This is a genomic window from Olsenella profusa (assembly GCF_016900315.1).
Taxonomy (GTDB): Bacteria; Actinomycetota; Coriobacteriia; order Coriobacteriales; family Atopobiaceae; genus Thermophilibacter; species Thermophilibacter profusus_A.
On the sequence record NZ_JACSNQ010000001.1, the window covers coordinates 1 to 57,671 of the forward strand.

The 57,671-nt window shown below is 69.1% G+C and carries 45 protein-coding genes and 5 tRNA genes (1 of these 50 running past the window's edge); 40 read left to right on the forward strand and 10 right to left on the reverse strand.

The genetic code is table 11. The annotated features are described in order from the left end of the window. The first annotated feature begins 210 nt into the window (after positions 1 to 210). Together H9X80_RS00005 and queA are read left to right on the forward strand one after the other, a co-directional pair. Positions 211 to 1,149 carry a magnesium transporter CorA family protein gene (locus H9X80_RS00005; RefSeq protein WP_239471395.1) on the forward strand — a complete coding sequence of 313 codons (939 nt, stop codon included), beginning with the start codon at positions 211 to 213 and terminating at the stop codon, positions 1,147 to 1,149. A 99-nt stretch (positions 1,150 to 1,248) separates the two neighbouring features. After that, positions 1,249 to 2,433 (forward strand): tRNA preQ1(34) S-adenosylmethionine ribosyltransferase-isomerase QueA, encoded by a 1,185-nt coding sequence (gene queA / locus H9X80_RS00010; RefSeq protein ID WP_204792306.1) that lies wholly within the window; start codon positions 1,249 to 1,251, stop codon positions 2,431 to 2,433. Positions 2,434 to 2,484: 51 nt separating this feature from the next. Here the strand turns inward: queA and H9X80_RS00015 are convergent, their stop codons facing one another. Beyond that, positions 2,485 to 3,774 carry a hypothetical protein gene (locus H9X80_RS00015; protein ID WP_204792307.1) on the reverse strand — a complete coding sequence of 430 codons (1,290 nt, stop codon included), beginning with the start codon at positions 3,772 to 3,774 and terminating at the stop codon, positions 2,485 to 2,487. 221 nt (positions 3,775 to 3,995) lie between these two features. Between H9X80_RS00015 and H9X80_RS00020 the strand changes: the two genes are divergently transcribed. The 5 genes from H9X80_RS00020 (at position 3,996) to H9X80_RS00040 (ending at position 12,405) form a co-directional block, all read left to right on the forward strand. Continuing rightward, positions 3,996 to 4,268 (forward strand): HPr family phosphocarrier protein, encoded by a 273-nt coding sequence (locus tag H9X80_RS00020; protein WP_075280393.1) that lies wholly within the window; start codon positions 3,996 to 3,998, stop codon positions 4,266 to 4,268. Between the two features lie 214 nt (positions 4,269 to 4,482). Beyond that, a complete protein-coding gene (gene tgt / locus H9X80_RS00025; protein ID WP_204792308.1) occupies positions 4,483 to 5,622 on the forward strand; it encodes a tRNA guanosine(34) transglycosylase Tgt in 1,140 nt (379 codons plus the stop codon). A gap of 270 nt (positions 5,623 to 5,892) precedes the next feature. After that, positions 5,893 to 9,276, forward strand: a complete 3,384-nt coding sequence (gene recJ, locus H9X80_RS00030) for a single-stranded-DNA-specific exonuclease RecJ (protein WP_204792309.1) — start codon at positions 5,893 to 5,895, stop codon at positions 9,274 to 9,276. 14 nt (positions 9,277 to 9,290) lie between these two features. Continuing rightward, complete coding sequence (locus H9X80_RS00035) at positions 9,291 to 11,714, forward strand: RelA/SpoT family protein (RefSeq protein WP_204792310.1); 2,424 nt, start codon at positions 9,291 to 9,293, stop codon at positions 11,712 to 11,714. Between the two features lie 55 nt (positions 11,715 to 11,769). Then, positions 11,770 to 12,405 (forward strand): MBL fold metallo-hydrolase, encoded by a 636-nt coding sequence (locus tag H9X80_RS00040; RefSeq protein ID WP_204792311.1) that lies wholly within the window; start codon positions 11,770 to 11,772, stop codon positions 12,403 to 12,405. Positions 12,406 to 12,479: 74 nt separating this feature from the next. Here the strand turns inward: H9X80_RS00040 and H9X80_RS00045 are convergent. Then, positions 12,480 to 12,564, reverse strand: a tRNA-Leu gene (locus H9X80_RS00045). A 727-nt stretch (positions 12,565 to 13,291) separates the two neighbouring features. Between H9X80_RS00045 and H9X80_RS00050 the strand changes: the two genes are divergently transcribed. The 6 genes from H9X80_RS00050 to H9X80_RS00075 all read left to right on the forward strand — a co-directional run bounded on the left by H9X80_RS00050 (position 13,292) and on the right by H9X80_RS00075 (position 18,802). After that, on the forward strand, positions 13,292 to 13,810 hold the full coding sequence (locus H9X80_RS00050) for a ferritin (RefSeq protein WP_204792312.1): 519 nt from the start codon (positions 13,292 to 13,294) through the stop codon (positions 13,808 to 13,810). A 322-nt stretch (positions 13,811 to 14,132) separates the two neighbouring features. Then, on the forward strand, positions 14,133 to 14,705 hold the full coding sequence (infC, locus tag H9X80_RS00055; protein ID WP_428832963.1) for a translation initiation factor IF-3: 573 nt from the start codon (positions 14,133 to 14,135) through the stop codon (positions 14,703 to 14,705). Position 14,706: 1 nt separating this feature from the next. After that, positions 14,707 to 14,904: a 50S ribosomal protein L35 gene (rpmI, locus tag H9X80_RS00060; protein ID WP_204792314.1), complete on the forward strand. Its 198-nt coding sequence runs from the start codon at positions 14,707 to 14,709 to the stop codon at positions 14,902 to 14,904. Positions 14,905 to 14,949: 45 nt separating this feature from the next. Further along, a complete protein-coding gene (gene rplT, locus H9X80_RS00065; RefSeq protein WP_204792315.1) occupies positions 14,950 to 15,315 on the forward strand; it encodes a 50S ribosomal protein L20 in 366 nt (121 codons plus the stop codon). A 150-nt stretch (positions 15,316 to 15,465) separates the two neighbouring features. Continuing rightward, a complete protein-coding gene (locus H9X80_RS00070; protein WP_204792316.1) occupies positions 15,466 to 16,845 on the forward strand; it encodes a LuxR C-terminal-related transcriptional regulator in 1,380 nt (459 codons plus the stop codon). A 778-nt stretch (positions 16,846 to 17,623) separates the two neighbouring features. Next, on the forward strand, positions 17,624 to 18,802 hold the full coding sequence (locus H9X80_RS00075; protein WP_204792317.1) for an acyltransferase family protein: 1,179 nt from the start codon (positions 17,624 to 17,626) through the stop codon (positions 18,800 to 18,802). A gap of 111 nt (positions 18,803 to 18,913) precedes the next feature. On the opposite strand, the gene ilvC is transcribed toward H9X80_RS00075, so the two are convergent. The 4 genes from ilvC to ilvD are packed head-to-tail and all read right to left on the reverse strand — an operon-like array spanning position 18,914 to position 24,040. Beyond that, entirely contained in the window at positions 18,914 to 20,023 is a 1,110-nt protein-coding gene (gene ilvC, locus H9X80_RS00080) for a ketol-acid reductoisomerase (protein ID WP_342590829.1), read from the reverse strand. Next, positions 20,020 to 20,499 carry an acetolactate synthase small subunit gene (gene ilvN / locus H9X80_RS00085; protein ID WP_204792319.1) on the reverse strand — a complete coding sequence of 160 codons (480 nt, stop codon included), beginning with the start codon at positions 20,497 to 20,499 and terminating at the stop codon, positions 20,020 to 20,022. The genes ilvC and ilvN overlap by 4 nt, the downstream gene beginning before the upstream one ends. Continuing rightward, positions 20,496 to 22,379, reverse strand: coding sequence for a biosynthetic-type acetolactate synthase large subunit (gene ilvB, locus H9X80_RS00090; protein WP_204792320.1), 1,884 nt, complete (start codon positions 22,377 to 22,379; stop codon positions 20,496 to 20,498). Before ilvB ends, ilvN begins: the two co-directional genes overlap by 4 nt. Further along, positions 22,376 to 24,040, reverse strand: coding sequence for a dihydroxy-acid dehydratase (gene ilvD / locus H9X80_RS00095; RefSeq protein ID WP_342590830.1), 1,665 nt, complete (start codon positions 24,038 to 24,040; stop codon positions 22,376 to 22,378). Before ilvD ends, ilvB begins: the two co-directional genes overlap by 4 nt. A 441-nt stretch (positions 24,041 to 24,481) precedes the next feature. On the opposite strand from ilvD, the gene H9X80_RS00100 reads away from it, so the two are divergent. Then, the gene (locus H9X80_RS00100; protein ID WP_204792321.1) at positions 24,482 to 25,225 is read left to right on the forward strand and encodes a transposase; all 744 of its coding nucleotides are present in this window, start codon (positions 24,482 to 24,484) and stop codon (positions 25,223 to 25,225) included. A gap of 188 nt (positions 25,226 to 25,413) precedes the next feature. Here H9X80_RS00100 and ilvA read toward each other — a convergent pair whose 3' ends face one another. Beyond that, positions 25,414 to 26,634, reverse strand: coding sequence for a threonine ammonia-lyase (ilvA, locus tag H9X80_RS00105; RefSeq protein ID WP_204792322.1), 1,221 nt, complete (start codon positions 26,632 to 26,634; stop codon positions 25,414 to 25,416). 173 nt (positions 26,635 to 26,807) lie between these two features. Here ilvA and H9X80_RS00110 point away from each other — a divergent pair, with 173 nt between their 5' ends. The 16 genes from H9X80_RS00110 to H9X80_RS00185 all read left to right on the forward strand — a co-directional run bounded on the left by H9X80_RS00110 (position 26,808) and on the right by H9X80_RS00185 (position 45,452). Continuing rightward, the gene (locus H9X80_RS00110; protein ID WP_204792323.1) at positions 26,808 to 27,611 is read left to right on the forward strand and encodes an ABC transporter ATP-binding protein; all 804 of its coding nucleotides are present in this window, start codon (positions 26,808 to 26,810) and stop codon (positions 27,609 to 27,611) included. A gap of 191 nt (positions 27,612 to 27,802) precedes the next feature. After that, positions 27,803 to 27,878 (forward strand) — tRNA-Ala (locus tag H9X80_RS00115). 722 nt (positions 27,879 to 28,600) lie between these two features. Next, positions 28,601 to 29,833, forward strand: coding sequence for an MraY family glycosyltransferase (locus tag H9X80_RS00120; RefSeq protein ID WP_204792324.1), 1,233 nt, complete (start codon positions 28,601 to 28,603; stop codon positions 29,831 to 29,833). Next, positions 29,830 to 30,921: a radical SAM protein gene (locus tag H9X80_RS00125; RefSeq protein WP_342590831.1), complete on the forward strand. Its 1,092-nt coding sequence runs from the start codon at positions 29,830 to 29,832 to the stop codon at positions 30,919 to 30,921. The genes H9X80_RS00120 and H9X80_RS00125 overlap by 4 nt, the downstream gene beginning before the upstream one ends. Before the next feature lie 35 nt (positions 30,922 to 30,956). Further along, on the forward strand, positions 30,957 to 31,265 hold the full coding sequence (locus H9X80_RS00130) for a hypothetical protein (protein WP_204792325.1): 309 nt from the start codon (positions 30,957 to 30,959) through the stop codon (positions 31,263 to 31,265). An 8-nt stretch (positions 31,266 to 31,273) separates the two neighbouring features. Then, the gene (locus tag H9X80_RS00135; RefSeq protein WP_204792326.1) at positions 31,274 to 32,761 is read left to right on the forward strand and encodes a nicotinate phosphoribosyltransferase; all 1,488 of its coding nucleotides are present in this window, start codon (positions 31,274 to 31,276) and stop codon (positions 32,759 to 32,761) included. A 95-nt stretch (positions 32,762 to 32,856) separates the two neighbouring features. Next, positions 32,857 to 34,701, forward strand: a complete 1,845-nt coding sequence (gene argS, locus H9X80_RS00140; RefSeq protein WP_204792327.1) for an arginine--tRNA ligase — start codon at positions 32,857 to 32,859, stop codon at positions 34,699 to 34,701. Positions 34,702 to 34,973: 272 nt separating this feature from the next. Further along, complete coding sequence (locus tag H9X80_RS00145; RefSeq protein ID WP_239471396.1) at positions 34,974 to 35,633, forward strand: MarR family transcriptional regulator; 660 nt, start codon at positions 34,974 to 34,976, stop codon at positions 35,631 to 35,633. A 211-nt stretch (positions 35,634 to 35,844) separates the two neighbouring features. Then, entirely contained in the window at positions 35,845 to 37,824 is a 1,980-nt protein-coding gene (gene rho, locus H9X80_RS00150) for a transcription termination factor Rho (RefSeq protein WP_204792329.1), read from the forward strand. A 789-nt stretch (positions 37,825 to 38,613) separates the two neighbouring features. Beyond that, entirely contained in the window at positions 38,614 to 39,891 is a 1,278-nt protein-coding gene (locus tag H9X80_RS00155; RefSeq protein ID WP_204792330.1) for a hypothetical protein, read from the forward strand. Then, entirely contained in the window at positions 39,891 to 40,361 is a 471-nt protein-coding gene (locus tag H9X80_RS00160; RefSeq protein ID WP_204792331.1) for a VanZ family protein, read from the forward strand. Before H9X80_RS00155 ends, H9X80_RS00160 begins: the two co-directional genes overlap by 1 nt. 129 nt (positions 40,362 to 40,490) lie before the next feature. Further along, on the forward strand, positions 40,491 to 41,687 hold the full coding sequence (locus tag H9X80_RS00165; protein WP_204792332.1) for an ABC transporter substrate-binding protein: 1,197 nt from the start codon (positions 40,491 to 40,493) through the stop codon (positions 41,685 to 41,687). A gap of 124 nt (positions 41,688 to 41,811) precedes the next feature. Continuing rightward, positions 41,812 to 42,687, forward strand: a complete 876-nt coding sequence (locus H9X80_RS00170) for a branched-chain amino acid ABC transporter permease (protein ID WP_428832960.1) — start codon at positions 41,812 to 41,814, stop codon at positions 42,685 to 42,687. A gap of 13 nt (positions 42,688 to 42,700) precedes the next feature. After that, positions 42,701 to 43,906: a branched-chain amino acid ABC transporter permease gene (locus tag H9X80_RS00175; RefSeq protein ID WP_204792333.1), complete on the forward strand. Its 1,206-nt coding sequence runs from the start codon at positions 42,701 to 42,703 to the stop codon at positions 43,904 to 43,906. Continuing rightward, positions 43,893 to 44,744, forward strand: coding sequence for an ABC transporter ATP-binding protein (locus H9X80_RS00180; RefSeq protein ID WP_204792334.1), 852 nt, complete (start codon positions 43,893 to 43,895; stop codon positions 44,742 to 44,744). Before H9X80_RS00175 ends, H9X80_RS00180 begins: the two co-directional genes overlap by 14 nt. After that, the gene (locus H9X80_RS00185; protein ID WP_204792335.1) at positions 44,745 to 45,452 is read left to right on the forward strand and encodes an ABC transporter ATP-binding protein; all 708 of its coding nucleotides are present in this window, start codon (positions 44,745 to 44,747) and stop codon (positions 45,450 to 45,452) included. 212 nt (positions 45,453 to 45,664) lie between these two features. Here H9X80_RS00185 and thrB read toward each other — a convergent pair whose 3' ends face one another. Together thrB and thrC are read right to left on the reverse strand one after the other, a co-directional pair. After that, entirely contained in the window at positions 45,665 to 46,573 is a 909-nt protein-coding gene (gene thrB / locus H9X80_RS00190; protein WP_342590833.1) for a homoserine kinase, read from the reverse strand. Beyond that, positions 46,570 to 48,054 carry a threonine synthase gene (gene thrC / locus H9X80_RS00195; protein ID WP_204792336.1) on the reverse strand — a complete coding sequence of 495 codons (1,485 nt, stop codon included), beginning with the start codon at positions 48,052 to 48,054 and terminating at the stop codon, positions 46,570 to 46,572. Before thrC ends, thrB begins: the two co-directional genes overlap by 4 nt. Positions 48,055 to 48,180: 126 nt before the next feature. Between thrC and H9X80_RS00200 the strand changes: the two genes are divergently transcribed. The 3 genes from H9X80_RS00200 to H9X80_RS00210 are packed head-to-tail and all read left to right on the forward strand — an operon-like array spanning position 48,181 to position 51,733. Beyond that, positions 48,181 to 49,347, forward strand: coding sequence for a homoserine dehydrogenase (locus H9X80_RS00200; RefSeq protein ID WP_204792337.1), 1,167 nt, complete (start codon positions 48,181 to 48,183; stop codon positions 49,345 to 49,347). A gap of 7 nt (positions 49,348 to 49,354) precedes the next feature. Beyond that, the gene (locus H9X80_RS00205; protein WP_204792338.1) at positions 49,355 to 50,677 is read left to right on the forward strand and encodes an aspartate kinase; all 1,323 of its coding nucleotides are present in this window, start codon (positions 49,355 to 49,357) and stop codon (positions 50,675 to 50,677) included. A gap of 45 nt (positions 50,678 to 50,722) precedes the next feature. Further along, positions 50,723 to 51,733: an aspartate-semialdehyde dehydrogenase gene (locus tag H9X80_RS00210; protein WP_204792339.1), complete on the forward strand. Its 1,011-nt coding sequence runs from the start codon at positions 50,723 to 50,725 to the stop codon at positions 51,731 to 51,733. Positions 51,734 to 51,915: 182 nt separating this feature from the next. Here the strand turns inward: H9X80_RS00210 and H9X80_RS00215 are convergent, their stop codons facing one another. Then, positions 51,916 to 52,989, reverse strand: a complete 1,074-nt coding sequence (locus H9X80_RS00215) for a M42 family metallopeptidase (RefSeq protein WP_204792340.1) — start codon at positions 52,987 to 52,989, stop codon at positions 51,916 to 51,918. A 263-nt stretch (positions 52,990 to 53,252) separates the two neighbouring features. On the opposite strand from H9X80_RS00215, the gene H9X80_RS00220 reads away from it, so the two are divergent. The 7 genes from H9X80_RS00220 to H9X80_RS00250 form a co-directional block, all read left to right on the forward strand. After that, positions 53,253 to 54,704, forward strand: a complete 1,452-nt coding sequence (locus tag H9X80_RS00220) for an alpha/beta fold hydrolase (RefSeq protein WP_204792341.1) — start codon at positions 53,253 to 53,255, stop codon at positions 54,702 to 54,704. A gap of 385 nt (positions 54,705 to 55,089) precedes the next feature. Beyond that, positions 55,090 to 55,848: a Fic family protein gene (locus tag H9X80_RS00225; protein ID WP_204792342.1), complete on the forward strand. Its 759-nt coding sequence runs from the start codon at positions 55,090 to 55,092 to the stop codon at positions 55,846 to 55,848. A 185-nt stretch (positions 55,849 to 56,033) separates the two neighbouring features. Then, positions 56,034 to 56,109, forward strand: a tRNA-His gene (locus H9X80_RS00230). Positions 56,110 to 56,123: 14 nt separating this feature from the next. Continuing rightward, a tRNA-Lys gene (locus H9X80_RS00235) sits at positions 56,124 to 56,199 on the forward strand. A gap of 5 nt (positions 56,200 to 56,204) precedes the next feature. Next, positions 56,205 to 56,280 (forward strand) — tRNA-Lys (locus tag H9X80_RS00240). Positions 56,281 to 56,504: 224 nt separating this feature from the next. Next, the gene (locus H9X80_RS00245) at positions 56,505 to 57,317 is read left to right on the forward strand and encodes a DNA/RNA non-specific endonuclease (RefSeq protein WP_204792343.1); all 813 of its coding nucleotides are present in this window, start codon (positions 56,505 to 56,507) and stop codon (positions 57,315 to 57,317) included. 49 nt (positions 57,318 to 57,366) lie between these two features. After that, on the forward strand, positions 57,367 to 57,671 hold the 5' portion of the coding sequence (locus tag H9X80_RS00250) for an NUDIX hydrolase (protein ID WP_204792344.1). 334 nt of this gene lie beyond the right edge of the window; the window shows 305 of its 639 coding nt (coding positions 1-305); it begins with the start codon at positions 57,367 to 57,369; its stop codon lies off the right edge, out of view.

Sequence of the window (57,671 nt, forward strand, 5' to 3'; positions counted from 1 at the left end):
CCCGCAAACACCCCCCACCCGCAGGTTCTTCTCGCCTGACCCCCGTCTGCTCCCTGCGACGCCCCCCGTGTAAGGATTTGACAAGTCCGCGAACTTCCCGCCCCGGGACGCGCCCCCCATGCGATAACGTAATGACGCATATGGGACCGCGAGACGCGCAAGGGACGGTGGAACATGATCGAGTGCCTGCTGACCGGGACAAACGGAACCATGGAGAGAGTTGACGCCCCGTGTCCGGGCTGTTGGGTAAACGTCGTGGCCCCCACCGAGGAGGAGCGCTCGCGCCTTGAGACCGAGGTCGGCGTGCTGCCGGAGTTCATGCGCTCGGCGCTCGACGAGGAGGAGACCTCGCGCATCGACTACGACGAGGACGCGCGCCAGACCTTCGTCATCGTGGACTACCCGATGGTGGACGAGGACGGCGCCACCGTGCGCGGCTCGCTGCCCTTGCAGTACGACACGATGCCGCTCACCATGGTGTTCCTCCCCGAGAAGAGCATGTTCGTGACCATCTCGATCTTCGAGAACCCCGTGGTCGGCGACTTCGCCGGCGGGCGCGTCCGCAACGTCGACACGCGCTACCGCACGCGCTTCCTGCTCCAGCTCCTTCTGCACATCAGCCAGCTCTACCTCGTCTACCTGCGGCGCATTGACCGCCTCTCGTCGAGCGTGGAGGCAAAGCTGCACGCCTCGGTGCGAAACGAGGAGCTCATCAAGATGCTCAACTTGGAGAAGTCGCTCGTGTACTTCTCCACCTCGCTCAAGGGCGACGAGGTCACCCTCAACAAGATCGCCCAGGGCCGCATCATCCCGCTCTACGAGGAGGACCAGGACCTGCTCGAGGACGTGCTCGTCGAGATCCACCAGGCCATCGAGATGGCCAACATCTACTCAAACACGCTCTCCGGCACCATGGACGCCTTCGCGAGCATCATCTCCAACAACCTCAACATCGTGATGAAGGTGCTCTCGGTCATCACGATCGTCATGGCCATCCCCAACATCGTCTTCGGCTTCTACGGCATGAACGTGGCGCTGCCCCTCGAGGGCGCCCCGCTCTTTGACAACTGGGTGTTCCCGCTGCTTCTGGCCGCGGTTGCGTGCCTGGTGGCCGCCTGGATCTTCAAGCGCAAGGGCATGTGGCACTAAATCTGGCGAGAAGAACCTCGAGATAGTCGGCCTGCCGGGCCGCCCGCCGGCGGCCTGCCGCGCGCGTGCTATCGTAGTGCGCCGGACAGAGGAGGACCCATGCGTACCGACGACTTTGACTACCCGCTTCCCGACGAGCTCATCGCCCAGGCTCCGGCCGAGCCGCGCGACTCCTGCCGGCTGCTCGTGCTGCACCGCGAGGACGGCCGCGTGGAGCACCGCCGCTTCACCGACGTCCTCGACTACCTCGAGCCCGGCGACCTGCTCGTGGCCAACCAGACCCGCGTCATGCCGGCGCGCCTCGTGGGGCGCAAGCGCGGGACCGGCGGTGTGTGCGAGACGCTGTTGCTCAAGCGGCGCGAGGACGTGGACCCGCTCGGCGGCGTGTGGGAGTGCCTCGTCAACCCGGGCAAGCGCCTGCGCCAGCCGGGCATCGTGATCGAGTACCGCGCCGGCGGCGCGCACGCGCCGGAGTCGGCGCCGGTGGTGCTGACCGGTGAGATCCTGGACTTCGTCGAGGACAGCAAGGGCGGCCGCCTCGTGCGCTTCTCGCCGCAGGGCGCGGGTGCCGACGGGCGTCCCCGCACGCTCGACGAGGCCATCCACGCGGCGGGCCACGTGCCCCTGCCGCCATACATCACCTCCTACGAGGGCGACTCGGAGAAGTACCAGACCGTCTACGCCATGCACGAGGAGCACTCCGCGGCGGCGCCCACGGCCGGGCTCCACTTCACGCCCGAGCTCATCGAGCGGATTCGCGAGAAGGGCGTGGGCTGGGCGACCGTGGAGCTGGAGGTGGGCATCGACACCTTCCGCCTGGTCACCGAGGACGACCCCACCCAGCACGTCATGCACACCGAGCGCTACCACGTGCCGCAGGCGGTCGTCGATGCCGTCCACGCCACCAAGGCGGCCGGGCACCGCGTGATCGCGGTGGGCACCACCTCAGTCCGCTCGCTGGAGAGCGCGTGGGAGGCCGGCGCCGCGCCGAGCGAGCCGCCCGTGACCGCGCGTCGCTTCGAGGGCGCGCCCGACTCGGCGGCCGTCGCGGGCTCGGGCGACATCGTGGCGCGCGAGAACGCCACGACCAACCTCTACCTCATGCCGGGCTCTACGTTCCACGTGGTGGACGCGCTGATCACCAACTTCCACGTGCCGCGCTCCACGCTCATGATGCTCGTCTCGGCCTTCGCCACGCGCGAGCAGATCATGGCCGCCTACCAGGCGGCAATCGACGAGCGCTACCGCTTCCTCAGCTTCGGCGACGCGATGCTCATTGAGTAGGCCTGCCGCCGCCCGGCGACCGCCGGCCCCGGCGCGCGGGCCCCGCCGCCCCTATCGCGTGGCGAGAACCACCACGAGCACGACAAGCGCCACCACGACGAGTGCCGCGGCGAGAAGCGCCAGGCGCGCCCCGCGCGTGCTCGTGCGCAGGCTGCGCTCGCCCTCGGCGAGGTGGTCGACCTCGGCCTGCTGGGCTTCGGCCTCGGAGCGCTGGCGTTCGATGTCGGCGCGCAGCTCGGCGGTCCGCTCGGGCGTGGCGTGGACGTCCTCGGCCTCGTCGAGCAGCGCCTGTGCGTCGTCGTGGCGCTCGGCGGCATCGTCGTAGGCCGCCTTGGCCTCGTCCGCCCCGCCCTTCAGCCCGTCGATTTGGTCCTCGAGGTCCTTCTCGGCGGCCTGCGCCTTGGCCAGCAGGTCGTCATACTCCTTCTTGCGCTTCTCGTACTCGTCCCTGGCCTCCTCGGCCTCGCGCTGGGCCCCCTCGAGGGACTGCTTCTGGGTCCAGAGGTGGGTCTGGGCGGCGTCTACGGTGGCCTGCGCCTCGCGCGTGGTCGCGCCCACGTCGGAGCGGGCGGCCTCGACCCGGGCGAGCTCGGTGGTCACCTCGTCCTGGAGCTGGCGGATCGCCTTGGCGTCCGAGCGCGCCTCCTGGGCCCGCCGCAGCTCGTCCTGGACCTTGCGCAGGCGAGCCTGCGAGGAGTCGACGGCGCGGTTTGCCGACCCGATGGCCTGCTCGCGTCGCTCGGTGGCGTCCTTGACCTGCCCCTCGGCGGTGCGCACCGCGCGCTTCGCCTCGGAGACGCCCCGGTTGGCCTCCTCGGAGCGGCCGCGCGTGGTCTCGGCGATGCGCTTGTAGGGACGCAGCTCCTGCTCGTGGTCGGCGCGCATCTGGGCGAGACGGGCTTCGAGCTCCCTCGCCTGCGCCTCGAGGCGCTCGACCTCGGCCTGCTGTCGCTCGAGCTCGGCGTTGGCCTCCTCGACCACGCGGCCCTGCTCGGCCACGATCTCCTCGTAGCCGGCCTCGACCTCCTCGCGTCGGGCGAGCGTCGCCTCGTCGGCCGCGAGCCGCTCGTGCATCTCGCGCAGGCGGGCGCGGGCGGAGGAGTGGCGGCGGGAGGCGTCGTGGACGTCGCGCACGGCAGAGAGGCCGCTTCTGAGCGTGGACACGGCGGAGCTGGCGGCCCCGCGGGCTGCGGCGAGCGCGGCCTCGGCGCGCTCGGGCTTCTCAGCCTGCTCGCCCTGGTCGGCCCGCTCGGGCTTCTCAGCCTGTTCAGACTGCACGGCCTGCTCGGGCTTCTCGTCCTGCCCGTCCCCGTCGACCTGGTGTGTCTGCTCGTCCGCCATCGCGCGCTCCCTTCCGTCTGCGCGCCGCAGCGGGCCGCGCGCACCTCCCCATTGTGCCGCAAGCTACCGCGCACGGCCCGGAACAAGTCCGCTTATCCCATATCTCTGCACCCTCGCAAGAACATTGTGTTCACAGAACTTCCCTTTTTGCTAGGATAGGTACGTCTTGGGGGGAACCCGTGTGTCCCCACTGTTGGGAATTCGGAAAGGAAGTTCGTAACATGGTTTCTAAGCAGACGAGCATCATCAACGCCACCGGCCTTCACGCCCGTCCCGCGTCCGTCTTCGTGACCGAGGCCAAGAAGTATCAGTGCAACGTCACCATCAAGAACGTTGACAAGGACTCCGCTCCCGTCAACGCCAAGTCCATCATGATGATCCTGGCCGCCGGCCTCGGCACCGGCACCAAGGTCGAGGTTGCCTGCGACGGCGCTGACGAGCAGGAGGCCCTTGACGCCCTCATCGCCCTCATCGACTCCGGCTTCGGCGAGTAGTCAAGAGCGGCACCAGAATCTCGGTTCTTACCGAATTGGCCCGGCGCCCGCGCGACGCCGGGCTTTTTGTGTACGATGGGCCATGCGCCAGCCACGTACGTGAGAGGCTGGCGAGAAGACCCGCCGCGAGTTCTGCAGGCGCGCTCTGTGCGCCGAAGCTGTCCGAGCGCCGGGTTCTTCTCGCCAGCCTCCGCCCGTCAGGGAGAGGTCTTTCTTGGACACCAGCCTTTTCACCTATGACATCCTTGCCGAGGACCCCGGCACCCACGCGCGCACTGGCGTCCTCCACACGCCCCACGGCGACGTCCCCACGCCGATCTTCATGCCGGTGGGCACCAAGGCCACGGTCAAGGGGCTCATGCCCTCCACGCTGGAGCAGCTCGGCACCAAGATCCTGCTGGCCAACACCTACCACCTCTCCATGCGCCCCGGGGCCGACCTCGTGGCCGAGATGGGCGGCCTCCACGACTTCATGGCCTGGCACGGCCCCATTCTCACGGACTCGGGCGGCTTCCAGGTCTTCTCGCACGAGGAGTTCTGCCGGCTCTCGGCGGACGGCGTGCGGTTCCGCGCGGTCGACTACGACGGCAAGTGGGTCTCCTGGACGCCCGAGGAGAACATGGCCATAGCCCAGAAGCTCGGCGCCGACATCGTGATGCAGCTCGACCAGTGCGTGGGCTACCCGGCGCCGCGCTCCAAGGTGGAGCGCTCCGTGGAGCTCTCGAGCCGCTGGGCCGAGCGCTGCTACGCCGCGCACACCCGCCCGGACCAGGCGCTCTTTGGCATCGTCCAGGGCGGGATGCACCTGGACCTGCGCCTGAGGAGCCTGAGCCACCTGACCCAGATCGGCGACTTCCCGGGCTTCGGCATCGGTGGCTATTCGGTGGGGGAGGACCACGACACCATGTTCGAGACGCTCGCTCCGCTGGTGAGCGAGCACATGCCACGCAGCAAGCCCCGCTACCTCATGGGCGTGGGCAACCCCACCACGCTCGTGCGCGCCGTGGCCTGCGGCGTAGACATGTTCGACTGCGTCCTGCCCACGCGCACGGCCCGCACCGGCTCGGCCTTCTCGAGCGAGGGGCGCCTCAACTTCCGCCACGCCCGCTTCGCGCACGACCACGGCCCGCTGGACCCGGCGTGCTCCTGCCCCACCTGCACCGGAGGCTTCTCGCGCGCCTACCTCCACCACCTGGTCCGCCAGCACGAGATGCTCGGCTCGATCCTCATCTCGCAGCACAACATCTTCTACCTGCTCGACCTCATGCGCCGCGTGCGCGAGTCCGTGGCGGCGGGCACCTACGCCGCCTTCGTCGAGGACTGGATGGCCTCCCCGGCGGCGCAGGACTGGTAGGCGCGGGCGACGGAGGGGCCGCGGCGGGCTGGTATCGCCTGGCCCCAGGGTGCGTGCCCGGACGTCCCGGCGCGGGCCGCGTCCGGCCGGCGTGCTACAATCACGTCGATCAACAGCCGGCGCGCCGCGCCACCCCGCAGGAGACCTGAGCGACATGACAGACGAGAAGAACCTGGCCCCGGCCGTCCGCGCCGGGCGTCCCGCCCTATCCGTGCACCCCGCCTCCGGCAGCCGCCCCGCGCTGCTCGCCCTCCTCGCGAGGGAGCTCTGATGGCCGGCCTCAGGGAGAGCCGGCGCTGGTCGGTCCTGCCGGCCAGCCCCGCCGCCGAGCGCGCGCTCGCGGACGCGCTCGGGGTGCCGCCGCTCGTGGCGCGCGTGCTCGTCGCCCGCGGCCACGCCGACCCTGACGACGCCCGCGCGTTTCTCGCCCCCTCGCTCGAGCGCGACTGGGCGGACCCGCTCTGCATCCCCGGCATGGCGGAGGCCGTGGCGCGCGTTGAGGCCGCGCTGGACGCGCACGAGACCATCGCCGTCTTCGGGGACTTCGACGTCGACGGCATGACCTCGACCTGCCTGCTCACGCTTGCACTGCGCCGCCTCGGCGCCACCGTGCACCCCTTCATCCCGCGCCGCTTCGGCGAGGGCTACGGCCTCTCGCGCGAGGCGCTCGACCGCGTGCGCGCCGCGTGCGCGCCCGACCTCGTGGTCACCGTCGACAACGGTATCGCCGCCGCCCACGAGGTCTCCTGGCTCGTGGGCCAGGGCGTCGACGTGGTGGTGACCGACCACCACGAGCCGGCCGACCTCGTGCCCGCCGGCGTCCCCGTGACTGACCCCAAGCTCTCGGCGGACTGCCCCTCGCGCGAGCTCGCCGGGGCCGGCGTGGCCCTGAAGCTCGTCTGCGAGCTGGGGCGCCGTCGCGGGGCCCCGGACCTCTGGCGCGACTACGTCGACGTCGCGGCCCTCGGGACCCTTTCCGACATGATGCTGCTCGAGGGCGAGAACCGCGCCCTCGTGGCGGAGGGCGTAGCCCGCATGCGCGTCCGCACGCGCCCGGGCCTCGTGGCGCTCGCCGCCACGGCGGGGGTCGACCTCGCCGCCGTGACCCCCGACGGCCTGCCCTTCTCGCTCATCCCGCGCCTCAACGCCGCCGGCCGAATGGGCTCCACCGACGTGGCCCTCAAGCTGCTGCTCACCGACGACCCGGCGGAGGCCGCCGAGCTCGCCGGGCAGCTCGAGGCCGTCAACGCCGAGCGCCGCGAGACCGAGGCCGCGCTCGCCGAGGCCGCCCTCGAGCAGGCCGAGCGCACCTACGACGGCGGCCGCGCGGTGGTGGTGGCCGGCGAGGGCTGGCACGAGGGCGTCAAGGGCATCGTGGCCTCGCGCCTCGTCAACCGCTACCACGTGCCGGCCATCGTGTTCAGTGTGAAGGACGGCGTCGCGCGCGGGTCGGGCCGCTCGGTGGGCTCGGTGGACCTCTTCCACGCCGTCGAGCAGTGCTCGGACGTGCTCCTGCGCTTTGGCGGGCACGCGGGCGCGGTGGGCGTGACCTGTGAGGCCGACCGCGTGGACGAGTTCCGCGCGCGCCTGGCCGCGGCCCTGGCTGAGCTGCCCGCCGAGCAGTTCGAGGACACCGGGGAGGTGGCTGCCGTGGTCAGGCTCGGCGAGCTCACCGTTGACTCCATCGAGGCCCTGGAGCGCCTCCAGCCCTTCGGCCAGGGCAACAAGCGACCGCTGCTGGCCGTCACCGGCGTGACCATGCGCAACCGCGCGCTCGTGGGCGCCGATGCCTCCCACATGCGCTTCGTTGCCACCGACGGCGCCAGCTCGGTGCCTGCCATCATGTTCCGCGCGCCCGAGCCCGAGCGCGCCGTGGCCTGGGACGGCGCCGTGGACGTGGTCTTCGAGGCCATCAACGAGACCTGGCAGGGCCGCACCAAGCCCAAGCTGATGGTCAAGGACGTCATCCTGCGCGACGCCGCGCCAGCGGGCCCCGACTGCCTGGCGGACGAGCTCATGGCGGCTGCGGACAAGGCCGACGCCGCGTCCGCGGACGGGGAGGGCGCCTTGCGTCCCGGCGCGCCCGCAGGAGAGAAGAACCCGGCGGCCGCGGTGCCCACACCCACCGCCGCCGCGCCCGCCGACGCCGCCCGCTCCCGCCGTGCCGGGCTCGCGGCGCTTCCCGCCGACGAGCTCACCGACGCCCTGCGCCGCCAGATGATCGGCGAGCATGCCCTGCTCCCCGCCCAGGCCGCGGCTCTCGAGCGGCTGGCCGCCGGGCGCTCCTGCCTGGCTGTCATGGCCACCGGCCGCGGCAAGTCCCTCGTCTTCCACCTGCACGCCGCCCGCGAGGCCATCGCGCGCGGCCGCGCGAGCGTCTTCGTCTACCCGCTCCGCGCCCTCGTGGCCGACCAGGCCTTCCACCTGCGCGAGGCCCTCGCGCCCCTCGGCGTCGTCGTGGAGGTCCTGACCGGCGAGACCCCCGGCCCCGAGCGCGCCCGCATCTTCTCGGCGCTCGCATCGGGCGCGGCGGACGTGGTGCTGACCACGCCCGAGTTTCTCGCCATCCACCGGGCGCGCTTCGCCGAGTCCGGCCGCGTCGGCTTCCTCGTGATCGACGAGGCCCACCACGCGGGGGAGGCCGGGCCCGGCTCGCGCTCGGCCTACCTCGAACTGCCGGCCGTGCTCGCCGACCTCGGGCATCCCGTCGCGCTCGCCGTGACCGCCACCGCAGACCCCGAGTCGGCCCGCAACATCTGCCGCCTTCTGGGAGTTGCGGCCGAGGACGTGATCTGCGACGACTCCCGGCGCGACAACCTCCTGCTTGACGACGAGCGCAACCTGCGCGACCGCGAAGCCGCCCTCGTCTCCATCGTCGCGCGCGGCGAGAAGTGCGTGGTCTACGTGAGCTCGCGCGACCAGGCCGTCACCCTCGTGCGGATGCTGCGCCACCGCGTGCCCGAGCTCGCCGCGCGCACGGCCTTCTACCACGCCGGCCTCACCCGCGCGGTGCGTGGCCGGGTGGAGCGTGCCTTCCGCTCCGACGAGCTCACCTGCATCGTCTCCACGAGCGCCTTCGGCGAGGGCGTGAACCTCCCTGGCATCCGCCACGTGGTGCTCTACGGCCTTCCGCTCGACCAGGTGGAGTTCAACCAGATGAGCGGTCGGGCCGGCCGCGACGGCGCGCCCGCCACCATCCACCTGCTCTTCGGCTCGCGCGACGTGCGCCCCTCCGAGCACATCCTCTCGGCCGCCGCGCCGCCGCGCACCGACCTCGTGGCGCTCTACCGCACGCTCGTCTCGCTCTTTCGAGCCTCCGGGCCCATCGGCCTCGACGACGAGGCGATCGCCGAGGCCGCGCGCGCCGCGAACCCGCGCTGCGCCCTCGACGCCCGGGAGGTGGCCTCCGGGCTCACGGTCTTCTCTGAGCTTGGCTTTCTGGCCGTCACGGGCTTCGGGGAGGCCCGGCGCGTGGAGATGGCCGCGGCCCCGGAGCACATGGAGCTCACGCAGTCGGCCTGCTACCTCGAGGGGCTGAGCCTCCAGGAGGCCTTCGCGCGGTTCTGCGGGTGGGCGCTCGACGCGCCGGCCGAGGAGCTTCTCGCCCGCGTCAACCGACCCATTGCGCCGGACTTCGGTATCATCGTGCGCTGAGAGGGGTTGAGAGCATGAGCAACGAGAAGGACCAGAAGGCCCAGAGGGACCTCGTCACGGAGCCGGCCGCGCCTAAGGGGGGAGCCCCCGCGCCGGGCCCCGCGCCCGCGCCGGCGCCCAAGCCCAAGAAGGGCGTCCCCGAGGCCGCCAACTACCGCCTGCTGCAGGCCGCCTGCGAGGCCTACCTCGACGAGGAGGGTCGCGCCAAGGTCGACCGCGCCTACCGCTTTGCCGCTGACTACCACCGCGACCAGCGCCGCCGCTCCGGCGAGCCCTACATCAACCACCCCGTGGAGGTGGCCCTCATCCTGGCGCACGACCTGCGCATGGACGAGGACACCATCTGCGCCGCGCTGCTGCACGACACGGTGGAGGACACCCCCGCCACCAAGGACCAGATCGCTGAGCTCTTCGGCCAGACGGTGGCCGACCTCGTTGACGGCGTGACCAAGCTCACCTCCATCCAGGTCTCCTCGATGGACGCCAAGCAGGCCTGGAACCTGCGCAAGATGTTTCTGGCCATGAGCCGCGACATCCGCGTGGTCATCATCAAGCTCGCCGACCGCCTGCACAACATGCGCACGCTCGCCGCGCTGCCGCCGGACCGCCGCCTGTTCAAGGCCCGCGAGACGATGGACGTCTACGCCCCGCTCGCCGACCGCCTGGGCATCTCCTCGGTCAAGTGGGAGCTCGAGGACCTCGCGTTCTTCTGGCTCGAGCCGGAGGAGTACCAGCGCATCGCCCGCATGGTCCAGGACTCCCGCGCCCAGCGCGAGGACGACACCGAGCGCGCCATCAAGACGCTCGACGACGAGCTCAAGCGCGCCGGGCTCACCGGCTACCAGATCACCGGCCGCCCCAAGCACCTCTGGAGCATCTACCAGAAGATGACGCGCAAGGGCCGCGAGTTCTCCGACATCTACGACCTCATCGCCCTGCGCGTGATCACGCAGACGGTGGGGGACTGCTACTCCGCGCTCGGCGCGGTGCACTCGCTGTGGAACCCCATCCCCGGCCGCTTCAAGGACTACATCGCCACGCCCAAGGCCAACCTCTACCAGAGCCTGCACACCACGGTGGTCGGCCCGGACGGCAAGCCCATCGAGATCCAGATCCGCACCGTGGAGATGCACGAGGCCTCCGAGTACGGCATCGCCGCCCACTGGCTCTACAAGAAGGAGGGCAACTCCCGCGGGCGCATGAGCGCCGAGGACCGCGCTATCGACTCCACGATCAACTGGATCCGCAAGACCCTCGACTGGGCTACCGAGGACGACATCGACGACCCGCACGAGTTCCTCGACAACCTGCGCGTGGACCTCTTCGAGCATGAGATCTTCGTGTTCACGCCCAAGGGAGAGGTCATGAGCCTGCGCCGCGACGCCACGCCGCTCGACTTCGCCTACGCGGTGCACACCGAGGTGGGCAACCACTGCGTGGGCGCCAAGGTCAACGGCAGCGTGGTGCCGCTCTCCACCAAGCTCCAGATGGGCGACCGCGTGGAGATCCTCACCAACAAGAACGCCAAGCCCAGCCGCGACTGGATGAACCTCGTGGTCATGCCGTCCACGCGCGCAAAGATCCGCAAGTACTTCTCCACCCAGACCAAAAACGACGACGCCGAGCAGGGCAGGACCGAGCTCGCCCACGAGCTGCGCAAGCGCGGCTACGGCATCTCCACGCGCCGCACCACCAAGGCCATCGAGCGCGTGTGCGAGGGTTTCGAGCTTCGCGGCGCCGACGACCTCTTCGCCGCGGTCCACACGGGCAAGATTTCGGTCAAGCAGGCGGCCAATCGCATCGAGGAGATCCTCGAGGAGGGCTCGCCCGAGCAGCTCGCCGCCGCGGCTGCGCAGGCCGAGAAGCAGGCCGAGCACGACCGTGCCATGGCCACCGGCGCCCCGGTCATGACTTCCTACGCGCTCACGCAGGCCGCCAAGGGCCGACGGCGGCGCACCAACTGCGGCGTGGTGGTCAAGGGGGACCCCGACCTCGCCGTGCACCTGGCGCACTGCTGCAACCCCGTGGCAGGCGACGAGATCGTGGGCTTCATCACCCGCGGCCGCGGCGTCTCCGTGCACCGGGCCAGCTGCCCCAACGTGGCCGACCTCAAGAGGAACCCCGAGCGGATGATCGAGGTCGCCTGGGACACCTCGGGCGCCACCGAGTTCCGCGTGGAGATCGTCGTGGAGGCCACCGACCGCATGGGCCTTCTCAAGGACGTCACGGTGGCCATCGGCGACGCGGGGGCCAACATCCTCTCCGCCGCCACCCAGACGAGCTCGCAGGGCGTGGCGCGCCTGCGCTTCCTCGTGGCCATCTCCGACGCGAGCCTGCTCGACACGCTGCTCGCCGCCGTGAGCCGCGTGCCCTCGGTCTACGACGCCCGCCGCATCATGCCCGGCGAGGGCGCCAACCAGATGAAGCGCCGCGTCTAGGCCCCCAGAAGTCCAGAAAAGCCCCGTCCCCTTCCGGGACGCAAGGAGGTGCGTGATGGCCGAGAACAACGATGAGTTGCGCCGCTTTGTGGTGACGCCGCTGCAGACCAACTGCTACGCCTACGTGAGCGCGGGGGAGTGCCTCGTGGTGGACCCCGGTGGCTCGGGCGCCGAGATCGCCTCTCGCCTGGGTGACGTGCGCGTGGCCTGCGTGGCGGCCACGCACGGCCACGGCGACCACGTGGGCGGCGTGGCGGCGCTCGTGCGCGCGACGGGGGCGCCGTTTGCCATCAGTCTCGCCGACGCCGCGCTTGCGGCGCGCGCCGGGCAGATGAGCGAGGTGGGCCGCAGCTACGACGAGGACGCCCCCGCTCCCGACCGCGCGCTCGCGGAGGGCGACGTGCTCACCGTGGGCACGGCCACGTTCACCGTGATGGAGACGCCGGGGCACACCCCGGGCGGCGTCACGCTCATGGGCGGCGGCTCGGCCAGGGGAATCGCCTTCGTGGGCGACACGCTCTTCCCTGGCAGCCACGGTCGCACGGACCTCTCCGGCGGCGACGAGGCTACGATCATGGCCTCGCTCGCCCGCATGGCCTCAGAGATCGACCCGGACACGACGCTTCTCTGCGGTCACGGCCCCTCGACCACGATGGCCCGCGAGCTTGCCACCAACCCGTTCCTGCGGTAGGCGGCTGCGGCTGCAGGTTCTTCTCGCCTGCGGCTTGTCGTCGGGAGCGCGATCAGCTGTTACGTTCAAGGTGATGGTGCCCGAGGCGGGGCTCGAACCCGCACGAGTTTCCTCAACGGTTTTTGAGACCGTCGCGTCTGCCAATTCCGCCACTCGGGCCTGCCCGGACGTCGCGCGCCCGGCGAGAAGAACTATACCAGACCTGCTCCCGTCCCCGGCGACTCGTCAAGCGTCTCAAGATGGGTGAGGGCGTCGCTCACGCTGAGCGCGGCCGCTGGCGCGCGGCACCGCAGCCGCTCAGACTCGTTGAGCAGGCGTGCCACTAGGCTCCAGAGGGCATACCGCCTGCGTGGGCGTGAGGCCCGCTGCGGCGAGGCCCTCGTCGCGGCGGCGCTTGAGCTCGGGGTCGATCCGTGCGTTCACCTGGGCCGTCGCAGGAGCTGTCGTTGCCGTACGGCACCTCCGCTCTTCTCGGCGCCTTCATCGAATCCAGCAACGTAAAGCACGCAAGGCAGAGATGTCCTGGCCTGGTGTGTCTAGCCGGCCGAAGCGGTGCCCGTGTCGCGTCGTCTCGTGACCGCCCCGTCCCAGTTCCGGATTTGGGGCGGCAATTTGCCTCAGTTCCGGATTTGAGGCGGGGCCTGGATGCGCTCGGCGAGAAGAACGTCGATCAGCACGTTTTCTACCTGGGGAAACAATGTCGTTGGAGACGTGCGGGCCTCCAGCTCCTTCTCGTTGCCCAAGAATCGGGGGCTGTTTCACCACAGTCCGCGAATTGAGGCCAGCACTCGTGTGCGCCGCGGCCCCGTCCAGCGCCGTCTCGCGGTTAGCCGACGCAAACTTGGGTAGAATCCAACCAGTGCAACCCCCGAGGGAAGGAACGAACATGGCACTCACTGAGCAGGTCACCTCCGTCCTGAACGACCAGATCAACAAGGAGCTCTACTCCAGCTACCTCTACCTCACCTTCGCCGACTACTACGAGGACCGCGGCCTCAAGGGCTTTGCCAACTGGTACGAGATCCAGGCCAAGGAGGAGCTCGACCACGCGCTGACCATCCGCCGCTACCTCCTGGACAATGACTTCACGCCTACGATGGAGGCCATCGCCAAGCCGGACAAGACCTTCTCGAGCGATCTCGAGCCGCTTGAGGCGGGCCTCGAGCACGAGGAGTACGTCACGAGCCTCATCCACCACTGCTACGAGGTTGCCCACGAGGTCCACGACGTGCGCACGATGAAGTTCCTCGACTGGTTCGTCTCCGAGCAGGGTGAGGAGGAGACCAACGCGCGCGACATGATCACCAACATGAAGCTCTTCGGCTGCGACCCCAAGGGCCTCTACGACCTCGACCGCGAGTACCAGGCGCGCACCTACGTCCAGCAGACCGCCCTCCCGATGTAGCGGGCCAGAGGGGGCAGAGCGTCTCTGGTGCAGCGCCCCCGGCTCCTCGGCCCTTCTCGTGGAGAAACTCTGGAGCCTGACCGCGCCGGGCGTCGGCAGGAAAAACTCCTTGCCCGCGTCCGGCGCGGATGCTATTCTCACCAAGTGTGCTTTTGCGAAGCGGGACGGAGACGTCCCCACCTGAACGGCGCCCACGGGTTGCTGTCTGGTCAGACAACGTATGCTATCTCGCCTGCGGGCGAGCGATGTCTCCCGGACGCTGCCTTGACGTGCCGGGAGTTTTTTGTGCGACTGACGTCGTGATGAGAGGAAGGTGTTCGACATAGCCAGAAAAGACGGTCCCCGCATCAACGAGGAGATCACTTCGCGCACGTGCCGCCTGATCGGCATCGACGGTTCCCAGATGGGCCTCTTCGGCGTGCGTGACGCCCTGCGCATCGCGCGTGACCAGGGGCTCGACCTCGTGGAGATTGCGCCCAACGCGGAGCCTCCCGTCTGCAAGATGCTCGACTACAAGAAGTACAAGTACGAGCAGGACCGCAAGGCCAAGGCCGCGCGCAAGAACCAGGCCAGGGTCGAGATCAAGGAGATGAAGTTCCGTCCCAAGATCGACGTGGGCGACTACGAGACCAAGAAGGGTCACGTCATCCGCTTCCTCAAGAAGGGCGCCCGCGTCAAGATCACGATCATGTTCCGCGGCCGTGAGATGGCCCACCCGGAGCAGGGACGGCTCGTTCTGGATCGTCTGGCCGAGGACCTCAAGGACGTCGCCACGGTCGAGCAGAAGCCCCTCATGGAGGGTCGCAACATGCACATGACCATCGTCCCGATCAAGGGCGCCTTCGACAAGAAGGCTGAGGAGGACGAGAACGTCACCACGGAGAAGGAGAACTAGCATGCCCAAGATGAAGACGCACAAGGGTACGGCGAAGCGCTTCCGCCGCACCGGCTCTGGCAAGATCATGCGCGCCAAGGCGTTCAAGAGCCACATTCTGACCAAGAAGTCCCCCAAGCGCATCCGTGGCTTCCGTCAGGAGACCGTCATCGCCCCCTCCGACGTCAAGACCGTCTCGCAGCGCATGGGCTCCAAGTAGTCCCACGGCGTTCCAAGTACCCACCCAACGAGGAGTTGATCAGATATGGCACGAGTCAAGCGCGCCGTCGCCGGCCGTAAGAAGCGTCAGACGCTCGTCGAGCGCACCAAGGGCTACTACGGAGTCCGTTCCCGCACCTTCCGTGGCATGAAGGAGCAGGCCCAGCACTCCGGCCAGTATGCCTACCGTGACCGTCGCGCCAAGAAGCGCGAGTTCCGTGGCCTGTGGATCCAGCGCATCAACGCTGCCGCCCGCATGAACGGCCTGTCCTACAGCCGCCTCATGCACGGCCTCAAGCTCGCCGGCGTCGAGCTCGACCGCAAGGTCCTCGCCGAGATCGCCTACAGCGACGAGCAGACCTTCGCCGAGATTGCCGAGGTCGCCAAGAAGGCCCTCGCCGACGCCGAGTAGCGTCTCCCCACACGGCTTTTCCTGCGCCCCGGGCCGCGCGCCCGGGGCTTTTTCGTCTGTCGAGAGAGCTGCATAGCGTCCACGACGTGACAGGGCGCCGTCCCCGGCCCTACGATGCTGGCATCGAGACCATGAGAGAGGGGAGCCCCTATGGCAGCGTCAGACGTTCAGGCGAGAAGAACCTGGCGGGTGGTGGCCCGCGCCGTGACGTGGGTGCTCTGGGGCGCGGCGCTTGCCATGGTCCCAGCGGTTTCGAGCTGGGTGAGCGAGACCGCACGGGTGCCCGTGGGCTGGGCCGCTCTGGCGCCGGGCCTTTGGTTCTACGTCTCTCAGCAGGCCTCTGCGGCGACGTTCTCGCTCGTCGCAATGGCGCTTGCCCATGCGGTGCGCGGCCGGCTGGAGACTCGTGTGCGAGCGCTCGGGATCGCCGCGGTAGCGACGTCTGTTGCCTATCTTGCACTGTGCGTGTCCGGAGACGTCCTGCTCCGCGGCCCTCTGGTGAGCGTTCCCAACCTTCTGCTCATGGTGAGTCGGTTCACGCGGCTCCTGAAGTGGGTGGTCTGGTCGCTCTGGGGCATGCAGCTCTCGCTTTGGGTCCTGCCGGGCCGGGACGCGACGGCCTCCGCTCCCTCCTCGCCGATCGACGGGCTGGCCGGCGCAGACGGTCTTACGGCACGCGAGCGCGAGGTGGCCGAGCTCCTGGTCTCCGGCAGCACGCAGGCCCAGGCGGCCGAGGTCCTGGGCATCAGCGCGTCCTCGGTCTCCACGTACCGCTCGCGCGCCTGCGAAAAGCTCGGCCTGGTCTCCCTTGACGAGCTTGTGGAGCCGGCGCCTGGCGCGGCGGCGCCCCCGCGCCCGATCGGCGTGGGCACGCCTGGCTCGGTGCCGCTCATGGGGATTGCGCTCACCGGCTCGCTGACGCTTAGGCTGCTTCTGGGCTCGTCGCACTACGGCGTGGGGGCAGTGCTCGCGACGGCCGTCTTGCTAGGTGTCCCGTGGCTGGTCCTCTTTTCCTACGCCGCCTGGCGTGGCATGAGGGTCCGTGCTCGCGAGCTCACGCGCGACCTGGTGCTCGTGATGGCGGCGCTTGCTGCCTTTGGCCTGCTCGTGCAGGCGGGAAATGACCTGGCTGTCACGTTGGGGCGCACGATGGTGGGCGTCGGGTTTCCCGCCGCCGTGGCCCACGCGGCGTTTCTTGTGGCGTTTGCCCCGCACCTCCTGTGGCCGCGCATGCGGGAGGAGCGCTCGCTTGACGAGGAGCGGTGCGTGCTCTACCTGCGAGGACGCGGGGCAGGGGAGCTGCAGGCGCGTGTGCTGACCGAGATTGCGCTTGGACGCTCCACGCCGGAGGTCTGTGAGAACCTGAACGTGGCGCGGGGCACCGTGAACGCGTATCGGGCGCAGGGCTACGGGCTGCTCGGCGTGCACTCAAGCCGCGAGCTCGCCGACCTTCTCGCCCGCGACGTGGGGTATGTGCCGTCTGCCGGCAAAAAGATACCGTCTGCAGACGATGGGAAAATGACGGAATAGCTGGGTGCGTGCGGGGAACAAGCAGAGTAAGCAAAGGCAGTCGCTACTCATAAAGCGACCGGCAGAGGGAGGCGAGTCCAGTGAACACAGAAGAGATAGCAGGGTTTGGACCCGCCGACCGCGCGACCGAGGCCCTCTACAGGTAGGGCGAGCGCACTCGCCAACGTTCTCCGACATGAGCATTGGAACGGGCCGTTGAAGGAAAGTCTACGGGGCGGGTCCAAACATTGAATCGCAGTTGTCCATCTTCCACGCAGAGACACGGGTGATTCCAAAGTATTAATTCGAGGAGGGGCGGCGCAATGGGGCGCCGCCCCTGTTTTTGTGTCGATGGGGCATGGGAGCGTGCCCGTCAAGCGCGTCGTTACCATGCGCTTATAGCGAACATGCGCCGGATATGGGCGCCTCCGTCAGGTGCACTCCTCAGGAGCACCTCTCAGGTGCACCGCTCAGGTGCACCGCCAAGAGCGCTCAGGTGCACTCCCTGGGTGCATTCCACAGGCGTACTCCTCAAGTGCACCGCCGAGAGCGCCAATCTTGCGTTAAGTGCACCGAGATTGACGTATTTCTCGTCAAGTGCACTGGGGGTCGGGTGCACTTGAGGAGTGCACTTAGGCAGTGGGGTACACCTGAGGCGTGCGCTTGGGCAGTCCGGCGCACCTGGCGAGTGCACTTAAGCAGCCGGGTGCGCCAAAGCAGCCAGGTGCACCTGAACGACCTGACACACGTGCGGAGTGCATAATGGGGGAGCAGGAAAGCCCGCGACCGTGAGGAGACCATGAGCGAAGCCCAGAAGACCTCGGAGAGAATCCACTCGCTCGACGGGCTGCGCGGCGTGGCGAGCCTTGCCGTCCTGCTTCTGCACGTGGCGATGATGCTCGAGCTCTGGGGGCCGGACGGCCCGTACCCCCTCGTTCCGGGGACGCCGGCGGTCGTCGTGTTCTTTGTGCTCTCGGGCGTGGTGCTCTCGCTCGGGCCGCTCGCGCGCCTGCGCTCGGGGCGCGCCTACGACTGGCTCGCGTACTACCCGCGCCGCGTGGTCCGACTCTGCGCGCCGCTCTTCGTGGCCATCGCGCTCGGCGTCCTGGCCGGCTACGTCGCCTGGCACATGGGCTCGATGTCGCGCTCGGCCACGGCAATCGACTTCCCCGGCGGGCCCGAGCGCGTCGTGCACGACCTCCTTATGCAGTTTGACCTGCTCTTCTTTGTCTCTGACGACACGCGCACGATCTTTGGCGAGCCCCTCGTGCGCGTGGACTCGCCCGTGTGGTCGATGGGCTGGGAGCTCTGGTTCTCCCTTACGCTGCCGCTGGCGATCGCCTGTCTCACGCGGGTGCGCCGGGACGGCGCGGCGGCGCTCGCCATTCTTGCGGGAATCTTCGTGTCGTACTGGTGCGGGTACTTTCCGCTGCGCCTGTGCCTGACGTTCTGGCTCGGCGTGATCGTGGCCAAGCACCTCCCGGAGCTGTCTCGCGTGCGGCTAGCCCCGGCGGCAGAGCTTGCGGCCCTGCTGGCTGCACTCGGGGCCATCGAGCTCGCGCAGGCGTCGGCGGCGGGGCTCCTTGGCCCACTGGACGCACTTGCGAGCGCCGCGCTCTCGACGCTCATGAACGTGGCATGTGCGGGGCTCGTGGTGCTTGCCGTGACCGACGGCATCATGCGGCGTGCCCTCTCCACGCGGCCCGCGCGCTTTCTTGGCAGCGTGTCGTTTTCCCTCTACCTCACGCACGCTATCGTGATCGGCGGGCTCGAGGCGGTGCTGCCACGCTTGGGCGTCACGGCGCCGCTCGTGCAGGCAGGAGCGGCCGTGGTGGTGAGCCTTGCCTTCGGAACCCTCTTCTGGCGCGTGGTGGAGCGCCCGAGCATCGGCCTCTCGCGACGAGTGGGTGCCTCCCTTGCAGCACCGTCCGTCACGCGTCCCGGTGAGAAGAGCAAGCAGGGCGAGAAGAACGTATAGAACGCAGGGCGAGAAGAACCTCTCACAGACATAAAGAAGGGCCCGGCGGCACCTGCCGCCGGGCCCCACGTACGGGCGTCCTGGTTCTTCTCGCCGTTGAGCGCGTCTTGGCTAGTCGTCGCTCTTCTTGATCCAGGAGAACATCGAGCGGATCTTCTCGCCGGTCTTCTCGATCGGGTGGCTGTTGATCTCCTCGCGCTTTTCGAGCAGCCACTTGTGGCCGTTGTTGCAGTCGTCGACGAACTCCTGCGCGAAGGAGCCGTCCTGGATGCGGGCGAGGATCTCCTTCATGGCCGCGCGGCTCTGCTCGTTGATGACCTTGGGACCGGCGTAGTACTCACCGTACTCGGCGGTGTTGGAGATCGAGTAGTTCATGAAGTGGATGCCGCTCTCGTACATGAGGTCGACGATCATCTTCATCTCGTGGTAGACCTCGAAGTAGGCGAGCTCCTCGGGGTAGCCCGCCTCGGTCAGGGTCTCGAAGCCGGCCTTCACGAGCTCGACGAGGCCGCCGCAGAGCACCGCCTGCTCACCGAAGAGGTCCTCCTCGGTCTCCTCCTTGAAGGTGGCCTTGATGATGCCGGAGCGGGCGCCGCCGACGCCCCAGCAGTAGGAGAGCACGATGTCCCAGGCGTCGCCGGTGGCGTCCTGGTAGACGCAGGCGAGGTCGGGCACGCCGGAGCCCTCGGTGTACTGGCGGCGCACGATGTGGCCCGGGCCCTTGGGCGCGCACATGATGACGTTGACGTCCTCGGGGGCCTTGATGTAGCCGTAGTGGATGTTGAAGCCGTGCGCGAAGGCGAGGGTGTCGCCGGCCTTGAGGTGGTCCTTGATGTGCTCCTCGTAGACCTTGGGCTGGGTCTCGTCGGGGACGAGCATCATGATGACGTCGGCCTCCTCGGCGGCGTCGTCCATGCTCATGACCTTGAGGCCGGCCTCGCGGGCCTTCTCGGCGCTCTTGCTGCCCTCGCGCAGGCCAACGCGGACGTCGCAGCCGGAGTCCATGAGGTTGAGCGCGTGGGCGTGGCCCTGGGAGCCGTAGCCGATGATGGCGATCTTCTTGCCCTGGATGACGCTCGGGTCCACGTCCTTCTCGTAGTAGATGGTGACGGCCATGTTCTTCTCCTTTGCTTGCCGCTTGTATCTATGGGAACCGCCGGGCGAGACGCCCGTCGGGTGGTGCCTGGTGCATGATACGAAGGGACTGTCCCTTCGTATCACTGGGAGCCGCGGGCCATGGCAATCTTGCCGGTGCGCGTGAGCTGCTTGATGCCGTAAGCGCGCAGCAGGTCCTCCATGGCGTCGAGCTTGCTCGAGGCGCCGGTGGCCTCGACGGTGAGGGTGTTCTTGCCCACGTCGACGACCTTGGCGCGGAAGACGTTGGCGATCTCGATGATCTCGTGCCGGCGTTCGGGCGTGCTCTGCACCTTGAAGAGCACGAGCTCGCGCTCGACGGCGTCCTCGTAGGTGAGGTCGGAGATCTTGTAGACCGAGACGAGCTTGTGGAGCTGCTTGGTGATCTGCTCGAAGCCGATCTCGTCGGCCTCCACGATGATCGTCATGCGGGAGAGGCTTGCGTCCTCGGTGGGGGCCACCGTGAGGGACGCGATGTTGAAGCCGCGGCGGCTGATGTGCCCGGTGACGCGGGAGAGCACACCCGGCTTGTTCTCAACGAGCACGGAGAGCAGGTAGTTCATGACTCGTCAACTCCTTCGTGGGACGGCTTCACGCGCGGCCGGCCCTTCTCGCCGAAGCCCTTCTCGGTGACGCGGACGCCGCCGAGGGTAACGTCGAGGGCGCCGATGATGTCGTCGATCGGGGCTCCGGGGGCGACCATCGGGTAGACGGTCTGCTCGGCGGGGATGCGCACGTCAAGCAGGTAGGGCTCGTCGGAGGCGAGCATCTCGTCGAGCGCGGCGTCGACCTCCTCGGGGCGGGTGATGCGCGTCGCGCGCCAGCCATAGGCATCGGCGAGCTTCACGAAGTCGGGGTTGTCCGCGAGCTCGGTGAACGAGAAGCGGTCGTGGTAGAAGAGGTGCTGCCACTGGTGGACCATGCCGAGCGCGCGGTTGTCGATGATGAGCACCTTGACGTTGACCCCGTTGATCTTGGCCGTGGCCATCTCCTGGCTGTTCATCTGGAAGGAGCCGTCGCCGGCTACGCAGACCACCTGGTCCTCGGGGCAGCCGATCTTGGCGCCGATGGCGGCCGGGAACCCGAAGCCCATGGTGCCCAGGCCGCCGGAGCTGATGAAGGTGCGTGCGTGCTCGCGGTGGATGTTCTGGTGCGCCCACATCTGGTGCTGGCCTACCTCGGTGGTGACGATCGAGGCCTCGGGGTCGAGCTTGTCGGAGAGCTTGGAGAGGACGACCTCCGGGGCGATCTTGTCCGGGTAGTCGGCGAAGTCCGCCGTGTAGAACGGCCAGCGGTCGCGCCACGAGAAGACCTCGGCGGTCCACTCGTCGCAGGCCGGGGTGGTGCCCATCTTGTCCAGGCGCTCGTTGAGGGCGGCGAGCACGGACTTGGCGTCGCCGACGATGGGTACGGTGGGCTGGATGATCTTGCCGATCTCCGCCGGGTCGATGTCGATGTGGATGACCTTGGCGTGCGGCGCGAACTCGTCCACCTTGCCGGTCACGCGGTCGGAGAAGCGCGCGCCCACGGCCACGAGCAGGTCGCACTCGGTGACGGCCATGTTGGCGTACTTGGAGCCATGCATGCCAACCGGGCCCAGGTTGAGCGGGTTGGAGCAGCGCATGGCGCCCTTGCCCATGAGGGTGGTGACCACGGGGATGTTCATGCGCTCGGCGAGCCCGGTGAGCTCGGGGCAGGCGTGGCTGGAGACGATGCCGCCGCCGGCCATGATGAGCGGCCGTCGCGCCTCGGCGATAAGGGCCGCGGCCTGCTTGACCTGCTTGGCGTTGCCCTTGTAGGTGGGGCGGTAGCTCGCGATGCTCACGGTGTCGGGGTAGTGGAAGACCATCTCGGCGCCCGAGAGGTCGCTCGGGATGTCGATGAGCACGGGGCCGGGGCGCCCGGTGGAGGCGATGTAGAAGGCCTCGCGGAAGGTGCGGGTGAGGTCGTCGGTGGACTGGAGCAGGAAGCTGTGCTTGACGATGGGCATCGTGATGCCCACGATGTCGGACTCCTGGAAGGCGTCGGTGCCGATGACGCCGCGCGTGACCTGGCCCGTGATGATCACAAGCGGCACGGAGTCCATGTAGGCCGTGGCGATGCCCGTGACCGTGTTGGTGGCGCCCGGGCCGCTTGTGACCAGGACCACGCCGACCTTGCCCGTGGCGCGGGCGTAGCCGTCGGCCATGTGGGTGGCGCCCTGCTCGTGGCGGGCGAGGATGTGACGGATCTTCTTGGAGTCGTAGAGGGCGTCGTAGATCTTGATTGCCTGGCCACCGGGGTAGCCGAAGATCGTGTCCACCCCCTCGGCCTCGAGGCTGGCGATGATGGCCTGCGCCCCGGTCATGGTCTTGCCCTCGTGCTCGGTGTGGCTGCCCGGGCCGAGCGGGTGCCCCTCGATGGCGCGCCGCCGCCGGGCGACCTTCTCCTCGGTGGTCATCATGAGAGGTATGCCCCCTTGTCTGCGCTCGTGACGAGCCTCGCGTAGCGCGAGAGCACGCCGGTGGTGTACTTGGGCGCGGGCGGCTGCCACGCGGCGCGGCGGCGTGCGAGCTCGTCGTCCGGCACGTCGAGCGTGAGCGTGCCGGCCTGGATGTCGATGGAGATGGTGTCGCCCTCGTGCACCAGGGCTATGGGGCCGCCGGCCGCGGCCTCCGGGGAGACGTGGCCGATGCAGGGGCCCTTGGAGGCGCCGGAGAAGCGCCCGTCGGTGATCAGGGCCACCGAGGTGGCGAGCCCCATGCCGCAGATGGCGCTCGTGGGCGTGAGCATCTCGCGCATGCCCGGGCCGCCGGCCGGGCCCTCGTAGCGGATGACCACCACGTCGCCCGGGTTTATCGCCCCGCCGAAGATGGCCTCGCAGGCGGCCTCCTCGGAGTCGAAGACGCGGGCCGGGCCCGAGTGCTGCCACATGGACGGGTCCACGGCGCTCTTCTTGACCACGCCGCAGTCCGGCGCGAGGTTGCCGCGGACGACCTTGAGACCTCCGTCGGGGGAGTAGGCGTTGTCCACGCTGCGCACGATCTCGCCGTCGGGCGCGGGGCACGCGGCGACCCACTTGGCCATGGTGCCGTGGCAGGTCACGGCCGTGAGGTCGAGATGCCCGGTGCGGCCGAGCTCGCCGATGATGGCCGAGACGCCGCCGACGTCGTTCAGGTCCTGGATGTGGAGCGGGCCGGCCGGCGCGATTCGCACGATGTTGGGGGTCTCGGCGGAGGCGCGGTCCCAGTCCTCCATGGTGACGGGGCAGCCGGCCGCCTGCGCGATGGCCGTGAGGTGCAGCATCGTGTTGGTGGAGCCGCCGAAGGCCATGTCGAGCACCATGCCGTTGTGGATGGCGGCCGGCGTGAGGATGTCGCGCGCGCAGAGGTTCTTCTCGACGAGCTCCATGACCTTCATGCCGGCGTGCTTGGCCAGGCGGATGCGCTCGGCGTAGACGGCCGGCACGGTCCCGTTGCCGGGAAGGGCGATGCCGAGGGCCTCGGCCAGGCAGCAGATGGAGTTGGCGGTGAACATGCCCGAGCAGCTGCCGCAGGTGGGGCAGGCGGTCTTCTCGAGCCAGGAGCACTCCTCCTCGGTCATGGTGCCGGCGGTGACCTGGCCCACGGCGTCGAAGAGGGAGTTGAGGTCGGTCTGCTCGCCGTGGCGGCCGCGGCCGGCGAGCATGGGGCCGCCGGATACGAGGACCGTGGGGATGTTCAGGCGCGCCGCGGCGATGAGCATGCCGGGGACGATCTTGTCGCAGGAGGGGATCAGGACCATCGCGTCGAACTGGTGGCCCTGGATGGCGCACTCGACGCTGTCGGCGATGACCTCGCGGCTGACGAGGCTGTAGTGCATTCCCTCGTGGTTCATGGCGATGCCGTCGCATACGCCGATGGTGTTGACCTGCAGTGGGGTGCCGCCGGCCATGCGCACGCCGGCCTTGACGGCGTCGGCGATCTGCTGGAGGTGGAGGTGTCCGGGGATGACCTCGTTCTGGGCGGAGACCACGGCGACGAGCGGGCGGTCGAGCTCCTCGTCGGTGAGGCCGTCGGCCGCAAGCAGGCTCCGGTGGGGGGCGCGTGCCAGGCCCCGCTTGATGGCATCGCTTCTCAGCTGCACGTTGTTGCCTCGCTTTCCCTCGAAGGTTCGCAGGTGGCGAGAAATACGGCGTGGGCGATGCCCTTGACGGCGGGTGCCGGCGCGCGGTACTGGTCGGCGGGCGCGGCAGGGGGGTGGCCCGGCGCGCGAGCGAGGTTCACGCGAGCTGCTCGAGGGAGTGTTCGGGGCCGTCCGCCGCGGGTTCTCACGCTGCCCGCTCGCTGGGGGACGGATGCGGCCCGTACTTGCCCTGTCGTCGCATTTGCTCAGTGCGCGCTACTCTACGCGCGGTGTGTTTCGGAAACGTAATCACCCGCGAACGGGCAGATTTCCCCCACCAGCGGTGAGACATTGGGGACAGGTTCATTTGTCTCATTCAAGTTTTGTTCATCTGCCTGGCCGGGTGCCGTTTGGGGTAGGAGGTTAGCTACATCCTGGCGGCGTTACGAGGGGGGGGCGGCGATGGTGCGCGTGGCTCGGCAGGTCTCCGGCTCTGGCTACTATCACGTTGTCCTGCGGGGAAGCGGGCGGCAGGTCATCTTCGAGGACGACGCCGACCGCCGCGCCTTTCTTCTCGCCGCGCAGCGCTGCCTCGTGGGGGCCGGCGTCGCCGTGGTCGCCTGGTGCCTCATGGACAACCACGCCCACCTCATCGTTCGCGACGACGCCGATTGCCTGAGCGGGGCGGTCCATCGGCTCGCGACGACCTACGCCCGCCGCTACAACGTTCGGACCGGTCACGTTGGCCACGTGTTCCAGGAGCGTTTCCGCAGCTCGCCGATCGAGGACGAGGCCTACCTGCTCGAGGCCGTTCGCTACGTTCACAACAATCCCGAGAAGGCGGGCGTGTGCCGCGCGGAGGAGTACCCATGGAGCAGCTACCCCGACTACCGGGGCCGTCCGCACGAGGAGCTCGCGGTGGAGCGTGACGTCGTACTGGGGCTCCTCGGCGGCGAGGAGGGGTTCGCCGAGTTCTGCCGCGCCTCCGCCGGGCCGTACCGGCCGCCGTCGGGCGCCCGGCTGGACGATGGGGAGGCGCTGGAGGCCGCCCGCCGCGTGCTCGGGGAGGTCACGCTCGCCGAGGTGCAGACGCTGCCGCCGGCCCGGCGAAACGCGCTGCTGCGCGCCCTGCGGGACGAGGGGCTCTCGGTCAGGCAGGTGGAGCGCCTGACGGGCGTGGGGAGAAACATCGTGGCCCGTGCGTGAGCGGTCGACGCGCGGCGGGCACGGCGTGCGCCGTGGGGGCGTCGCGCGGTGCCGCGGCGTGTGAGCTTCGGGCGCGTGAGCTCCGCAGAGACCGGGCCCTGCGGGGCATGAGCATCAGATATTCAATGAGACAAAAGAACCTGTCCCCAATGTCTCCCAATGAGACAAAAGAACCTGTCCCCAATGTCTCACAGCGAGGTCTGGACAAGGGTGGGCGAGAAGCCCGCGGCCTCGAGGGCGTCCACGATCTCGCGCTTGTGGTCGGTGCCGAAGGCCTCGATCGTCACGCGCAGCTCCACGGCGGCGTTTCGGTTGGTGCTCACGAACTGGTTGTGCTCCAGCTTGATGACGTTGCCGTTCTTCTCGGCGATGACGCTCGCCACCTTGACGAGCATGCCGGGGCGGTCGGGCAGGAGCACGCTCACGGTGAAGATGCGGTCGCGCTGGATGAGGCCGTGCTGGACCACCGAGCTCATCGTGATGACGTCCATGTTGCCGCCGGAGAGGATCGCCACCACGCGCTTGTTCTCGGCGGGCAGGTGCTTCAGGGCGGCCACGGTGAGAAGCCCCGAGTTCTCCACGATCATCTTGTGGTTCTCCACCATGTCGAGGAACGCCACTATGAGCTCCTCGTCCGGGACGCAGATGACGTCGTCGAGGTTGGCCTGGAGGTACGGGAAGACCTGGTCTCCGCACTCCAGCACCGCGGTGCCGTCGGCGATGGTGTTGGCGCTCGGCAGCTTCACGGGGTGTCCCGCCTCGAGCGCCGCCGTGAGGCACGCCGCCCCCGCGGGCTCCACGCCGATCACGCGGATCTTGGGGTTGTAGAGCTTGGCGAAGGTGGAGACGCCGCAGGCCAGGCCGCCTCCACCCACCGGCACGAGGATCGTATCCACAAGTGGCAGCTCCTGCACGACCTCCATGGCGATTGTGCCCTGGCCGGTGGCCACCGTCGGGTCGTTGAACGGGTGGATGAACGTGTAGCCGTTCTTCTCGGCGAGCTCGAGGGCGTGGTCGCAGGCCTCGTCGTAGACGTCGCCGTAGAGGACCACCTCGGCGCCGTAGTGCTTGGTGCGCTCCACCTTGATGAGCGGCGTGGTCTCGGGCATCACCACCACCGAGCGGGCGCCGGCGCGCGTGGCGGCAAAGGCCACGCCCTGCGCGTGGTTGCCGGCGCTGGCCGTGATGATGCCGCGGGAGAGCTCGTCGGGGGAGAGGCGGGAGATCTTGTAGTAGGCGCCGCGGACCTTGTAGGCGCCGGTGCGCTGGAGGTTCTCCGGCTTGAGCCAGACGCGGTTGCCCGTTGCGGCCGAGAAGTACGGGCTCTCCACGAGCTTGGTCTCAAGGGTGACCTCGCGGACCTTCTCGGAGGCCTCCTCGAAGGCCTCGAGCGTGAGCATCTCTGCCATGACGTGCTCCTTTGCTAGTTGGTGACGGCGCGTGAAGCGACGCGCGCGGTTTGCCTATAGTAATCCTTGCCGCGCCCCGCCGGCGCGCACAACCGTGTCGCGCCGCGCCGCCAGCACCCGTCCTCCCGGCGAGGGCCCGCGTCCCGCGCGGCGCCGCAGACGAAGGGAGCCCCATGACAAGCAACGAGCGCACCCCGCTCTTCCAGATCCACGAGGCGAGCGTGGTGCGCGCCGGCAAGACCATCCTGCACGTGGGGGACTTCCGCCTCGCCGAGGGCGAGCACGTGGCGCTGCTCGGCCCCAACGGCGCGGGCAAGTCCACGTTCATCCAGCTGCTCACCCGCGAGGTCTTCCCCGTGTGGCGCGAGGAGCCGCCCGTGCGCTTCCGCGGCGCCGCCCGCCCCGAGCTCGCCGAGGTCAAGCGCACGCTCGGCATCGTGAGCTCCACGATGCACGACCAGGTGCGCGTTCACCTGCCGGTGGCCGACATCGTCACGGGCGGGCTCTTCGGCACCCTCGGCCTCCCGCTGCACGGGGAGGTGACGCCCGCGGACCGCGCGCTTGCGATGGACGCGCTCGGGCGCCTCGGGATCGCCGAGCTTGCCGAGCGCGACGTGATGACGCTCTCCACCGGCCAGGTCCGCCGCGTCCTCGTGGCCCGCGAGCTCGTGCGCGACCCGCAGGTCCTCATCTTCGACGAGCCGTGCACCGGGCTCGACCCCGAGGGCATGTACCACGTGCGCAAGACCATGGGGACGCTCGCCGCCGAGGGGCGCTCGGTGGTGCTCGTGACACACTACCCCGAGGACATCATCCCCGCCATCAGGCGCGTGCTGCTCATCAAGGACGGAGAGGTCTTCGCCGACGGCCCCAAGGAGCGCCTGCTCACGAGCGAGGTCATGAGCGAGCTCTTCGGCGTGCCGCTCGTGGTGGGGGCCTCCGATGGCTGGTACTCGCTGCGCGGGTCCTACGCGTGATACGAAGGGGCGGTCCCCTCGCGTCGTGAAGGGGCGATCCCCTCGCGTCATCGCGGCGCGGGCGAGAAGAACCTCTGCGCCGGACGTCGGCCATGCCGAGGGGCCGTGTGGGCGCGGGGCGCGCGGACTTCCGGATTGGCGCTTGACAGCCGCGCGGGCCGCTGCCACAATATCCAACGCGCGATGCGCCTGGGGACGTAGCTCAGCTGGGAGAGCGCTGCCTTCGCAAGGCAGAGGCCGGGGGTTCGAATCCCCTCGTCTCCACCAGGTATGTTCGGGGCCGTCCCTCGGGGCGGCCCTTTTGCGTGCACGGTCCTTCTCGCCACGCGGCGTTGCGGTTTCGCCGCGGCTCGGCCGCAGATGCCTCCGTTAGAAATTGCGGAACCCCATGGCTGGAAACCGCGGAACCCCGCTGTTAGTAATTTCGGGACCTTTGGTTCGCGAGGGCAAAAGACGGTGCCGTTCCTAACCAAATGAGGGCCAAACGGCATAAGATGCGGCGATTCCTAACGGCGGCGGCGAAGCGGCGCGGCGGCGAAGCGGCGCGGTGACAGGGCGGCGCAACGACGTAAACGGCGCGGCCCACGGTGAGAAGAACCGTGCGCCCGCGGCCTCGCGGCACAAAAAAGCCGTCCCCTGCGGTGCGATAATGAACCCACCTCTCATAAGGTGGGTGTCCCCATCGCGCGTTCCGGCTTTCCCAGCAACGGGGAATCTCCGTACTGAACACGAGATATCGGACTCCCTAGTAACGCTTGTCGGTTCACCCAGTTTGCCCGCAGGGGAACGACACCTCAACTATATCCGAGCCACCTGCGAAAACCAGTCTTGACTTGCGGGTTCTTCTCCGCAAGAGTTGGCGTAGACGTGCGTGCGCGCCCGTCCCGCACGGCCTCCCCACAACCCCGGGAGCACCCTCCCTCGCAGCTGCCCTTTCCGCTATCATGGACGCAACCGTGTAGTGCGAGCGAGGCAAGGGGAGGAGCAAGGTGGTACCGAACTGGATACCCTACCTGTGTCTCTTTGTCGCGTCGCTCGTCGTCGCCCTTCTCGCCACGCCGCTCGCCCGAAAGATTGCCGTGGCCGTGGACGCCGTGGACTACCCCAGCGCGCGTCGCATCAACACCAAGCCCGTCCCGCGCATGGGCGGAATCGCCATCTTCCTGGGGATTGTGGCCGCCTTCGCGGTGCAGTACCTGGGCACCACCTACCTCGGCTGGCCGGCGGTGCTTGTGCCCTCCCCCAAGATGCAGATTGACTACTGGCTGCTGGTCTGCGCCTTCCTCGTCGTCTTCTTCACGGGCCTGCTCGACGACTACCTCTCCCTCAAGCCCCTCCAGAAGCTCGCTGGGCAGGTCGTGGCGGCCGTCCTCGCCGTGTCCGGGGGGCTTGTGATCGGGGACATCTCCAACCCCTTCGCCCCGGGGTTCGTGAGCCTGGGCTGGCTCGCGTACCCCATCACGGTGGTCTACCTCGTCTCCTACAGCAACATCATCAACCTCATAGACGGGCTGGACGGCCTGGCCGCCGGCATCTCCGCCATCGCGAGCCTCACGATGTTCGCCCTCTCGGTCCTTGCCGGCCGGCTGGACGCGGCGGCCCTCTCCATTGCCGTGGCGGGCTCCTCGCTCGGCTTCCTTCGTTACAACTTCCACCCCGCCTCCATCTTCATGGGGGACTCCGGCGCGCTCACGCTGGGCTTCGCCCTCGGCGTCTCATCGCTGCTCTCGGTGACGCGCATCGCCGGACTCACCACGATCATCGTGCCGCTCGTCATCGCCGCGGTACCCATCATCGACACCTTCTCCGCCATCGTGCGGCGCCTGCGCGGCCACGTGAGCATCGGTCACGCAGACCGCGGCCACATCCACCACCGCCTCATGGCGGAGGGCTTCGACCAACGCCAGGCAGCTCTGCTCATGTACGGGTGGACGGCGCTTCTGTGCGTGGGCTCGCTCGTCATGACGCAGGTGAACACCCTGCCACGCATCGCGATCTTCTGCGTCCTGCTGGCGGTCTCGATGCTGCTGGCTCGCCACCTGCACCTCTTCGAGCCGGTGCTGCTGCACCACTATGACCCCAAGACGGGGGAGGACGAGCTCGTGACGCCTGCCGACGACGCCTTCGAGGAGGAGGCCGAGCGCCAGCTCCACGAGCACGGGCATCACGCGCGCGCCCATCGCCGCCGGCGTCGCTCCCGCCGAGGGGGCGGCCGCTCGTGAGCGTCCCGCACGGCGAGAAGGACCTGGCGTCGTTTGCCGCCTACGAGTCCTGCGAGCTCTGCCCGCGCCGCTGCGGCGCGCGGCGGCTGGAGGGGGCGCGCGGCGTCTGTGGCATGTCCTCCGAGCTCATGGTGGCGCGCTCGGCCCTGCACTTCTGGGAGGAGCCCCCGATCTCCGGCGAGGCCGGCTCGGGTGCGATCTTCTTCTCGGGGTGCCCGCTGCGCTGTGTCTTCTGCCAGAACCACGAGATCTCGAGCGGCGGCTTCGGCCTGCCCGTGAGCGCGGCGCGCCTTGCCGAGATGATGCTCGAGCTCCAGGGGCAGGGCGCGCTCAACGTGAACCTCGTCACGCCGTCCCACTTCTCGCCGCACGTGCGCGAGGCGGTGCTCATGGCCCGCGAGGCCGGGCTCAGCGTGCCCGTGGTCTGCAACACCTCCGGCTACGAGACCGTCGAGGGCGTCCGCGCGCTCGCCGAGGTGGTGGACGTGTGGCTCACCGACTTCAAGTACGCCTCGCCCGAGCTCGCTGGGAGGCTCTCCGGCGCCCCGGACTACCCGGAGGTGGCCGCCGCAGCGCTCGAGGATATGCTGGCCGCGGTGCGCGCCGCCGGCGGGCCCGCCACGGGCGAGGACGGGCGGATGCTCAGGGGTACCGTCGTGCGCCACCTGGTGCTGCCCGGCCAGGCGGAGGACTCCTGCGCGGTGCTCGACCGCGTGTGGGAGATCGCCGGGAACGAGGCGGACCTCTCCGTCATGAACCAGTACACGCCCAACGAGCGCTGCCGCCGCGCGGGCGGGGAGCTCTCCCACGGCGTCTCCGAGGAGGAGTACGAGCTCGTGCTCTGCCACGCCGACGACCTGGGCTTCGAGCGAATCTGGTGGCAGGAGGGCGGGACCGTCTCGGAGAGCTTCGTGCCGGCCTTCGACGCCACCGGCGTGGCCGGCCCCGAGCTGCGCGCGGGCCGCCCGTCCGGGCGCAACGCCGCTCCCTCCGACGGCGCGCCGGCCCCCGCGAGCGGCTTCGACGTCGACGGCGCGCCGGCCCCCGCGAGCGGCCCCGTTTCCGACCGCGCGTCGCAAGGGGTATAACAGTAGGAACTGCCGTACCGGACGACGGAGGACCCATGGAGGACAGATCAGGCCTCACCGACGAGGAGCGCGCCGAGCTCGAGCAGCTGCGCGCCGAGAAGGCCGCCCGCGAGAGCGCCGCGCGCGACGCCGCAGAGCGCGCCGAGCTGGAGCGGCTGCGTGCGCAGCGGGCCGCAAGCGAGCAGGAGCGCGCCGTCGAGGAGCGCGACGCCGCAGCGCGCGAGCGGGGCCGCAGGCTGATGCAGCCCGACGAGGATCTCCGCATGCCCCTCGGCCAGAAGATCGTCATTCTCGCCGTGGTGGGCGTGGTCGCCGTGTGGCTGCTCGCCACGGTCCTCGGATAGGAGGAGCCATGTCCCTCACCGACCGCACCAAGCCCACCGACGTCAGCCTCAACACCGACCTCTACGAGCTCACGATGGCCCAGGGGTTCTGGGAGAGCGGGCTCACGGGCACCGAGGCATGCTTTAACGCCTTCTTCCGCGACAACCCCTTCGACGGCGGCTACGCCGTGTGCTGCGGCACCGGGCAGCTCGCCGACCTGGTGGAGAACTTCGTTTTCGAGGACGACGACATCGACTACCTCGCCGGGCTCGAGGCCCCCGGCGGCGGCCCCATGTTCAAGCCCGCCTTCCTGGAGTACCTGCGCGACCACCGCCTCGACCTCACGATCCACGCCGTGCCCGAGGGCCAGCTCGTCTTTGGCCGCGAGCCGATGGTGCGCGTGGAGGGCCCGATCATCGACTGCCAGCTCGTGGAGACGGCCCTGCTCAACCTCGTGAACTTCCAGACCCTCGTGGCCACCAAGACCGCCCGCGTGGTGCGCGCGGCGGAGGGCCGCCCGGTCTCCGACTTCGGCCTGCGTCGCGCCCAGGGCCCCGACGGCGGCCTCGCGGTGGCGCGCGCCTCCTACATCGCCGGCGCGAGCTCCACCTCCAACGTGCTCGCCGGCAAGATCTACGGGATCCCGGTCTTCGGGACGCACGCCCACTCCTGGGTCATGGCCTTCCCGAGCGAGCTGGAGGCCTTCCGCGCCTTTGCGAAGTCGAGCCCCAAGAACTGCGTGCTGCTGCTCGACACCTACGACGTGCGCCAAGGCATCGTCAACGCCATCACCGTGGCCAAGGAGATGGAGGACGCCGGCGAGCGGCTCTCCGCGGTGCGCCTTGACTCCGGCGACCTCGCGCGCCTCTCCAAGGAGGCCCGCGCGGCCTTCGACGAGGCGGGGCTGCACTACGTCAAGATTTCCGTCTCCAACGACCTCGACGAGCTCACGATCCAGTCCCTGCTCGCCCAGGGCGCGCCGATCGACTCCTTCGGCGTGGGCACCAAGCTCGCCACGTGCGACCCGCAGCCCTCGCTCGGCGGCGTCTACAAGCTCTCCGCAACGCGTCCCGGCCCGGACGCCCCCTGGACGCCGGTGATCAAGCTCTCCGAGCAGTCCTACAAGCGGACCGTGCCGGGCGTGCAGCACGTGCTGCGCCACTACGACGCCTCGGGCTGCCCGGTGGCCGACATGATCGTGGTGGACTCGGTGGCCGGTCCCGCCCCGGCGCGCGAGATGGTCGACATCCTCGACCCCTACGTCACTCACCGCCTCTCCGGCAATCCGGAGGAGCTGCTCGTGGAGATGGTGCGCCACGGCCGGCGCGTCGGCGGGCCGGAGGGCATCGAGGCCGCCCGTGCGCGCTGCAAGGACGCCCTCATGCGCCTCGACCCGGCGGTCGCGCGCTTCCTCAACCCGCAGACCTACCCGGTGGGCCTGGAGCCCGGCCTCGCCGACCTGCGCAGCCGCCTGGCCCGCGAGGAGCGCGCCGACTCCGGCCGCCCCACGGCGTAGGCCCTGCCGCCGCGCGTCACGGCCCCGCCCCGCTCTGCTACACTCGACCGGTTGGACACGCTGCCGCGCCGTGGGCGCGGAGGAGGGGAGACGCCATGCCCGAGAAGATCGAGGAGCTCGTCCGAGCCGCCATCGCCGCCGCGCAGGAGGCCGGCGACCTGCCTGAGTTCGAGGTGAGCGACCTCGGTCTCGAGCGACCGGCCGACCCCGTGAACGGCGACTGGAGCTCCACGGTCGCCCTGCGCTCGGCAAAGCTCGCCCACCGCGCCCCGCGCCAGATCGCCGAGGCCATCGTCGCGCACCTCGTCGACGACCCCGCCCTCGCGCGCGTCGAGGTGGCGGGCCCCGGCTTCGTGAACTTCTACCTCGCCACCGCCTCGGCCAACGAGGTCTTCCGCACGGTCCGCACGCAGGGCGAGAACTACGCCCGCTCCGAGCTCGGCGCCGGGACCAAGGTCCAGGTGGAGTTCGTCTCCGCCAACCCCGTGGGCCCGCTGCACATCGGCCACGGCCGTTGGGCCGCCCTCGGCGACTCGCTCTGCCGCGTGCTGGAGCACGCCGGCTTTGACGTGGAGCGCGAGTACTACATCAACGACCACGGCTCCCAGATGGACGTGTTCGGCCACTCCATCTCGATGCGCTACCGGCAGCTCCTCGACGTGATGGACGAGCGCGGCTGCGACCTTTCCGCCGCGCGCGACGCGATCCTGGCCGACCGCGCCGCCTACGTTGCCGACGAGCAGGACGAGCACCCGGAGACCCACCCGCTCACCGACGCCTTCAACGAGGCCCTGGGCGGCAACGCCTACGGCGGCGACTACATCGTCGACCTCGCCGTGCGCTTCGTCGAGGAGGACGGGCCGCGCTGGCTCGCCTCCGAGGAGGACGAGCGCATGGCCGAGTTCCGCGAGCGCGCCTACCGGTGGATGCTCGACTCCATCCGCGAGACCTGCCACAACGCCCGCTGCGACTTCGACGTGTGGTTCTCCGAGCGCAGCCTCTACGAGAAGGACGAGAGCGGCACCTCAGCGGTGGACCGCGCCCTCGCCGCCCTCGACGAGCTCGGCCACCTCTACCGCGACGAGGCGGGCGCGCTGTGGTTCCGCTCCACCACCTTCGGCGACGACAAGGACCGCGTCCTCATCAAGACCAACGGCGAGTACACCTACTTCGCCTCCGACGTGGCCTACCACTGGAACAAGTTCCAGCGCGTCGACCACGTGATCGACATCTGGGGCGCCGACCACCACGGCTACATCAAGCGCGTGGCGTCGGTCTGCGAGGCGCTCGGCTACCCCACGCAGTTCGAGGTCCTTCTCGGCCAGCTCGTGAACCTGCTGCGCGACGGCCAGCCGGTGCGCATGTCCAAGCGCAAGGGCACTATGGTCACCTTCGACGAGCTGCTCGAGGAGGTGGGCGCCGACGCCACGCGCTACACGCTCATCTCCAAGAGCTCCAACCAGATGATTGACTTCGACATCGAGCAGGCCAAGCGCCAGGACAACACCAACCCCGTCTACTACGTGCAGTACGCGCACGCCCGCATCTGCTCGATCCTGCGCCGCGGCGCCGGCGTCACCCTCGAGGAGGCCGCCGAGCTCGGCATGGACGAGGTCGCCGAGCGCGCGGTGGGGCAGATCTACGACCTCGGCCTGCTCATCGACCCCGCCGAGGCCGCGCTCGCTCGCAAGCTCGGCGAGCTGCCGGGCCTGGTGGAGAGCTGCGCGCGCGACCGCGCCCCGTTCCGCCTCACGCACTACGCCGAGGAGCTCGCGGCCGAGTTCCACTCCTTCTACGCGGCCTGCCAGGTGCTCCCCGGCAAGGGCCGCCCGCTCGACGAGGCGCTCTCCCACGCGCGCCTGGCCGCGGTGGACGCCACGCGCCGCGTGCTCGCGCTCACGCTCGGCCTCATCGGCGTCTCTGCGCCCCAGAGCATGTAGCCGACACATCCCGCCCGAAGGTCCAGGGACGGCGAGAAGGACGACGTCGTGCGCGTCCTTCTCGCCGCTTTCTTTGCGTCGGCGCTGCGCCCTTGTATACAAACTCAGAAATTGTGTACGATTTTTTTAAATCACTCAATTTCTTTGCGCGGTGGGCCGCGCCGTCGGCTATACTGCGGCCAGATAAAGGAAGCAGCCTTACGACGCTGGCTTGCTGGCAATCATTGGACCTCAGAAGAACAGGGGCAGGGGCAGTGGACCTCAAGGAATTCATGTCCGTCAGAAGGGCGTACAACACGGTGCGCCAGATGGTCGAGGCTAAGGAGCGGCTCACCTTCGAGGAGTTCGCCATCCTCTGCCGCCTCTCGGAGGTCTCCGAGCCGGTCAAGACCTCGGCCATAGCCGAGTACCAGGGCGCCCTGCGTCCGACGATGACGCACCGGACCAACCACCTTGCCAGCCTTGGGCTCATCGACCGCACCGAGGGCGAGGTCGACCGTCGCAACGTGGTCTGCTCCATCTCCGACGCGGGCCGTGAGCGCGTGGCCGAGCTTGCCGCGCTCACGCGCGCCCAGATCCCCACAGGTCGGGCGCTCTCCCGCACCTCCCCGGAGCGCATCGTCAAGTACGTCGACGCCATGGGCGCGCTCTTCTGCAAGGCCGGCGACCTCGTGCTCCTTGGTCTCTACTGCTCCGAGGAGCCCACGATGACGATCATGCAGATCGTCGACGCCCTTGGGTTGCTGCAGCCGACGGTCTCCATGTCCGTCTCCTCGCTTGGCGAGCGCGGCCTGGTCGAGCGTAGCCGCGAGGCCGAGGGCAGCCACACCACGAGCGTCTCGCTCACGGCAGCCGGGGTCGAGTGCGCTCGCGAGGTTGCTGAAAAGATCGAGGCCCTCGTCGTCCGCCGGAGGCTTCGCTCGGCGAACTAGCCTCACTGCCCGTCGAGCCCCAGCTCGCGTGGCATGGCGGCAATGTGCTATAGTGCATGGGCGGCCACCGGGGCAGATGCCTGCGGGGTCGCCCAAGTTCTTATGCGAGCAGAGTGCTCGGACACGTCGCGCCATACAAGGTACGGTCCCTGAGGGGACGGCTGCCCCGAGGGGGCGTTGCGCGCGTGCGACAAACGAGAGGTAGACATATATGCCGGACGATGTGACCACCGCTCCCGCCCCGTCCGAGGGGCAGGCCAAGCCCGTCGAGCAGGCGCCCGCACCGGCGGACGCCGCGCCTGCCGACGCGCCCGCGGCGCCCAAGCCGCGTCGCCGCCGCCGGACGAAGGCCGAGATGGAGGCTGCCCGCGCCGCCGAGGCCGCTGCCAAGGCGGCCGCCGAGGCGGCTGGCGAGCCGTGGCCGCCCAAGCGCCGCCGTGGCCGCCCGCGCAAGAGCGAGCAGGCCGCCGCGGCTCAGACAGGCGAGGCTGCCGCGGAGCAGCCGGCCGACGGCACACGACCCGTTGACGCCGGCGCCGCCGCGTCCGTCAACGAGACCCCCGCGCCCGCGGCCCCCAAGCGCCGCCGCGGCCGCCCGCGCAAGAGCGAGCAGGCCGCCGCGCAGTCAGACGCCGAGGCGGCCACCCCGGCCGACGAGATGACGCGTGCCACGCAGGAGGCGACCAAGGCCAGCTCCGAGCCCGGTGATGCGCCCGTCCAGACGCTTGCCGCGGCAGACGCTGCCCCCGCGCAGCAGCCCGAGCCCGGCCATGGCGGCCGCAAGCGCCGTCACCCCGGCGACCACTCCGGCCAGCAGCAGGGCGGCAAGGGCGGCAACGGCAACGGCCAGCAGCAGGGCCGCCACCAGAACGGCCAGGGCCGCCGACGCAACCGCCGGCAGGACTTCTCCGCCGAGCCCTCCCTCACGCGCGACGAGCTCTCCGCCATGAAGGTCGCCGAGCTGCGCGCCAAGGCCTCCGAGCTCGGCGTGGAGTACGCGGGCGTACGCAAGGGCGACCTCGTGGAGGCGGTCTACGTGGCCGCCGCGGCCGCGGAGGGCTTCCGTCCCGTCGAGGGCATCCTCGAGATCGGCAACGAGGGCTACGGCTGGGTCCGCACCGGCAACTACATGGAGGGCGACGACGACGCCTTCGTGCACCAGCAGCTCATCCGCTCGCTCGGCCTGCGTCCGGGCGACCGCGTGGCCGGCACCGTGGGCCCGGGCCGCGCCGGCAGCAAATACCCGCCCCTCCAGAGCGTGAGCTCGGTCAACGGCCGTGCTCCCGAGGAGATGAAGGGCCGCCCGCGCTTCCGCGACCTCACCCCCGTCTATCCCAACGAGCGCCTGGTCATGGAATGTGGCAAGACCTCGATCACTGGCCGTGCCATCGACCTGGTGAGCCCGATCGGCAAGGGCCAGCGCGGCCTTATCGTGAGCCCGCCCAAGGCCGGCAAGACCACCGTGCTCAAGAAGATCTGCCAGTCCATCGCCCACAACAACCCTGAGGTGCACCTCTTCTGCCTGCTGGTGGACGAGCGCCCCGAGGAGGTCACGGACATGGAGCGCTCCATCAGGGGCGAGGTCGTGGCCTCCACCTTCGACATGCCGGCAGACAACCACACCCACGTCTCCGAGCTCGTGATCGAGCACGCCAAGCGCCTCGTGGAGCTCGGCGAGGACGTCGTGGTGGTGCTCGACTCCATCACGCGCCTCGCACGCGCCTACAACCTCGCGCAGCCCGCCTCGGGTCGTATCCTCTCGGGCGGCGTCGACTCCGCGGCGCTCTACCCGCCCAAGAAGTTCCTCGGCGCGGCCCGCAACATCGAGAACGGCGGCTCGCTCACGATCATCGCCTCTGCGCTCGTCGACACCGGCTCCAAGATGGACGAGGTCATCTTCGAGGAGTTCAAGGGCACCGGCAACATGGAGCTCAAGCTGGACCGCGACCTCGCCGACAAGCGCATCTTCCCGGCCATCGACCCGGTGGCCTCCGGCACCCGAAACGAGGACCTGCTCATCGAGGCCGACTACCAGCCCCTGGTCTGGGGCCTGCGCCGCGTGCTCGCCAACATGAACAACGTGGAGCGCGCCGCAAACGCCCTGGTCAAGGGCCTCAAGGAGACGGACTCCAACCGCGACTTCCTCATCCGCAGCGCCAAGAAGGCCGCACAGACCGGATACGTCGCCTAGCGGCTGCGGCCTGCGCTTCGCGGTCTGTCATAGCGAGCCTTCGGGCGGCGTCGTCTGTGCGGACGGCGCCGCCCTTCTCGTTTGTGCGCTTGTTCGCTCGCTCGACCTGCGCCCCGGCCCGCCCGCGCTGCGTTTCTTGCACCCCGCTCTGCTCGCTCGCCCTTCTCGCCCCCCGTTCGCCCGCGCCGCGCTCTTCTCGCATCGCGCTTTGAAATGCGGACCTCTTTCGGCCGGGTGCTTTGAAATGCGGACCTCTTTCGGCCGGGTGCTTTGGGATGCGGGCCGCTTTCGGCTGCCCGCTTTGAAAACCGAGGTGGTTGTGCCTGAGGCCGCCTGTTTGGCGGGCTTTTGTGTCGGATTGAGTGCGACAGGTCAGGTTTTCAAAGCGCCGCCGTGTCCGTAGCGCGCAACAGGTTCGGTTTTCAAAGCGCCGCCAAACCGATCACGCGAAACGATCTCGGTTTTCAAAGCGCCGCCGGCCCGGCCATGCGCAACGCCCTCGTATATCAAAGCGCCACCAGCCCGGCCAGTCGAGAAGAGCCCAGCCGCACGCGCGCCGCGGCGCAGGCCCCGCGCAAACCGGGTGACGTGCGTAAACCGGTCGTTTCCGTCCCCTTGCACGGGGGGCGGAAAACCGGTTATATTCTTTGTCGTCGAGCATTCGGCACAGTCACGGTACACGAAGATGAAACGCAGCCCACGCCGTCGACGCACCAGCCCCGCCATTGGGGCGCAATCTCATGGTTCGAGGGCCGTCTCGTCTTCCTTCCCCGGAAGGAGCGGGAGCGCATGAACAGAAGAAACCCTGCCGTCGTTGCTGGCCTTGCCGGCACCCTGGCGCTCGGTGCGCCCCGGGCTGCCGGCGCCCTCTCGCTGACCGAGGCCATCGACGGCCTCCTTCCCACCCCCACGATCGCCTTCTCCGCCGGCGTCATCGGCGGGGCGGTGCTCACCGGAGCCGTTATCGGCACGGCGACGCTCGTCTCTCGTCGCCGAGCCCGTCGGGACGCCGAGGCGTCGAGTGCTTCTTCGCTCGTGCCCACGCCCGAAGCCGGGGGCTCGGCCTCTGCCGAGAAGGACCGGGACGCCGAGAGCGCGTCACCCGCGGAGCGCGGAGCCGCCGCCGGGTCGGCGAGAAGGCCACGCCACCTGCGCACCGACGTCCCCGACGACGAGCCGGAGGCCCCTCGCGCTGCCGCGCCCAGGGCTGACGCCGCGCCTGCAGACGCCGACGCCCCCTCAGCCCCCGCTCGCCCCGGCGCCCGCCACGCCGCGACCGACTACGAGCAGATTGCCACCAACTACGTGGGCTGCGCGAGCTTCCGCGAGCGGATGGCGCACCGCGCTGCCGGCGTGGCGGCCACGCTGCGCGAGCGCATGGGAGCAAGCCGGATGGAGGGCGTGCCCGTGATCGAGCGCGCGGACGGGTCCGTTGGCGACGTGGGCACCTCATGGTGGGAGCTGGCGGTGGGCTCTGCGCCCGCCCCGTCCGTCACCATGAGCGACCTCGCCTCGGCGGCGGCGTCCGCCGCCATCCCGTCGGACTTCTCGGTGACTGACGCCGAACGCCTGGCAGCGGCGGCACGTCGCTCCGCAGACATCTCCCGGCGCGTCGCCCTTGTGGACGAGGGCGCCTACCCCGAGCACCGGACCGTGGACGACCTCTCCGCCGACGACGACTGGGCGGCGGCGCTCCGCTCGCTCGACGAGCGCATTGCGGAGGAGGGCCCGACTCAGGACCCCATTGGCTTTATCGACGTTGCCGGCGGCGCCGACACCCTCGACGAGCCCGACGGCCTCGAGCCGGACACCTCCTTCATCCCGTTCAAGACCCCGGCGGGCCACCCCGAGGTCGTGGACACGGACTCCTACGTCGACTACCTCATCCAGGACGAGTTCTCCAAGAACTCCTCGACCGCCGCGCGTCGGAGCTCGCGCCGCTTCCTGCGGGTCCTCGAGGGCGGCACCCAGGCCACGCAGGGCGCCTCGCGTCACCTGGCGGACGCCGAGCCGCGGACGGGACACGCCGCCAAGCACTTCCCGGCGCCAGAGGCGGCAGAGGCGTAATGGTCCGACGCGACGACCGGGCGCGTCGGGCCCGCTGGTGGGCCGTCGCGCTTGCGTGCTGGGTGGCCTTCATCTGGTGTCACTCGCTCGTGCAGGGGCCGCAGTCCTCGCTTGAGAGCGGCATGGTGGTCTCCCTCGTCCGTCCGCTCTTCGAGACGCTCGGCGTGACCGACGCCGACCTCATGTCCTTCGTGGTGCGCAAGTGTGCGCACTTCTCGGAGTACGCGGTGCTCGGCGTTCTCTCGAGCGGGCTGCTGCGCGCCCGGCGGCGCGAGACGGGCGCCCGCCCGCTCCCGGCGGGCCTCGCCGTGGCCCTTGTGCCGGTCGTCGACGAGTGCATCCAGCTTGGCATTCCCGGGCGCACGGGCCAGCCGACCGACGTGCTCATCGACCTCTCCGGGCTTCTCGCCGGGGCGCTTCTGGCGACGCTCGTGGCACGCCTTCGCTCACGCCGCGCGCCAGCGGGCTAAGTATTGTTTCAGCTCTGTTAGCTGCATCACGGCTCGGTTAACAAACCCTCCACATCGCTTTTGCCCGCCTGCGCAGGAGCGTACGGTGAACCCACGCTTTTACCAGAAAAGCGACGGGAGGAGATAATCATGTTCAAGAGCGTTTCCAGGCGTCAGTTCGTCCAGGCATCCGCCGTCGCGGCGGTCGGCCTTGGCCTGGTCGGTTGCAGCGGTGGCGGCGAGTCGACCTCCGAGGGCGGCTCCGACACCATCAAGGTCGGCATCCTCGGCCCGCAGACCGGCTCCGTCTCCAACTACGGCATCGCCTGCGCCAACGGCGCCAAGCTCTACTTCGACCAGCTCAACGCCAACGGCGGCATCAACGGCAAGCAGGTCGAGTACACCGTCGAGGACGAGAAGGGCGACGCCACCGAGGCCGTCAACGCCTACAACATGCTCGTCGAGAACGGCGTCGTGGGCATCGTCGGCGACGTGACCACCGGCCCGACCGTGGCCGTGGCCCAGGCCTCCGTGGCCGACAACATGCCCTGCGTGACCCCGTCCGCCACCGCGGCCGACGTCGTCACCTACGGCTCCAACTACTTCCGCGCCTGCGTGACCGACCCTGAGCAGGGCCGCGTTATGGCCGACTTCGCCGCGGAGCAGGGCTACAAGACCATCGGCACCATCTACCTCAACGGCGACGACTACTCCCAGGGCGTCAACGACGCCTTCGTCGAGGAGGCCGAGGCCAAGGGCATCACCATCGCCGCACAGGAGGCCTACGCCGACGGCGACGTTTCCTTCTCCGGCCAGATCACCAACCTCATGGCCGCAAACGTCGAAGCGATCCTGTGCCCCAACTACTACGAGGACGACGGCATGATCGTCACCCAGGCGCGCGCCGCGGGCTATGACGGCGTGTTCCTCGGCGTCGACGGCTGGTCGGGCATCGTCGGCGGCGACTCCGACTACGCCTCCGCGGCTGACCTCCACGACTGCTACTACTGCTGCGCCTTCTCGGCCTCTAACACCGACGAGGCCGTCCAGCAGTTCATTTCCGACTACACCGACGCCTATGGCGAGGCGCCTACCAACTTCTGCGCGCTCGGCTACGACGCCGCCATGGTGCTTGCCGCCGGCATCACCTCCGCCGAGGAGGCGGGCCTGGAGGCCGGCTCCGAGGACTACAAGCAGGCCGTGATCGACGGCATCGCAAACGGCACCGTCAAGGGCATCACCGGCTCCATCTCCTACGACGGCACCGGCGACCCGGTCAAGTCCTCACTGATCCTGACCTTCGACGCCGAGGGCAAGGAGCAGGTCCAGGAGACCATCGAGGCCTAGGGGCCGTTCCTCTGACCGCTGTCTCGTCCGGGGGCATCGGGCGCGCGCTGCCCGGTGCCCCCGTCCGGTTTTGCGAGCGGACACACGACCTCTGGAACCGACCGCAGAAAGGAAGTGACGTGTCGTGCAAGTTCTGATGCAGGTGCTCAACGGCCTGCAGCTCGGCAGCATCTACGCGCTCGTGGCGCTGGGCTACACGATGGTCTACGGCATCATCCTGCTGCTCAACTTCGCCCACGGCGACATCATCATGGTGGGCGCCTACATATCCTGGCTCGTCATGGCGCAGCTCGGGATGCCTCCCGTCCTCGCCATGATCTTGTCCGTGCTCGGCTGCACGCTGCTCGGTGTCATCATCGACAAGGTGGCCTACGCGCCCCTGAGAAACGCGCCGCGCCTCTCGATCCTCATCACTGCCATCGGCGTCTCCTACTTCCTGGAGAACGGCGCACAGCTCGTCTTTGGTGCCGACGCCAAGGTGGTCCCGGCCTTCACCGACGTCTCCACCATCCAGGTGGGCGGGGTCTCGGTTTCCTTTGCCGCCGTGGCAACCGTCGTGGTCACCGCGGTGGCCACCGTGGTGCTGACGCTGCTGGTGCAGAAGACCAAGCTCGGCAAGGCCATGCGCGCCGTCTCCGAGGACATGGGTGCCGCCCGCCTCATGGGCATCAACGTCAACAACACCATCTCGTTCACCTTTGCGGTGGGCTCGGCTCTCGCCGGCATCGGTGCGGTGCTCTACGCGATGGCCTACACCCAGGCAACGCCGACGATGGGCATGATGCTCGGCACCAAGGCCTTCGTGGCGGCGGTGCTCGGCGGCATCGGCTCGATTCCGGGCGCCGTCGTGGGCGGCCTGCTCGTCGGCTTCGCCGAGGTCATCGTCACCGCGCTCGGCCTCTCCGTCTGGAAGGACGCCGTGGTGTTCCTGCTGCTCATCATCGTGCTCATCGTGCGACCCACCGGCATCTTCGGCCGTACCATGAGCGAGAAGGTCTAGGGGGGTGCAGAACATGGCTAACAACACTCCCGACACCGAGGCGCGCCCGGTCATCTCCGCCAGCGCCTCCAAGGGCAACACCGGCGTCTACCGCCGCCTGCCCATGCCGGCCCGCTATGCGATCAACGCGGTGCTCGTCCTGGTGTTTCTCGTCGTGGGCGAGCTCATGATCGACGGCGGCGCCATCACGCGCTACCAGTCCACGGTGCTCGAGCAGGTGGGCATCTACATCATCCTTGCGGTCTCGCTCAACATCGCCACCGGCTACCTGGGCCAGCTCCCGCTCGGTCACGCCGGCTTCATGTCGGTGGGCGGCTACGGCTGCGCGATCTTCATCATGCACATGATGGAGACGCTCGGCGTCACCGCGCGCGACTTCGTGACCGGCTCGCCGGTCTGCGGCCTGCTCTTCGTGGGCGGCATCATCGTGGGCGGCCTCTGCGCCGCGATCTGCGGCCTCATCATCGGCATCCCGGCCCTGCGCCTCAAGGGCGACTACCTCGCCATCATCACGCTGGCCTTCTCCGAGATCATCCGCGTGGTCATGCTCAACATCGACGACGTGCTCGGCTTCAAGCTCACCGGCGGCGCCGCGGGCCTCACCGGCATCCCCGGCTACACGAGCTTCCTCAACGTGTTTCTCGTCGTGGCGGTGGTGTGCTTCCTCATCCACACGATGATGAAGTCCCGCCACGGCCGGGCGATCCTGGCCATCCGCGACAACGAGATTGCGGCCGAGGCCACCGGTGTCAACACCACCTACTACAAGACGCTCGCCTTCGTGGTGTCGGCCTTCTTCGCCGGCGTGGCCGGCGGCCTCTACGCGGGGTGCATCGGCGTCCTGCAGCCGGCCGTCTTCGGCTTCATGAAGTCCATCGAGATCCTCGTCATGGTGGTTCTCGGTGGCATGGGCTCGATGCTCGGCTCAGTGATTTCCGCCACCTTCCTGACGATCCTGCCCGAGGCGCTGCGCGCCTTCTCCGAGTACCGCATGATCGTCTACGCCGTCGTCCTCATCCTCGTGATGATCTTCCGCCCGCAGGGCCTTCTCGGCTCCTACGACTTCTCGCTCTCCCGCGTGATCGAGCGCGTGATGAACCGGGACTTCCCCTGGAGCCACCGCTCCGACAAGGGCGAGAAGGACCTCCCGCAGGGGCGGGGTCGCTCGCAGGAAAGCGACGACGACGCGAAGGAGGTGAGCGCCGATGCCAGCCGATAAGAAGCGCCGTCCCGTGCTCGTCCAGGTTGAGACGCCCAACCTCATCCCCGAGCGCGACCTGGGGCAGATTCCCGTCCTGCAGGCCGAGCACCTCGGCATCGATTTCGGCGGCCTGACCGCCGTGGACGACTTCAACATCGCCATGGGCCGCACGGAGATCTCCGGCCTGATCGGCCCCAACGGCGCCGGCAAGACCACGATCTTCAACCTGCTCACCAACGTCTACAAGCCCACCCGCGGCACCGTGCTGCTTGACGGCTACGACACGGCGGGCAAGTCCGTGGCCGAGGTCAACCACATGGGCATCGCCCGCACGTTCCAGAACATCCGCCTGTTCTCCCAGATGACGGTCGAGCAGAACGTGCTCGTGGGCTTTGGCAACCAGATGAAGACCCACCTGCTGACCGACATGTTCCGCCTGCCCGCCCACTGGCGCCAGGAGGCCGAGTACCACGACAAGGCGCTCGAGCTGCTCGACATCTTCGACATGCGCCGCTATGCGGACACGCTGGCGGGCAACCTTCCCTACGGTGCCCAGCGCCGCCTGGAGATCCTGCGCGCGCTGGCCACCTCCCCGAAGGTGCTGCTGCTCGACGAGCCCGCGGCCGGCATGAACCCGGCCGAGACCGAGGAGCTGATGGAGAACATCCAGAAGATTCGCGACGAGTTCCAGATCGCCATCCTCCTGATCGAGCACGACATGTCGCTCGTCATGGGCGTGTGCGAGGTCGTGGGCGTGCTCGACTACGGTCGCATCATCGCCAAGGGCACCCCGGAGGAGATCCAGAACGACCCGAAGGTCATCGAGGCCTACCTCGGCAAGCAGGGGGTGAAGTAGATGGCTATGCTCTCCGTGCAGGACCTGCACGTCTCCTACGGCGCCATCAAGGCGGTCCGCGGCATCTCCTTTGACATCGACGAGGGTGAGATCGTCACGCTGATCGGCGCCAACGGCGCGGGCAAGTCCACCACGCTCAACACGGTGGCGGGCCTGCTCAAGCCCGAGAGCGGCACGATCGAGTTCGACGGTGCCTCCATCGCCGGTGTGCAGGCCCACAAGGTGGTTCAGTGCGGGCTTGCGCTCTGCCCCGAGGGCCGGCGTGTGTTCACGCAGATGAGCGTGGCCGAGAACCTCGAGATGGGCGGCTACACCCGCTCCGACGCCGAGAACCGCGAGACGCTCGAGAAGGTCTACGAGCACTTCCCGCGCCTCAAGGAGCGCCGCGGGCAGGTTGCCGGCACGCTCTCCGGCGGCGAGCAGCAGATGCTAGCGATGGGCCGCGCCCTCATGAGCAAGCCCCGGCTGCTCATGCTCGACGAGCCCTCGATGGGTCTCGCGCCGATCCTGGTGGAGGAGATCTTCAGCATCATCAAGCAGCTCAACGAGTCCGGCACCACGGTGCTCCTGGTCGAGCAGAACGCCAACATGGCGCTCAAGATCGCCGACCGCGCCTACGTGCTGGAGACCGGCACCATCAAGAAGACCGGCACGGGTGCCGAGCTGCTCGTGGACGACGACGTGCGCAAGGCCTACCTGGGCGGGTAGGGGGCGCGTCCCGACCACAGACCACAGACGCTGGCGTCACCGGCGGCGGGCCTCCTCCCGGGCCCGCCGTCGTTTTGTTGGCGCGCCGTGCGCACCATCTCTGGACGTTCTGTCAGGCCAAAGTGTCCGGAAACGGTACTTAAAAGTTTTGACGCACCGCCTCCGGACGTTTTTGGCGAGAAGAACGTCCGAAAACGGTGCGTCAAACCAAGCTAGTGCACCTCGACGGTGGTGCCGAGGGTGTTGGCGGGGAGGGTCTGGAGCCAGTAGCCGGGGCAGGTCTGGGCGAACGCCTCGGCCACGCGGGCGGCGGCCTCGTCCCCGTCGGCCACGGCGAGCATCGTGGAGCCGGACCCGGAGATCATGAAGGCACAGGCGCCGGCCTCAAGCGCCGCGGCGCGCAGCGGCTCGTAGTCGGGGATGAGGCGCGCGCGGTACGGCTCGTGCAGGCGGTCGTGGCAGGCGGCGCCCAGGAGTGCGGCGTCCCCGGTCTCAAGCGCGCGTACCACGGCCACGCAGCGGCCCATCTGCCAGACGGCCGTCTCGCGGGAGACCTCGGTGGGAAGCACGCGCCGCGCGTCGGCCGTGCGCACCTCATAGGGCGGCGCCACGGCAACGAAGCGCAGGTTGTCCGCCACGTCCATGCGGGTGGACGTGGTCGTCTCGCCCTCCACGAAGGAGCTCACGAGCCCGCCCAGAAGCGCCGGGGCGACGTTGTCCGGGTGCCCCTCGAGGCGCACGGCGAGCTCGAGCGCCCGCGCGCGGTCGAAGCCGTTCGGCGAGAGGGCCATCGCCGCGCCGATGCCGGCGATGACGCAGGCCGAGCTCGAGCCGAGGCCGCCGGAGAGTGGGATGGGGGAGAGGATCGTGATGCGCAGCGGGCGCGCCTCGAGCCCCAGCTCACGGCAGGCGTCGAGGTAGCTCTGCCAGACGAGGTTGTCCTCGCCGCGGAAGCGCTCCTCGCAGCCGTCGACCTCGAGCCGCTCGGCGGGCGTCATCAGGAAGGTCGCCGTGAGGTCGAGCGCCAGGCCCAGGCAGTCAAAGCCCACGCCCACGTTGGCACTCGTGGCCGGGACGCGCACGATGACAATGGGCCGCTCGCGGCCGTCCGCCCCGATCACAGGAACACCCGCGCGCAGGAGGACTCCACGAAGGCGCCCATGCGGTCGCGGTCGCAGACGTCCTCGTGCAGGATCGGCTCGGCGCGCAGCCCCGCGAGCTGCCGCGGCGCCACGGTGCCCGTGAGCCGCTCGAGCACGTCCATGCAGGCAAACCCGTTCATGCCGTCCGTGACCTCGCCGAGCGCGCCGAGCACGTCGGCGGAGAACTTGTAGGGGCTCGCCGTGGAGAGGCACACGCGGGCACTGCCGTCATCCTCGATGCCGTCGAGCACGCACTTGGCCACGGCGGTGTGCGGGTCGATGAGCACGCCGAGCTCGTCCCAGGTGGACTTGATCGCGGCCCGCGTCGCCGCGTCGTCGGCGCGCCCGCACGCAAAGATTGCGCGAATCTTGCCCATGACGGGCTCGGGCACCGTGTAGACGCCCTTCTCGCCGAGGTCGGCCATGAGGCGCGCGACGAGCTCGCAGTCTCCGTCCGAGGCAAAGTAGAGCAGGCGCTCGAGGTTGGAGGACACGAGGATGTCCATCGACGGCGAGATGGTCTTGTGGAACGTGCGCCGGCGGTCGTAGGTGCCGGTGGTGAGGAAGTCGGTGAGGACGTCGTTGGCGTTGGAGGCCACGACGAGACGGCGCACGGGCAGGCCCATCCGCCGTGCGTAGTAGCCGGCGAGCACGTCGCCGAAGTTGCCGGTGGGCACGCAGAAGGTGACCTCGTCGCCCATCTCCACGGCGCCGCGGCGCACGAGCTGGGCGTACGCGTCGAAGTAGTAGGTGACCTGCGGGGCCAGCCGGCCCACGTTGATGGAGTTGGCGCTCGAGAGGGCCACGCCGCGCGCGCCCAGCCGCTCGGCGAGCGCGCGGTCGGCGAAGATGCGCTTGACCTCGCCCTGGCAGTCGTCGAAGGTGCCGCGCACCGCGCACACCGCCACGTTGGAGCCGAGCTGCGTCACCATCTGGAGGCGCTGGACGTCGGACACCTTGCCGTCGGGGTAGAACACTGTGACGCCGGTGCCCTCCACGCCCGCGAAGCCGTCGAGCGCGGCCTTGCCGGTGTCCCCGGAGGTGGCGGTCACGATCATCACGCGCCGGCCGTCCGCGCCGCGCGCCACGCTCATGAGGCGCGGCAGCATCTGCAGCGCCACGTCCTTGAAGGCGCAGGTGGGGCCGTGGTAGAGCTCGAGCAGCCAGTCGTCTCCCAGCGGCGTCACCGGGCAGACGGCGGGGGAGTCCCACTGCGGGCCGTAGGCGCCCTCCACGCAGCCGGCAAGCTCGGGCTCCGTGTAGTCGGAGAGCAGCGTCCCCAGCACGAGGCGGGCGGTGTCGTGGAAGCCCTGGGTGCACACGCCGGCCAGGTCGAGGCTCTTCTCGCCGAGCTCGTCGGAGACGTAGAGGCCGCCGTCGGGTGCGATTCCGGCCATGATAGCTTGCTTGCTTGTTACGGGATTATCAGCCGAGCGCGTGCTGTGGTAGAACGTGGTCACGGTTGCTCCTTGCGTCCGGGCCTGGGCTTGGTCAATCCGGCTTCGTCAGAGCCTTGGATGCAAGTATCATAGCCTCCGAGGGGCGCGCCCCGCGCGCCGGACACATATTCGAAAGATTGGACGTCAATGAAGATCGCCCTTCTCGGCTACGGCACGGTCGGTCGCGGCGTGGACGAGATCATCTCCACGCGCGTGAGCGAGGTCGAGGTCGCACGCATCCTCGAGCTCCCCGACCGGCTGAGCGACCCCCGCATGACCGCCAGCATCGACGACATCCTGAACGACGACTCCATCGAGCTCGTGGTGGAGTGCATGGGCGGCCTCGAGCCGGCGCGGACCTACATCATGGGTGCGCTGGAGGCCGGCAAGCACGTCGTCACCTCCAACAAGGCGGTGGTCGCGGCCAACTTCGCGCGCTTCGCCGCCACGGCGGCCTCGACGGGCGCGGGCCTCTACATCGAGGCGTCGGTCGGCGGCGGCATCCCGTGGATCGCGAGCATCGAGAAGGTCCGTCGCATCGACGAGGTGACCTCCTTCTCCGGCATCATGAACGGCACCACCAACTACATCGTCGACGCCATGCGCCACGCGGGCGAGGACTTCGACGCGGTGCTCGCGCGCGCCCAGGAGCTCGGCTACGCGGAGCGCGACCCCTCCGCCGACATCGACGGCGTCGACGTGCTCAACAAGACCATCATCACGGCCTCCGTCGCCTTTGACGTGGCATGCGAGAAGAACCTCCCCACGTCGGGCATCCGCAACCTGCGCGCCTCCGACCTGGAGCTCTTTGCCGGCCACGGGCGCACGGTGAAGCTGCTCGGCCGCGGCGTGTGCGCGGACGGGCGCTACGCGGCCGCCGTCGAGCCGGTGGCCGTGGCGGCCGACTCGCTCGAGGCCAACGTGCCGTCCAACTTCAACCTCGTGACGCTCGACGCCACCACGGTCGGCGAGCTCAAGTTCTACGGCCAGGGCGCCGGCAGCCTGCCCACGGGCAACGCGATCGTCCAGGACGTGCTCGACTGCGCGCGCGGCTTGCGCCGGCCCGTCTACGACTTCTCGCGCCCGCTCGCCTACGATCCGTCGCTTCTGCGCGGCGACTACGTGCTGCGCACCGAGGCGCGCCTCGGCGACGCGGAGCCCTTCGGGACGGGCGCCGTCCTCGTGCGCGACCTCACGGCCGAGGGTGCCCGCGCGCTGCTCGACGAGGCGCTTGCCGCCGACCCCACGACGTTCATGGCCGCGCTTCCCGCCAGCCCCTCGTCCTTCTCGCCAGACTCCGCCCAGGAAGGCTAGGTCACCCATGATCAAGATCGCCAAGTTCGGCGGCTCGTCCGTCGCCTCCGCCGAGCAGTTCCGCAAGGTCAAGGGCATCGTCGAGGCCGACCCCGACCGCCGCTTCGTGGTGGTGTCGGCCGTGGGCAAGCGCTTCTCGGCGGACAACAAGATCACCGACCTCCTGCTGCTCGTGAACGCCCACATCCAGTACCACGTGGACTGCAGCGCGCTGCTCGCCGACATCGAGCAGCGCTTCCTCGACATCGCCGAGGAGCTCGGGCTCAAGTGGCCGGTGAGGGAGCGCTTCGAGACCTTCGCCAAGAACATCAAGAAGCACTCGCCGGAGTACATCGTGTCTCGCGGCGAGTGGTTCACGGCGCACCTCATGGCCGAGTACCTGGGGATGCCCTTCGTGGACGCCGCCGACGTGGTGGTCTTTCACCACGACGGCAACGTGGACATGGAGCGCACCGCCGTGCGCCTCAAGGACGTGATGGCGCGCCAGGGCTGCTTCGTGCTGCCCGGCTTCTACGGCGCCACGGTCGACGGCCAGATCAAGCTCTTCCAGCGCGGCGGCGGCGACATCACGGGCGCCATCCTCGCGCGCTGCATCGACGCCGGGCTCTACGAGAACTGGACCGACGTCTCCGGCTTCCTCTCCGCCGACCCGCGCATCGTGGACCACCCGCGCTCGATCCGCCGCATCACCTTCGACGAGATGCGCGAGCTCTCCTACATGGGCGCCTCGGTGCTGCAGGAGGAGGCCATCTTCCCGGTGCGCGAGGTCAACATCCCCATCCAGATTAAGAACACCAACCGTCCCGAGGACGAGGGCACGATCATCCGCGAGAAGGCGGCTGCCGGCGAGGACGAGCACCTCCTCACCGGCATCGCCGGCAAGCGCGACTTCATCTCCGTGCACATCAAGAAGGCGCACATGTCCGGCGAGGTGGGCGTGGTGCGCCGCGCGCTCTCCATCTTCGAGCGCTACGGCGTCTCCGTGGAGCACATCCCCACGGGCGTCGACTCGTTCTCCGTGGTGGTCAACGGCGCGGACGTGCGCGACTCGATCTACTCGATCGTGGCCGACATCCGCCGCGAGCTCGAGCCCGACGACATCACGATGATCGACAACCTGGCCCTGCTGTCCGTGGTTGGCCGCAACATGTCCAAGCGCTCCGGCACCTCGGGCAAGATCTTCGGGGCCCTCGGCGACGCGGGCATCAACATCCGCATGATCACGCAGAGCTCCCAGGAGATCTCCATCATCATGGGCGTGGAGAACGAGGACTTCGAGCACGCCGTCCGCGTGATCTACGACCGCTTCGTCCGCGACGAGATGGTCTGATACGAAGGGACAGTCCCTTTGTCTCATTCTGAGAAAGGAAGCGCCATGAGCGAGAAGACCGTTGCGATCCTCGGCGCCACCGGCGTGGTGGGCCAGCAGATGCTCCAGTGCCTCGAGGAGCGGAACTTCCCGGTGGGCCGGCTCGTGCCGCTGGCAAGCGAGCGCTCCGTTGGCAAGACCGTCCGCTTTGTGGGCGAGGACGTCCCCTGCGAGGTGGCGCGCCCGGAGGCCTTCGAGGGCGTGGACATCGTGCTCGGTGCCGCCGACGACGCCACGGCCCGCGAGCTCCTGCCCGAGGCCGTCCGCCGCGGCGCGGTCTGCGTGGACAACTCCCACGCCTTCCGCCTGGAGCCCGACGTGCCGCTCGTGGTGCCGGAGATCAACGCCGCCGACATCGCGGGCCACCACGGCATCATCGCCAACCCCAACTGCGCCACGATTATCGGCCTCGTGCCGGTGTGGCCGCTGCACCAGGCCGCGGGCGTGACGCGCCTCGTGGTCTCCACCTACCAGGCCGCCTCGGGCGCGGGCATCGCGGGCATGCGCGAGCTCGAACGCGAGCAGCGCGCCCTTGCCGCGGGCGAGGAGGTGGGGGAGACCGCCCCCTTCGCCTACCAGCTGGCCGAGAACCTCATCCCGCAGATCGGCGGCTTCAACGAGGAGGGCTACACCTCCGAAGAGATGAAGATGCTCAACGAGGGCCGCAAGATCATGCACCTGCCGAGCCTGCGCGTGAACTGCACCTGCGTGCGCGTGCCGGTGGTGCGCTCCCACTCCGAGTCCATCACGGCCGAGTTCGAGCGGCCGCTCTCGGTTGAGGAGGCGCGCGAGCTGCTTGCGGCCGCGCCCGGCGTGAAGGTGGTGGACGACCCGACGGCGCTGCGCTACCCGATGCCGCTCGACACGTCCGACCAGGACCTCATCTACGTCGGCCGCATCCGCCGCGACCTCTCCGCGCCGGAGGGCGCAAGCTCGCTCACCTTCTGGTGCTGCGGCGACCAGATTCGCAAGGGCGCGGCGACCAACGCCGTGCAGATCGCGGAGTACCTGGTGTAGGACGCTCCCTTGCGCGCAGGCCCGTGCAGCCGGCGGTACCCCCCTTGCGGACGGCGTCCGCCGGGGGTGCCGCCTTTTTTGTTTGAGGTTCATACGTTGAGGTCCTTCTCGCCATGATGGCGAGAAGGACCTGGGGGTGAGCGGGGGGTCTGGGAAGGAGGGCGGCGGCTGGCGAGAAGGGCCTAGAACCCGGCGACGACCTCCGGCGTGAGCCGCCTGGCCACCGTTACGGCGAGCTCGGCCGTGGCCTTGACGTCCTCGAGCGCGCAGATCGCGGTGCCGGCGTGGACGTGGCGGCAGGGCACGCCGGCCACCACGCACGGCACGTCGAGCAGGTGGGTCGGGCCGCCGTCGGTGCCGCCGCCCACGCGCACCGACGTCTGGGCGGGCAGCCCCGCCTCGGCCGCCACCTGCAGAACGAAGCGCTGGTAGCGCGGGTTGGTGATCATGCAGCGGTCGAAGTAGCGAAGCATCGGGCCCTGACGCAGCGCGGCCTGGACCTCGTCGGGCGCGGAGAAGGTGTCGTCCGCCGGGCACCCCTCGAACATGAACGCCACGCTCGGCGAGAAGTGCCGCACGGCCGCGGCCACCCCGCGCTCGCCGACCTCCTCCTGTGCCGACACCGACGCCACCACGTCAAAGGGGAGGTCGCCCTTGCCGGAGAGCTCGCGCAGGGTGAGCAGCATCGCACACACGCCCGCCCGGCAGTCGAAGGCCTTGCCCAGCGCCACGCCCGTGCGCGCGTCAAACGAGAACGAGGTCGCGGGCACAAACGGCTCGCCCATCCCCATGTGGAAGCGCCCGACGGCGTCCTCGCGCGAGGTGGCGCCCACGTCGAGCACGAGCGGCGCCTTGCCGGAGGCCCGCTCGGCCTCGCTCCAGAAGTGGGGCGGCTTCACGCCGATGACGCCGCGCACCCACGAGCCGTCCGTCGCGCGCACCCACACGTCCTGCCCGGCGAGCACGTTCGGCGAGAAGCCGCCGAGCTCGACGAAGCTCATCGTGCCGTTGGAGCGGATGGCGCGCACCATGCCGCCCACCTCGTCGCCGTGGGCGTCCAGCATGAGCACGGGCTTCTCCCCGGTGAAGCTTCCCAGCGTGATGAGGCCGTCGCGCAGGGTGTTCTCCTCCACGCGCGCCCAGCCCGTGCAGAAGCGCCGGACCACGTCAAGGACCTCGTCCTCGAAGCCCGAGGGTCCCTTCGCCTCGGACAGCGCGCCCAGAAGCGCGACCACCTCGGTATCGTCAAAGCGCATGGTTCCTCCTGTCGCCGTGGGCGGGCCCCTGCAGCGGGGCCTCGGTTGGCAGTATAGGCCTTGGCGAGAAGGACGGGCGGGGTGCAGGGCGGGGCGGGTGTGGGGTGCCCGCGACCTGCCAACCGCGTCTGCTCGAACCCGCGGGGCGGGCCGCGCGTCGCCCGCGACCCCGTCCGACCGCGTCTGCTCGCGCCCGTGGGGTGCTAAGCTGGTTGCAGACAATCGCCCTGCCCCGCGCCCGCGGCCCGATCAAGGAGCACCCCATGGCCCTTCTCGCCAGCTATCACCTGCCCGGACTCTTCGTGGAGGACCGCTCGATCGAGGTCCCGCTTGACTGGCGGGGCACCACGCCGGCTCGGCTTGCCGGATGCAGGCAGGCCGCTCCGGACTCGGCGCTCCTGTCCGCGTCCGCGGCGGCAGCGCTCGACCCCGCGCTGGAGGGCCGCTCGCTCTCCCTCTTCTACCGCGTGGTCTGCGCGCCTGAGAACGTGGGGCGCGATCTTCCCTACCTCGTCTTTCTTCAGGGCGGCCCGGGTGGGGCGGGGCCGCGCCTCACCTCTCCCACAAGTGACGGCTGGGTTGCGGAGGCCGTGCGTCACTTTTGCGTGATCCTTCCGGACCAGCGCGGCACCGGGCGCTCCAGTCGCGTGGACGGCGTCTCCATCGCTCGCGAGGGCGACGCTGCGGCACAGGCCCGCTTCCTCAAGTGCTTCCTGGCCGACTCGATCGTACGTGACTTCGAGTACCTGCGCCTGACCGAGCTCGGTGGCGCGCGCTGGGTCACGCTCGGCCAGAGCTACGGCGGGTTTCTCACCCTCACGTACCTCTCGACCTTCCCCGGGGCGGCCTGTGCGAGCTTCACCTGCGGCGGCATCCCGCACGTGCCCGCGAGCGCCGACGAGGTCTACGCGCACACCTTCGGGCGCATGGCGTCAAAGACGCGCCTGCTCTACGAGCGCTACCCGGAGGACGAGAGGCGCGTGGGGCTGCTTGCCGACCGCCTGGCCGCGGGCGAGGCGCCGGTGCTGCCGGACGGCTCGCCGATGACGGTGCGGCGCCTGCAGTCGCTGGGCCAGGGCCTGGGCATGAAGCCTGGTCACGAGCGCCTTCACAACCTCCTCGATCTCGCCTTCTCCGCAGGCGACGGCAGTGCGGACGCGGCACTCGCGGCTGCCGGGGGTGACGTCGCGCGCGTGGAGGTCTCCGATGCGTTCCTTGCCGGGGTGTGGTCAGCCGCGAACGTGCGCGCGAATCCGCTTTATTGGGTGCTCCAGGAGCTCATCTACGCCGACGGCGAGCTGGACGCCCCGATCGCATGGGCGGCCGAGCGCGCGTGGCAGGCGCGCTCGGAGTTTTCCGAGGGCGCGCGGCCGTTCATGCTGACAGGGGAGGCGTGCTTCCCGTGGATGTTTGAGCAGCAGCCGGAGCTTGCGTCCTTTGCCGGCGCGATGGATGCGCTCATGGCGGACACGAGCTTCGGCCGGCTCTACGACGAGGTACAGCTTGCCGCAAACGAGACGCCGCTCACGGCTGCCGTCTACTTCGACGATCTCTACGTTGACTCAGGCCTGCAGCTTGACACGCTCTCCCGCGTGGGTGCAAGCCACGCCTGGGTGACCAACGAGTTTGAGCACGACGGCCTCCACGGTGACCGCGTGTTCAAGCACCTCCTGGGGCTGGCCCGCGACCGCGGCGACCTCGACGGGGTGCTGTAGGGGCTGAGTTGCAACAGTGTACGTACCCTCCCATCGGTTACGTACACTGTTGCTATCTTGATGACGAGAAGAACAACGCAGTGACCTGCGGTTTCCTCGAAACTGAGGTGACGCCGGCTTCTGAAAAGTGTACGTAACCGGTGGGGGTGTACGTAACCGGCGGGGAGCGTACGTAATCGACGACTGGCGACGAGCACGCACTGCAAGCCGCTCCCTCGTATGGCCCTGCCGCTGTGCCGCATGCATCCTTTGCACCCATGGACAGTCGACCCGCTCCCTCGCCCCTTCCGCCGACGCGGGGCCACCGCTGCCGGAGCGACCGGCCCTGCGCCGGAGAGGGGGCTCTAGAATTCCCGTAAGCATTTTGCCGACGGGAGGTGCTTCAATGTCCGACTCCATCACACAGACCTACCACGATCTTCGCGACCAGTGGGACGCCCTCACCGACGAGCGGCGCGAGGTTCTTCTCGCCGGCTTTGTGCCCGACTATGTCTACAACTCTGAGAAGATAGAGAACCCCGAGCTCACGTTTGCCACCGCCCGGGAGGTCGTCGAGCGCGGCGCCGTCACCGGCTACACCGGAGACTGCCAGCTCCTCACCGAGACCTACAACCTCAAGGTCTCCTGGGAGCTTGCGCGTGCCAAGCTCGCCGAGGACCCGTGCCTCTCCGAGGAGCTCGTCTGCCAGGCCCAGGAGCTCGTGACCATGGGAACCTACAGCGAGAAGCTCCTGCTGGCGGGGGAGCGCCCGGGCCTCTTCAAGCTCGGGAACTACGTGGGCGGCCCGGCGAGCGTGGGCATACCTGCGGTCAAGGTGCCCCATGAGGTGGGGGTGCTCGCCGACGACGTGAACACCTATCTGGAGGAGGGCCGCCGCTCCCTCACCATAGCCGCGTTCCTTCACGCCAAGATCTTTGACATCCACCCGTTCGCGGATGGCAACGGGCGCACCGCGCGCCTGCTCATGAACGGCGTGCTGCTTGCGATGGGCATGCCGCCAATCGTGATTCACGCGCAGAACCACGCCGCCTACCACGCCGCGCTCGACGTCTTCCATCTTGAGGGGGACCTCAACCCGCTCAAGCGCTTCCTCATGACCGAGGCGGTCCTCACCTGGGAGGGCCTGCTCGGGGAGGACGCCTAGCAGCTGGGTGCGGCTCGCGGCTCGCGGTGGGCGTAAGGTGGGCGTTCTTCTCGCCGGCGCGGCGGGACGGGACGTCGAGGCACCGCTGCACTTCGTGAAAATGCGAATTCGCCAAAAAAAGTCCTTGCATCGAGCCGCGGGGTAGTGCAGAATAGTCGAGCCGCCTGAAGAGGTTCGCAAAAATGGTGGGTGTAGCTCAGTTGGTAGAGCGACGGACTGTGGCTCCGTAGGTCGAGGGTTCGAGACCCTTCGCCCACCCCATTTCAACTGAATATGGATCGTTAGCTCAGCTGGTAGAGCAGGGGACTCTTAATCCCAAGGTCCAGGGTTCGAACCCCTGACGATCCACCATCTTTGGATCGTTAGCTCAGCTGGTAGAGCAGGGGACTCTTAATCCCAAGGTCCAGGGTTCGAACCCCTGACGATCCACCACGATAGCTTCGGCCGGGCGTCTCTGGATGCCCGGCCGTTTTTTGTCTTGTCCCGGGTCTGGGACCGCGGTCGGCCGCGCGGGCGGCGACTGCGCAGCTGGGTCTCTGGCCGCGCGGGCGGCGGCCGCGTGACTGGGTCCCCGGCTCCGGCTTCGCGTCCTCTCGGCGGTGTCGCCTTGTGTCCGCGCGCCGTGATACGCTGTCACGGTCAGGGGGGAGGCTTGCATGGCGTACAGAGGACTGAGGCCACGGGCCGGCGCGCCCAGCGCGGGAAGGCTGCGGGCGCGCAGCCCGCTTGCACTGGTCTTTGCGCTGGCGGTCACGCTTACCGCTGGCATCGGGACCGGGGCGCTGCCCTCGCTCGGCTCGATGCCGACGCCCGCCACGAGTGTTCCGGCCTCCGCCTCGTTTGACGAGGGGGTTCCCGGCACCTGGGACGCCGAGGCCTACCCCGAGTACTACCGCGTCCTCGGCCCCGCCGTCGTGAGCGACGAGCCCGCCCCCGGCGAGGCCCGCTACGAGGGGCTTGACGACCTCGGGCGCACCGGTGCCGTCACGGCCACGGTGACCTACGACATGATGGAGGCCGGCAGCGACCGCGAGCGCGCCGACATCTCGGACATCCACCCCTCGGGCTGGGGCCACAACGAGGAGGTCGACATCCCCATGCCGGACGGCACCTCCTACCATGGCTACCTCTTCAACCGCAGCCACCTGCTCGCCAAGTCGCTCGGCGGGGCGGACGCGGCGGAGAACCTCGTGACCGGCACGCGTACCCAAAACGTCGGCGACAACCACGGTCAGGACGGGGGCATGGCCTACGCCGAGGGCCTCGCGCGCGAGTGGCTGCGCGCCCACCCGGACGGCACCGTCTACTACCGCGCCACCCCCGTCTACGTGGGCTCCGAGCTCGTGCCCCGGAGCGTAGTGGTGGACGTGCGCTCCTCGGACGGCTCGCTTGACCAGGAGGTCGAGGTCTTCAACGCCGCGACTGGCTTCAAGATCGACTACGCCACCGGCGCGTTCACGGCAGACTGAGGCTGCGGGCGGCCCACGTGCGGGTCCGCCGCAAGGAGGGAGAGAACCCATGCAGGAGGCAAGACCAGGCGAGAAGAACGACCAGTGCGCCCCTTCGGGCGAGAGGGACGTGCCCTCGGGGCTCGACGCCGTCCGTGCAGCCCTTGAGCCGGACCCCGCGCTCGTCGAGCGCGTTACCTCGTCCACGCGGCCGTGGGAGGGGAGGATCTTCTCGGTTGAGCAGCTGGACGTGGAGCTCGCGGACGGCTCCCACGGCTGGCGCGACCTCGTGCGCCACCACGGCGGCGCCGGAGTGGTGGCCGTGCGCGACGGGAAGGTCTGCCTGGTGCGGCAGTGGCGCGTGGCCCTGGGGCG

Coding starts and splice junctions, on each gene's coding strand:
- rho (WP_204792329.1), top strand. CDS start 35,845: ATGCCGGACGATGTGACCACCGCTCCCGCCCCGTCCGAGGGGCAGGCC.
- H9X80_RS00205 (WP_204792338.1), top strand. CDS start 49,355: ATGATCAAGATCGCCAAGTTCGGCGGCTCGTCCGTCGCCTCCGCCGAG.
- H9X80_RS00015 (WP_204792307.1), bottom strand. CDS start 3,774: ATGGCGGACGAGCAGACACACCAGGTCGACGGGGACGGGCAGGACGAG.
- H9X80_RS00130 (WP_204792325.1), top strand. CDS start 30,957: ATGGAGGACAGATCAGGCCTCACCGACGAGGAGCGCGCCGAGCTCGAG.
- rpmI (WP_204792314.1), top strand. CDS start 14,707: ATGCCCAAGATGAAGACGCACAAGGGTACGGCGAAGCGCTTCCGCCGC.
- H9X80_RS00070 (WP_204792316.1), top strand. CDS start 15,466: ATGGCAGCGTCAGACGTTCAGGCGAGAAGAACCTGGCGGGTGGTGGCC.
- H9X80_RS00220 (WP_204792341.1), top strand. CDS start 53,253: ATGGCCCTTCTCGCCAGCTATCACCTGCCCGGACTCTTCGTGGAGGAC.
- H9X80_RS00075 (WP_204792317.1), top strand. CDS start 17,624: ATGAGCGAAGCCCAGAAGACCTCGGAGAGAATCCACTCGCTCGACGGG.
- H9X80_RS00200 (WP_204792337.1), top strand. CDS start 48,181: ATGAAGATCGCCCTTCTCGGCTACGGCACGGTCGGTCGCGGCGTGGAC.
- H9X80_RS00050 (WP_204792312.1), top strand. CDS start 13,292: ATGGCACTCACTGAGCAGGTCACCTCCGTCCTGAACGACCAGATCAAC.
- H9X80_RS00005 (WP_239471395.1), top strand. CDS start 211: ATGGAGAGAGTTGACGCCCCGTGTCCGGGCTGTTGGGTAAACGTCGTG.
- H9X80_RS00245 (WP_204792343.1), top strand. CDS start 56,505: ATGGCGTACAGAGGACTGAGGCCACGGGCCGGCGCGCCCAGCGCGGGA.
- H9X80_RS00110 (WP_204792323.1), top strand. CDS start 26,808: ATGACAAGCAACGAGCGCACCCCGCTCTTCCAGATCCACGAGGCGAGC.
- H9X80_RS00020 (WP_075280393.1), top strand. CDS start 3,996: ATGGTTTCTAAGCAGACGAGCATCATCAACGCCACCGGCCTTCACGCC.
- ilvA (WP_204792322.1), bottom strand. CDS start 26,634: ATGGCAGAGATGCTCACGCTCGAGGCCTTCGAGGAGGCCTCCGAGAAG.
- H9X80_RS00135 (WP_204792326.1), top strand. CDS start 31,274: ATGTCCCTCACCGACCGCACCAAGCCCACCGACGTCAGCCTCAACACC.
- ilvN (WP_204792319.1), bottom strand. CDS start 20,499: ATGAACTACCTGCTCTCCGTGCTCGTTGAGAACAAGCCGGGTGTGCTC.
- H9X80_RS00225 (WP_204792342.1), top strand. CDS start 55,090: ATGTCCGACTCCATCACACAGACCTACCACGATCTTCGCGACCAGTGG.
- recJ (WP_204792309.1), top strand. CDS start 5,893: ATGGCCGGCCTCAGGGAGAGCCGGCGCTGGTCGGTCCTGCCGGCCAGC.
- H9X80_RS00100 (WP_204792321.1), top strand. CDS start 24,482: ATGGTGCGCGTGGCTCGGCAGGTCTCCGGCTCTGGCTACTATCACGTT.
- argS (WP_204792327.1), top strand. CDS start 32,857: ATGCCCGAGAAGATCGAGGAGCTCGTCCGAGCCGCCATCGCCGCCGCG.
- H9X80_RS00160 (WP_204792331.1), top strand. CDS start 39,891: ATGGTCCGACGCGACGACCGGGCGCGTCGGGCCCGCTGGTGGGCCGTC.
- H9X80_RS00175 (WP_204792333.1), top strand. CDS start 42,701: ATGGCTAACAACACTCCCGACACCGAGGCGCGCCCGGTCATCTCCGCC.
- H9X80_RS00180 (WP_204792334.1), top strand. CDS start 43,893: ATGCCAGCCGATAAGAAGCGCCGTCCCGTGCTCGTCCAGGTTGAGACG.
- H9X80_RS00185 (WP_204792335.1), top strand. CDS start 44,745: ATGGCTATGCTCTCCGTGCAGGACCTGCACGTCTCCTACGGCGCCATC.
- ilvB (WP_204792320.1), bottom strand. CDS start 22,379: ATGATGACCACCGAGGAGAAGGTCGCCCGGCGGCGGCGCGCCATCGAG.
- H9X80_RS00035 (WP_204792310.1), top strand. CDS start 9,291: ATGAGCAACGAGAAGGACCAGAAGGCCCAGAGGGACCTCGTCACGGAG.
- H9X80_RS00165 (WP_204792332.1), top strand. CDS start 40,491: ATGTTCAAGAGCGTTTCCAGGCGTCAGTTCGTCCAGGCATCCGCCGTC.
- H9X80_RS00145 (WP_239471396.1), top strand. CDS start 34,974: ATGTCCGTCAGAAGGGCGTACAACACGGTGCGCCAGATGGTCGAGGCT.
- rplT (WP_204792315.1), top strand. CDS start 14,950: ATGGCACGAGTCAAGCGCGCCGTCGCCGGCCGTAAGAAGCGTCAGACG.
- H9X80_RS00215 (WP_204792340.1), bottom strand. CDS start 52,989: ATGCGCTTTGACGATACCGAGGTGGTCGCGCTTCTGGGCGCGCTGTCC.
- queA (WP_204792306.1), top strand. CDS start 1,249: ATGCGTACCGACGACTTTGACTACCCGCTTCCCGACGAGCTCATCGCC.
- H9X80_RS00040 (WP_204792311.1), top strand. CDS start 11,770: ATGGCCGAGAACAACGATGAGTTGCGCCGCTTTGTGGTGACGCCGCTG.
- H9X80_RS00210 (WP_204792339.1), top strand. CDS start 50,723: ATGAGCGAGAAGACCGTTGCGATCCTCGGCGCCACCGGCGTGGTGGGC.
- H9X80_RS00155 (WP_204792330.1), top strand. CDS start 38,614: ATGAACAGAAGAAACCCTGCCGTCGTTGCTGGCCTTGCCGGCACCCTG.